Source organism: Pseudomonas sp. NPDC008258 (assembly GCF_042956345.1).
Classification (GTDB): Bacteria; Pseudomonadota; Gammaproteobacteria; order Pseudomonadales; family Pseudomonadaceae; genus Aquipseudomonas.
Genome location: NZ_JBIBGE010000007.1, coordinates 170,614 through 212,458, shown reverse-complemented (window position 1 = coordinate 212,458; position 41,845 = coordinate 170,614). Strand labels below are relative to the sequence as shown.

Annotated in this window: 43 protein-coding genes and 1 pseudogene (1 of these 44 cut by a window edge); 13 read left to right on the top strand and 31 right to left on the bottom strand. The window is 57.6% G+C overall.

What is annotated here, in order from left to right:
• Nucleotides 1–206 precede the first annotated feature (206 nt).
• Nucleotides 207–1,160, bottom strand: a complete 954-nt coding sequence (locus tag ACFY9W_RS08265) for a LysR family transcriptional regulator (protein ID WP_391128238.1) — start codon at nt 1,158–1,160, stop codon at nt 207–209.
• Nucleotides 1,161–1,666: 506 nt separating this feature from the next.
• On the opposite strand from ACFY9W_RS08265, the gene ACFY9W_RS08260 reads away from it, so the two are divergent.
• The gene (locus tag ACFY9W_RS08260; RefSeq protein WP_391128235.1) at nt 1,667–2,560 is read left to right on the top strand and encodes a dihydrodipicolinate synthase family protein; all 894 of its coding nucleotides are present in this window, start codon (nt 1,667–1,669) and stop codon (nt 2,558–2,560) included.
• 19 nt (nt 2,561–2,579) lie between these two features.
• Here the strand turns inward: ACFY9W_RS08260 and ACFY9W_RS08255 are convergent, their stop codons facing one another.
• Nucleotides 2,580–3,557: a LysR substrate-binding domain-containing protein gene (locus tag ACFY9W_RS08255; protein ID WP_391128232.1), complete on the bottom strand. Its 978-nt coding sequence runs from the start codon at nt 3,555–3,557 to the stop codon at nt 2,580–2,582.
• Nucleotides 3,558–3,712: 155 nt separating this feature from the next.
• Between ACFY9W_RS08255 and ACFY9W_RS08250 the strand changes: the two genes are divergently transcribed.
• The 7 genes and pseudogenes from ACFY9W_RS08250 (at nt 3,713) to ACFY9W_RS08220 (ending at nt 11,930) form a co-directional block, all read left to right on the top strand.
• Nucleotides 3,713–5,023 (top strand): MFS transporter, encoded by a 1,311-nt coding sequence (locus tag ACFY9W_RS08250; RefSeq protein WP_391128229.1) that lies wholly within the window; start codon nt 3,713–3,715, stop codon nt 5,021–5,023.
• Nucleotides 5,023–5,781, top strand: a complete 759-nt coding sequence (locus ACFY9W_RS08245; RefSeq protein ID WP_391128226.1) for a class II aldolase/adducin family protein — start codon at nt 5,023–5,025, stop codon at nt 5,779–5,781. Before ACFY9W_RS08250 ends, ACFY9W_RS08245 begins: the two co-directional genes overlap by 1 nt.
• Nucleotide 5,782: 1 nt before the next feature.
• The gene (locus ACFY9W_RS08240) at nt 5,783–6,715 is read left to right on the top strand and encodes an NAD(P)-dependent oxidoreductase (protein WP_391128223.1); all 933 of its coding nucleotides are present in this window, start codon (nt 5,783–5,785) and stop codon (nt 6,713–6,715) included.
• A gap of 26 nt (nt 6,716–6,741) precedes the next feature.
• The gene (locus tag ACFY9W_RS08235; protein WP_391128220.1) at nt 6,742–7,758 is read left to right on the top strand and encodes a histone deacetylase family protein; all 1,017 of its coding nucleotides are present in this window, start codon (nt 6,742–6,744) and stop codon (nt 7,756–7,758) included.
• Nucleotides 7,759–7,971: 213 nt separating this feature from the next.
• Nucleotides 7,972–9,291, top strand: coding sequence for an OprD family outer membrane porin (locus ACFY9W_RS08230; RefSeq protein ID WP_391128262.1), 1,320 nt, complete (start codon nt 7,972–7,974; stop codon nt 9,289–9,291).
• A gap of 104 nt (nt 9,292–9,395) precedes the next feature.
• Nucleotides 9,396–9,680, top strand: a pseudogene (locus ACFY9W_RS08225) (hypothetical protein); the annotation flags it as partial.
• Between the two features lie 522 nt (nt 9,681–10,202).
• Complete coding sequence (locus tag ACFY9W_RS08220; protein ID WP_391128217.1) at nt 10,203–11,930, top strand: hypothetical protein; 1,728 nt, start codon at nt 10,203–10,205, stop codon at nt 11,928–11,930.
• 367 nt (nt 11,931–12,297) lie between these two features.
• Here the strand turns inward: ACFY9W_RS08220 and ACFY9W_RS08215 are convergent, their stop codons facing one another.
• The 29 genes from ACFY9W_RS08215 to ACFY9W_RS08075 form a co-directional block, all read right to left on the bottom strand.
• Nucleotides 12,298–13,491, bottom strand: a complete 1,194-nt coding sequence (locus ACFY9W_RS08215; protein ID WP_391128215.1) for a hypothetical protein — start codon at nt 13,489–13,491, stop codon at nt 12,298–12,300.
• 111 nt (nt 13,492–13,602) lie between these two features.
• Nucleotides 13,603–14,733 carry a hypothetical protein gene (locus tag ACFY9W_RS08210; protein ID WP_391128212.1) on the bottom strand — a complete coding sequence of 377 codons (1,131 nt, stop codon included), beginning with the start codon at nt 14,731–14,733 and terminating at the stop codon, nt 13,603–13,605.
• A 71-nt stretch (nt 14,734–14,804) separates the two neighbouring features.
• Nucleotides 14,805–15,629 (bottom strand): hypothetical protein, encoded by an 825-nt coding sequence (locus tag ACFY9W_RS08205; protein ID WP_391128209.1) that lies wholly within the window; start codon nt 15,627–15,629, stop codon nt 14,805–14,807.
• Between the two features lie 13 nt (nt 15,630–15,642).
• The gene (locus ACFY9W_RS08200) at nt 15,643–16,014 is read right to left on the bottom strand and encodes a hypothetical protein (RefSeq protein ID WP_391128206.1); all 372 of its coding nucleotides are present in this window, start codon (nt 16,012–16,014) and stop codon (nt 15,643–15,645) included.
• Between the two features lie 755 nt (nt 16,015–16,769).
• Nucleotides 16,770–17,216, bottom strand: coding sequence for a hypothetical protein (locus ACFY9W_RS08195; protein WP_391128203.1), 447 nt, complete (start codon nt 17,214–17,216; stop codon nt 16,770–16,772).
• The gene (locus ACFY9W_RS08190) at nt 17,206–17,874 is read right to left on the bottom strand and encodes an oxygen-regulated invasion protein OrgB (RefSeq protein WP_391128200.1); all 669 of its coding nucleotides are present in this window, start codon (nt 17,872–17,874) and stop codon (nt 17,206–17,208) included. Before ACFY9W_RS08190 ends, ACFY9W_RS08195 begins: the two co-directional genes overlap by 11 nt.
• A 22-nt stretch (nt 17,875–17,896) precedes the next feature.
• A complete protein-coding gene (locus ACFY9W_RS08185; RefSeq protein ID WP_391128197.1) occupies nt 17,897–18,469 on the bottom strand; it encodes a hypothetical protein in 573 nt (190 codons plus the stop codon).
• On the bottom strand, nt 18,453–19,175 hold the full coding sequence (locus tag ACFY9W_RS08180) for an EscJ/YscJ/HrcJ family type III secretion inner membrane ring protein (protein ID WP_391128194.1): 723 nt from the start codon (nt 19,173–19,175) through the stop codon (nt 18,453–18,455). Before ACFY9W_RS08180 ends, ACFY9W_RS08185 begins: the two co-directional genes overlap by 17 nt.
• The gene (gene sctI / locus ACFY9W_RS08175) at nt 19,172–19,480 is read right to left on the bottom strand and encodes a type III secretion system inner rod subunit SctI (protein WP_391128191.1); all 309 of its coding nucleotides are present in this window, start codon (nt 19,478–19,480) and stop codon (nt 19,172–19,174) included. Before sctI ends, ACFY9W_RS08180 begins: the two co-directional genes overlap by 4 nt.
• A gap of 60 nt (nt 19,481–19,540) precedes the next feature.
• On the bottom strand, nt 19,541–19,801 hold the full coding sequence (locus ACFY9W_RS08170; protein WP_391128188.1) for an EscF/YscF/HrpA family type III secretion system needle major subunit: 261 nt from the start codon (nt 19,799–19,801) through the stop codon (nt 19,541–19,543).
• A gap of 16 nt (nt 19,802–19,817) precedes the next feature.
• Complete coding sequence (locus ACFY9W_RS08165) at nt 19,818–20,984, bottom strand: PrgH/EprH family type III secretion apparatus protein (protein WP_391128184.1); 1,167 nt, start codon at nt 20,982–20,984, stop codon at nt 19,818–19,820.
• A gap of 165 nt (nt 20,985–21,149) precedes the next feature.
• Nucleotides 21,150–21,923: a winged helix-turn-helix domain-containing protein gene (locus tag ACFY9W_RS08160; RefSeq protein WP_391128181.1), complete on the bottom strand. Its 774-nt coding sequence runs from the start codon at nt 21,921–21,923 to the stop codon at nt 21,150–21,152.
• Between the two features lie 265 nt (nt 21,924–22,188).
• On the bottom strand, nt 22,189–22,452 hold the full coding sequence (locus ACFY9W_RS08155) for a phosphopantetheine-binding protein (protein ID WP_391128178.1): 264 nt from the start codon (nt 22,450–22,452) through the stop codon (nt 22,189–22,191).
• Entirely contained in the window at nt 22,445–23,560 is a 1,116-nt protein-coding gene (locus ACFY9W_RS08150) for an IpaD/SipD/SspD family type III secretion system needle tip protein (protein WP_391128175.1), read from the bottom strand. The genes ACFY9W_RS08155 and ACFY9W_RS08150 overlap by 8 nt, the downstream gene beginning before the upstream one ends.
• A gap of 14 nt (nt 23,561–23,574) precedes the next feature.
• Entirely contained in the window at nt 23,575–24,708 is a 1,134-nt protein-coding gene (locus tag ACFY9W_RS08145) for an IpaC/SipC family type III secretion system effector (RefSeq protein WP_391128171.1), read from the bottom strand.
• 24 nt (nt 24,709–24,732) lie between these two features.
• Complete coding sequence (gene sctE, locus ACFY9W_RS08140) at nt 24,733–26,217, bottom strand: type III secretion system translocon subunit SctE (protein WP_391128259.1); 1,485 nt, start codon at nt 26,215–26,217, stop codon at nt 24,733–24,735.
• Between the two features lie 272 nt (nt 26,218–26,489).
• Nucleotides 26,490–26,987 carry a type III secretion system translocator chaperone SicA gene (sicA, locus tag ACFY9W_RS08135; protein ID WP_391128168.1) on the bottom strand — a complete coding sequence of 166 codons (498 nt, stop codon included), beginning with the start codon at nt 26,985–26,987 and terminating at the stop codon, nt 26,490–26,492.
• Nucleotides 26,988–27,123: 136 nt separating this feature from the next.
• Entirely contained in the window at nt 27,124–28,155 is a 1,032-nt protein-coding gene (locus ACFY9W_RS08130; RefSeq protein WP_391128165.1) for an EscU/YscU/HrcU family type III secretion system export apparatus switch protein, read from the bottom strand.
• A 1-nt stretch (nt 28,156) separates the two neighbouring features.
• Entirely contained in the window at nt 28,157–28,936 is a 780-nt protein-coding gene (gene sctT / locus ACFY9W_RS08125; protein ID WP_391128163.1) for a type III secretion system export apparatus subunit SctT, read from the bottom strand.
• A gap of 6 nt (nt 28,937–28,942) precedes the next feature.
• Nucleotides 28,943–29,197, bottom strand: a complete 255-nt coding sequence (locus ACFY9W_RS08120; protein ID WP_016711568.1) for an EscS/YscS/HrcS family type III secretion system export apparatus protein — start codon at nt 29,195–29,197, stop codon at nt 28,943–28,945.
• A gap of 9 nt (nt 29,198–29,206) precedes the next feature.
• Complete coding sequence (locus ACFY9W_RS08115) at nt 29,207–29,869, bottom strand: EscR/YscR/HrcR family type III secretion system export apparatus protein (RefSeq protein ID WP_391128160.1); 663 nt, start codon at nt 29,867–29,869, stop codon at nt 29,207–29,209.
• Nucleotides 29,862–30,770 (bottom strand): FliM/FliN family flagellar motor switch protein, encoded by a 909-nt coding sequence (locus tag ACFY9W_RS08110; RefSeq protein ID WP_391128157.1) that lies wholly within the window; start codon nt 30,768–30,770, stop codon nt 29,862–29,864. The genes ACFY9W_RS08115 and ACFY9W_RS08110 overlap by 8 nt, the downstream gene beginning before the upstream one ends.
• Nucleotides 30,767–31,705, bottom strand: a complete 939-nt coding sequence (locus tag ACFY9W_RS08105; protein WP_391128154.1) for a hypothetical protein — start codon at nt 31,703–31,705, stop codon at nt 30,767–30,769. Before ACFY9W_RS08105 ends, ACFY9W_RS08110 begins: the two co-directional genes overlap by 4 nt.
• On the bottom strand, nt 31,702–32,157 hold the full coding sequence (locus ACFY9W_RS08100) for a hypothetical protein (RefSeq protein ID WP_391128152.1): 456 nt from the start codon (nt 32,155–32,157) through the stop codon (nt 31,702–31,704). Before ACFY9W_RS08100 ends, ACFY9W_RS08105 begins: the two co-directional genes overlap by 4 nt.
• Nucleotides 32,141–33,430, bottom strand: coding sequence for a type III secretion system ATPase SctN (gene sctN / locus ACFY9W_RS08095; RefSeq protein ID WP_391128149.1), 1,290 nt, complete (start codon nt 33,428–33,430; stop codon nt 32,141–32,143). Before sctN ends, ACFY9W_RS08100 begins: the two co-directional genes overlap by 17 nt.
• Before the next feature lie 11 nt (nt 33,431–33,441).
• Nucleotides 33,442–35,493, bottom strand: coding sequence for an EscV/YscV/HrcV family type III secretion system export apparatus protein (locus ACFY9W_RS08090; protein ID WP_391128146.1), 2,052 nt, complete (start codon nt 35,491–35,493; stop codon nt 33,442–33,444).
• Nucleotides 35,494–35,514: 21 nt separating this feature from the next.
• On the bottom strand, nt 35,515–36,618 hold the full coding sequence (gene sctW / locus ACFY9W_RS08085) for a type III secretion system gatekeeper subunit SctW (RefSeq protein ID WP_391128143.1): 1,104 nt from the start codon (nt 36,616–36,618) through the stop codon (nt 35,515–35,517).
• Nucleotide 36,619: 1 nt separating this feature from the next.
• Nucleotides 36,620–38,179: a type III secretion system outer membrane ring subunit SctC gene (gene sctC, locus ACFY9W_RS08080; RefSeq protein WP_391128140.1), complete on the bottom strand. Its 1,560-nt coding sequence runs from the start codon at nt 38,177–38,179 to the stop codon at nt 36,620–36,622.
• Nucleotides 38,180–38,285: 106 nt separating this feature from the next.
• Complete coding sequence (locus ACFY9W_RS08075) at nt 38,286–38,795, bottom strand: helix-turn-helix domain-containing protein (RefSeq protein ID WP_391128137.1); 510 nt, start codon at nt 38,793–38,795, stop codon at nt 38,286–38,288.
• 126 nt (nt 38,796–38,921) lie between these two features.
• On the opposite strand from ACFY9W_RS08075, the gene ACFY9W_RS08070 reads away from it, so the two are divergent.
• The 5 genes from ACFY9W_RS08070 to tatC all read left to right on the top strand — a co-directional run.
• The gene (locus ACFY9W_RS08070) at nt 38,922–39,179 is read left to right on the top strand and encodes a hypothetical protein (RefSeq protein ID WP_391128134.1); all 258 of its coding nucleotides are present in this window, start codon (nt 38,922–38,924) and stop codon (nt 39,177–39,179) included.
• Nucleotides 39,180–39,476: 297 nt separating this feature from the next.
• On the top strand, nt 39,477–40,799 hold the full coding sequence (locus ACFY9W_RS08065; RefSeq protein ID WP_391128256.1) for an FAD-dependent oxidoreductase: 1,323 nt from the start codon (nt 39,477–39,479) through the stop codon (nt 40,797–40,799).
• A 62-nt stretch (nt 40,800–40,861) separates the two neighbouring features.
• A complete protein-coding gene (locus tag ACFY9W_RS08060; RefSeq protein WP_391128131.1) occupies nt 40,862–41,068 on the top strand; it encodes a twin-arginine translocase TatA/TatE family subunit in 207 nt (68 codons plus the stop codon).
• 3 nt (nt 41,069–41,071) lie between these two features.
• Nucleotides 41,072–41,326, top strand: a complete 255-nt coding sequence (gene tatB / locus ACFY9W_RS08055) for a Sec-independent protein translocase protein TatB (RefSeq protein ID WP_391128128.1) — start codon at nt 41,072–41,074, stop codon at nt 41,324–41,326.
• On the top strand, nt 41,323–41,845 hold the 5' portion of the coding sequence (tatC, locus tag ACFY9W_RS08050; protein WP_391128125.1) for a twin-arginine translocase subunit TatC. It continues 221 nt past the right edge of the window; only the first 523 of its 744 coding nucleotides appear in the window; it begins with the start codon at nt 41,323–41,325; its stop codon lies off the right edge, out of view. Before tatB ends, tatC begins: the two co-directional genes overlap by 4 nt.

The window sequence follows — 41,845 nt, the reverse complement described above, 5'->3', positions numbered from 1 at the left end:
TCAAGGTGATCAAGCGGATGGCTTACGGCTACCGGGACAGCGAGTTCTTTTTCATGAAGATCAAGAATGACTTTCCCGGCAATCCGTGAAGAACCAAATTTTGGGCGGCGTACCGATGAGGTTTTCTCATGGATACGTTACTTGCCCCGTCACTCAATATGATCAAGCCCTGCACAGAGGGCTTGTTTCATGTCGGAACTAACCTTTCATTCGAAGTTCTCGAGTATCCAGTCACGTAATCTACAGCAGGCGCTGTCATCAACCTTTTCGTTACTGAACGAAAGGAAATGCTGGCTCTCTTTATGCTCAAGCTGTGCATCAACGGGCCTCACCAATAGCCCTTGTTGCACCAGAGGGTCGACCAGATAGTGCCAACCCAATGCAACGCCCTGATGCGCCAACGTCAACATGATCATCGCATTGTAGTCGTTCACGTTGAGGAACTGGGCTGAACTAGCCAGGCGCGCTTCAAGGTTCAACCCATGTGCTTCAAACCAGATAAACCAGTCGACATGCTCTGCCACTTGCGCACGCCCATAAGGGCTCAAGTTCAATAAGGGCCCACTTTTTATGCCCTCCAGCGATTGCGCCTCCGGGTGCTGTTTCAAGTACTGCGGCGTGCAAACCGGGTAAATGATGTCGTGCACCAATCTGTGGCTGTGATAACCATCGCGGATCGTGGAAACCTTGCTTACAACGATATCCGGGCGAACCCCAGGTTCCATGTGGAAGAAATTCTGAGTGGTGACCAGATTGAGGTCGATGTCAGGGTTTTGCGCCAGAAACCGAGGCAGCCGGTGCACCAGCCAAAGCGCCGAAAATGCGGGGCTGCAGCATAATGTGACCACTCGCTTCCCATAGCTCTGGCGCCGGATGCGAGCCGACGCCTGCGAGATGTTGGACAGCGACAACTGCACGGCATCGAAAAACAAAGCCCCCGCCTCCGTCAACTCCACTGCCCGCCCTGCCCTGACAAACAGATCGGTGCCCAGGAACGCTTCCAGGTCTTTAATCTGCCGACTCACGGCTGCTTGCGTGACACATAGCGATTCGGCTGCACGGGTAAAGTTCTGATGCTTCGCCGCCGCAACAAAAGCCTTGACCGCCCGAAGCGAGGGAATTTGAATCAGTGACTGATCGGGCTCAGTGTGCTTGACCATCGGTATACTTCCTGCCTCTGACTGAATTTACTCATTTTGGCTTACACGCCGCCGCTTCATCTTTCAATGCCCACAACCTATCGAACGTAACTCAGTCTGTCTTGGCGGTACTACACCGTCAAAATACCCATCCGTCTTACGGTTGCACTTAAACTCTAACCACTCTCGAGAAGCAACTACCTGAGCTTTCACACGCTGCGGATTGCTCGACTATTGCCTGTGCCTTGAAACTCCAGGCGCTCACGCCATCTCACTCACGTCAGCCCGTCTATGAACAGGTAACTTTCCACCCTGTTGCATTCTAACAAGTTCCTGAACAAGCCCGAGTTAAACGCATGGCTTCGAGGCGGCGCGCCCCCGTAGACAGCCTACCGGAGAATGCGCATAGTGGTTACACAGCTTGTAGACGCCCCCGTGCCCCCTGTGCCGGTACTGAAGAACATTTCAGTTTCGCGGGCTCGTTCGGCCGTGATTTTTCCCTGTACAACATCACGAGGTTCCTGAGTATGTCCCACTTTGCGTTCCCTGGCGTCAACCTGGCAATCACCACGCCCTTTGATGCCCAAGGCCATATTGACTATGCGCGTTTCGAACAATTGATCGAAGGCTACATCGCCGCGGGCGTGCATGGCTTCGTCCTGAGTTCGGGTACCGGTATGCACGTCTATCTGTCCAAGGATGAGTCCAAGGAACTGGTCGCCTTCGGTGCGAAAGTGATCGCCGGCCGCGCAACAGTCATTGCCCAGACCTCCGCCCTGCTGGTTGAGGAAGTGGTCGAGCGTACCGTTCACGCAAAGCACTGTGGCGCCGACGGCGTGATGGTGCTGCCACCGTTCTTCGAAGGCCCGACCGATGACCAAGGCATCATCGACTTCTACAGCAGCGTCAGCGAAGCCGGCCTGCCGATCATTGGTTACAACGTCCCCCAAGCCGTTGGTATTGAAGTCACTCCAGCGCTGCTCCAGGAACTGAGCAAAATCCCCAACTTCGTCTCCGTCAAAGACAGCAGCGGCGACCTGGCCGCCCAGGCTTCGCTGGCACGCACTGGCGTGCCAACCATGAACGGTGCCGACCCGCTGGTCCCTTATGCCTTGTTCGCCGGTGCTGCAGGCCTGATCTGGGGAGGTGCCAACATGGCACCGAAAACCTGTGTGGCGCTGGCCAATGCTGCCCAGGCACAGCGGTGGGACGAAGTCCGCGAAATATGGAAGGCATTGGCACCGGTCATGTCGCTGATCTGGCAAGGTGATTACGTTCAGTCGGTATACGCCGGCGCAGACATGATGGGCTATGGCGCTGGCAACCCACGTCGTCCGCTGGCACGTCTTGCAGCCGACAAGCACCAGGCCCTGCGTGATGCACTCGCGCCCCTGCTTGAGCGCGAGGTTGCTACGGTGTAACCGGGGCAGTACCCATCAATCAAAACCGCTCGGCCGGGTCTGTGGTCATGAGCATCTGCTGGAACCGCTCCAGGAAGATAGACTCGGCCTGGGTCAACTTCTGTTCGCGGTTCCAGAGCAGGTATACGTTCACATCAATCACCCCGTCCCACGGCGGCAAGCGCCAAAGCTCATTGGCCTGCACATCTGCAGCGACGATGTGCTCCGGCAGGCAGCCAATGCCGTAGCCCGCCCCCACCAGCCGCAGGATTTCATCCAGGCTCGGCGATGACGCGACAATGCGCCCGGTAAAGCCCTGCTGATCGCGAAATACCGTGAGCGGCGACAGGTTGCCGCCCATCTGGTCACTGGTAAAACTCACGAAGTGCTCGCCCTGAAGGTCCGCCACGGTAAGGTTCTTGCGACCAAAAAAGCGGTGGCGCTTGCCGCAGAAAAACGCGTAGCGCTGTTCAAGCAGCACCCGTTGTTCCAGCCGGGGCTGGGGCGTGCGGCACAGGCTAAGGCCGAACGAGGCGGTCTTCTGCAACAGGCCACTGACCACATCCGAACTGCGCAGCACATCGATCTCCAGCTCCACCTGCGGGTAGTCACTGTGGAACTGCGCCAGGAAATCGTCGTAGGCACGGGACTGGATGCGGCTGATGCTGAGCAGGCGGATCTTGCCCGTTACCGTTTCGGCCGGGCTGTCCAGCGCAGGCCCCAGCCGCGAGACCGTGCCGTACAGTTCGGCGGCGATCTGCATCACTTCCTGCCCCGCTTGCGACAGGTTGATGCGCGGCCCGCGGCGCACCACCAGGGCACTGTCCAGTTGCTCCTCCAGGCGCCTGAGCGCCTGGCTGACGGCCGGCTGGCTGAGGTGCAGGCGTGCCGCGGCGCGGCTGATGCTGCCCTCCTGGCCGATTACCAGGAAGGTGCGCAGCAGGTTCCAGTCGAGGCGGTCGTTGAGAAAACGCTTGGCTTCGGGGTCCCTGGCCAGCGGCGGTGATGTCGGCGTCATTATTTGTTGGTCTTATACTTGAGTATTTAAATTAGAAGCTTTTCCTAGAATAGAACTTGGCTCACCATCAAGCAACGCACCGCCAGAGTGCCTTTGTCCTGCCCGTGCAGGGCTCTCCTTCTCCTGCCTATAACAATGACGCCCAGGAGCCTCAGATGACGAGCAATACCCCCACCCCGCGTCGTGCCGCGGCGGCTGCCTTCATTGGCACCACCATCGAATTCTACGACTTCTACATCTACGCCTTCGCCGCAGCGCTGGTGCTCGGGCAACTGTTTTTCCCCAGCGAAAACCCGATGCTCAGCACTATGGCAGCGTTCGGCAGCTTTGCCGTGGGCTTCATCGCCCGGCCGTTCGCCGGCATGGTGTTCGGCCACCTGGGCGACCGCCTGGGCCGCAAGAAAATGCTGCTGGTGACCATCGTGCTGATGGGCGTGGCCACCACCTGCATCGGCCTGCTGCCGACCTACGCCCAGGCCGGCATCTGGGCCCCTATTGGCCTGATCTTCCTGCGCCTGCTACAGGGCATTTCGGTCGGTGGCGAATGGGGTGGCGCGGTGCTGATGGCCAGCGAACACGCGCCCAAGGGGCGCAAGGTGTTCTTTGCCTCGTTCGCCCAATGGGGCAGCCCGGCGGGCCTGCTGCTGGCACTGATCGCGTTCCGCTTCATCACTGCCATGGAGCCGGAAGACCTGATGAGCTGGGGCTGGCGCATTCCGTTCCTGATGAGCGGGCTGCTGATGATCGTAGGCCTGCTGATCCGCTTTGGCGTGCCGGAGTCACCGGAGTTCGCCGAGGTCAAGAACAGCGACCAGACCAGCGACAACCCGGTGCGGGAAGTGCTGCGCAAGCACTGGCGCAACATCGTCTTCGCCGCCCTGGCCGTGACCATTGGTTCTGGCGGGTTCTTCTTCACCAACACGTTCATGATCACCTACGTCACCCAGTACCAGGGCATTGCCAAGACCACCATCCTTGATTGCCTGTTCGTGGTCACCATCCTGCAGTTTCTCTCGCAACCCTGTTCGGCCATGCTCGCCGAGCGCCTGGGTGAAGGGCGCTTCCTGAAGTGGGTCGCGACCCTGTGCATGGTGGTGCCCTACCCGATGTTCCTGTTGGTGCAGACCGGCAATGTGGTCTACATGACTGCGGGTATCGCCCTGGCCGTGGTCCTGCTGTCGGCGCTGTATGCCGTGATTGCCGGCTACATGGCCGAAGCCTTCCCGGCCCGCGTCCGTTACTCGGGTATTTCCATCGCCTACCAGTTGGGCAGCGGCCTGACCGGTGGCCTTACGCCAATGCTGGGTACCTTTGTTGCCGGCCAGTTCGCCGGGCAATGGGTACCGCTGGCACTGTTCTTCAGCGTGCTGGCCCTGATGTCGCTGGCCGGCGTGCTGGGGCTCTCGCACCTGCGCAGCGCCACTGCCAGGCCGGTCGCCCTCTCCCCTTCGCAAGGAATCGCCTGATGAGCAACAAGCCTCACGCCATGTCGGAAACCGAATGGCAAGCCCGCTGCGAGCTGGCTGCGCTGTATCGCCTGATCGCCTATTACCGCATGACCGACCTGATCGATACGCACATCACCCTGCGTGTACCCGGGCCTGACCGGCACTTTTTGATCAACCGCTATGGCGTGGCATTCGAGAAGATGCGCGCCAGCGACCTGGTGCTGATCGACCTGGACGGCAACGTGGTCGATAGCCATTTCAATGGTGGCAAGGTCAATGCGGCCGGCTTCGTCATCCACTCGGCCATTCACGATGCGCGCCCGGACCTGCACTGCATCATCCATACCCACACCGCGGCGGGCATGGCGGTGGCTGCACAACGTGACGGCCTGCTGCCGCTGACCCAGCACGCGCTGAAGTTCTACGGCAACCTGGCCTACCACACGTATGAAGGCATCGCGTTGTCGCTTGAAGAGCGCGAACGGCTGGTCGCCGACCTTGGCCCGCACAAGGCCATGATCCTGCGCAACCACGGGCTGCTGGCAGCCGGCAGCACCGTGGCGGCCGCGTTCCACGAGATCTATTTCCTGGAGCGCGCCTGCCAGGCACAAATCCAGGCGATGTCTGCCGGTGTGGCGTTGAACATTCCCAGTGAGGATGTGTGCCGGCACACCGCCGCACAGTTCGGGCGCGATGGCATCGACGGCATCATCGACATGGCCTGGCAGGCCGCGCTGAGCCTGATCGACGAGCAGCGCAGCGCGTGGTGCAGCTGACATGGCCAGCCTCGTAATGCTTTGCCAGAACCCTACGCTGACTGACTGGTTGGCCACGCTGTTCGCCGAACATGCCCCACAACTCGACGTACTGCGCCCAGGCGATGCGGGCGCCCGGCACGCCGAAGTGGCCGTGTGCTGGTTCCCGCCCGAAGGCAGCCTGGGCCGCTTGCCCAACCTGCGCCTGGTGCACTCGATCGGCTCGGGCGTCGACCACCTGGCCCAGGACAGTTCACGCGATGCGTCGCTGCCCGTGTGCCGGGTGGTCGACCCTGACCACACGCAGGGCATGAGCGAGTACGTGCACTGGGGCGTGCTGCACTTTCACCGGGGCTTCGATCAGGTGATTGCCGGTAACCCTGGCCAGCACTGGCAGCGCCCGGTGCAGCGCAAGGCCGGGGACGTGCGCGTCGGCGTGATGGGCCTGGGCGCTATCGGTGCACCAGTGGCGCAACGGCTGGCAGCGGCGGGTTATGACGTGCGCGGCTGGGCACGCACCCCGCGCCAGATTGACGGCGTAACGACCTTCGCCGGCGCAGGTTCACAGCAGGCCTTTCTCAACAAGCTGGATGTGCTGGTCAACCTGCTGCCGCTTACCGCCAGCACCCACGGCCTACTGAACCACGCGGTGTTCCGGCACATGGCAAAAGGCAGTGCCCTGATCAACTGTGGCCGTGGCCAGCACCTTGACCCGGATGACCTGCGCGAGGCGCTGGCCAGCGGGCAGTTGCGCGGCGCCCTGCTCGATGTGTTCGAGCAGGAACCCCTGCCAGCCGATTCACCGCTATGGCACACACCGGGTGTGTGGGTGACACCGCACATGGCGTCGGCCGCATCCGACCTGTGCATCGCCCGGCAAGTGGCCGACAACGTGTCGCGCCTGAGCGCCGGGCTGGAACTGAACAACCTGGTCGACCCCGAACTGGGCTATTGACCGCACGCGTTACCAAGAGGTGATCCATGAAAACGTTTTTCCATCCTGCCCAACGCCTGCACCACCCCCGCTCCTACCTGTCGCGGGGGCAGATGCGCCAGCCGCAGGAAATACCGGCACGCATCGACCCACTGCTGGCCGTGGTCGAAAAGCTCGGCTATCCGCTGTTCGAACCCGCCGACCACGGCATGGCGCCGCTGGCGGCGGTGCATGGCCAGGCGTACCTGGACTACCTGGGCAGCGCCTACCAGCAGTGGCATGAAGTGCCGGAAGACTGGGGCGATGAGGTGATGTCCAACATCTACATCCGTGAAGGCAACCCGCTGCGTGGCATCCTCGGCAAGACCGCCCGCTACCTGGCCGATGGCAGCTGCCCGATCGGCGAGCACACCTGGCAGGCTGCGTACTGGTCGGCGCAAAGCGCGGTGGCCGCAGCACATGCGCTGATCGAAGGCGACCAGGCCGCCTATGCCCTGTGCCGGCCACCAGGGCACCATGCCCGCGCCGAGGCAGCAGGTGGGTTCTGCTTCCTGAACAACGCCGCCATCGCCGCGCAGGTGTTGCGTGGCAAGTTCGCCAAGGTGGCGGTGCTCGACACCGACATGCACCATGGCCAGGGCATCCAGGAAATCTTCTACGACCGCGACGACGTGCTGTACGTGTCGATCCATGGCGACCCGACCAACTTCTACCCGGTGGTCGCAGGTTTCGATGATGAGACCGGGACGGGTGCCGGAGCAGGCTTTAACCTGAACCTGCCCATGGCCCACGGCGCCAGCGAAGCGGACTTCTTTGCCTGCATGGACCAGGCAGTAGCCGCACTGCGCGCCTTCGCCCCGGATGTGCTGGTGCTGTCGCTGGGCTTTGACATCTACGAAAACGACCCGCAGTCCAAGGTCTCCGTCAGCCACGAAGGGTTCCGCCTGCTGGGGCAGCGGATCAAGCAGCTGGGCCTGCCCTGCGTGGTGGTCCAGGAGGGTGGCTATGACATTGCGACCCTGGATGAAAACGCCTCGCGCTTCTTTGCCGGCATGACCGCCTGAGGCAAACCTGAAGTACTCCGGGTTGCCCTGGGCAACCCGGCTTATCGAGCAATACAACAATAAAGAACGCAACTTGCCTCGCCCGCATGTTAGCGCTCAGGCCCCCGGCTGCCCGTCGCAGACGCCGGGGCAATAACAATAAATCTTCACGCTGCCGTTCTTGAATCTGGCAATAAGGAAGTATCCATGTGGCTTAAAACGTTCACCTTGGGGATGGCCGGCGCTAGCGTCTGCCTGTACGGCTCGATCGCCTGCGCGGCCGAATCGGACAATGGCTTTATTGAAGACAGCACCACCACTGTCGGCTTGCGAAACTTCTACTGGAACGCCGACAACCGTAACGGCAGCTACCTCAACCCGGCCGGCGAGCGGCAAAGTTATCGCCAGGAATGGGCACAAGGCGTGCTGGCCAGGTTCAATTCCGGCTACACCCAGGGGTTTGTAGGGTTCGGCCTCGACCTGCATTACATGGGCGCGGTGAAGCTGGACGGTGGCAAGGGCCGGGTTGGCGACGGTATCGGCAATGGCGGCATCGTCTCGCGCGATAACCACGGTGACCCCAAGGCTGAATATTCCAAAGCCGGTGGCGCGGTAAAGATGCGTGTAGGCAGCACCGAACTTGCCTATGGCGACCTGTTCCCCGATTCACCGGTGCTCAAGTACGGCGATATCCGCCTGCTGCCGCAAACGCTCAGGGGCTGGAACGTCACCGACCACTCCTTTGCCGGGCTGGCCCTGAACGCAGGGCGCTTCACCTCCAGCAGTGACCGGGCAGAAACCAATCACGGCGGCAAGTTGGGTACCGCCTACGGTGGCCGCCAGGCTGACAGTGACTTTGTCAGTTACTACGGTGGCATTTACACCGGCCTTGAAAATGTGAAGATCAAGCTGTTCGGATCCGAGCTGGACAATATCTGGAACCAGCAGTTTGCCTCCATCGAGTACCGGGTACCTTTGAACGTGGGTGGTGTGATCAACACCGGTGCCAACTACTACCGCACCCGTGATACCGGCAGCGCTCTGCTAGGCGACATTCGCAACGATGCCTGGAGTGCCCGGGTGGGCTATGCACGGGGTGGTCACAAGTTCGAAGTGGCCTACACCCGCATCGATGGCGACCAGCCGTTCGACTATGTGTGGAACAGCTTCGACATCGAGCTGGATGCAGCGTCACAGGCCAGCGACTTCAATAGCCCCAATGAAAGGGCCTGGAGCGCACGTTACGACCTGGACGCGGCCATCTTTGGCGTGCCGGGGCTGACCTTCACGGCGCGCTACATACGTGGCACCGATATTGATGGCCGCGACGCTGCCGGTGGCTATTCGCGATTCCAGGCGGTGCGCGACGGGTCGCAATGGGAGCGGGACTTGTGGGTGAAGTACGTGGTTCAGTCTGGGCCTGCGAAGAACCTGTCGCTGCGGCTGCTGCATGCGTCAATGCGCACGGGTGGCGATTACGGGGCAATCGCCAATGACCTGGACCAGACACGGGTCATTCTGGACTACCCGCTGGACCTGAACTTTCTGAAATAGCCGGTGAAGCTGCGCGGGGCCTTGGCAGCAACTGTGCTGGTAGAACGCTGAAGGCCCGCGCCATCTGTGGGAACGGGCTCGCCCCGCGAAGCGCGCATCGCTGCTGCGATCAATGTCGAATGCAGCCCGTCATCTCGCTACCGTCACTGAAACACAAACCCAAGCCCGGCTTACCCAGGCTGTTCGAGCGGCCTGAATACCGACAGCGCATCATCATCGAGCGCATGTTTGGCTGCCTGAAAGGGAACCGCAGGATCGTGGTACGCTTCGACAAGCTCGCGAAAAGTTATGCCGCAATGGTCTCGCTGTTCTGTGTCGCGCAGTGTGCGCAACGGCTTTGTTTCAGACAGAGCCTCAAAAGCGAAATTATCAAGTTTTCGGCGGCTTGAGCGTTTTTTGAAAGATACGGCCAACGAAGAAAACTAGACTCGAAAATATCCACTAGCCATACTTTCCAATAGCTCTAGTAATACAAGACTACGCTAGTCCAGCATTTGATAAGTAACGCTCATATCTTTTACCTGACGCCTCGGCTGCACGGCCGAAGGTCGCCAAAATTCCGTGAGCCTTCCGAGGCCAGCGAAAAGATCGAGAACAACCAACGACCAAACGTCCTATGCGTGTCTGCACCACGCACTACTCATAAGTTAATCGATGACGCACCGTACCATGAGGTATGAGGTGGGACTGATGGAGAGTTTACGAAAGATCTCGACCACTTTTCTGCGGCTAATTATCGAGCACTAGCTATTCCCTAAGAGATTTGCAAGAAAATATCTCGATAAAATATTCTTGCATTCAACAGATGAACTGCGATGCTTACTCGAACTCATTCCCTACCGCACTTATACACCACTGATAATTTGCGCGACTTGTCAAGCAAAAACAATACTCTCGCAAGCAATCAAGACTTGTCCGACTTAGCCATCTTTGCCTATAACCCAACGACGGCGATGTTATCCAAGATTGAGAAGATCGCCAATGCATTGTTAAGCGAACCACCGCGCCCCCTGAATGGCAGCTCACTAGAGTTATTGAGCTTGGCACTTGTCAGAAGCAACGACTGGCCAACTGAAATTTCGCTAGTCTGGAAACATAGTGCTCACGCCAGACCCCATACTGCATTTACCCTTGGCAATGAAAAATGCTGGATAAATTATGAGAATCTATCCGAGGAGCAAAAAGAGAAAAGCATTGAAATACACCATGACGGCAAAGATAGTTACTTCGCAACAATGCAAGGTAAAGCATGGCAAGCGTCAGGCGAAGATGCTTTCTTAAAAACAATGCTGGCTATCAAAGCGGACGTTTCGACAGAAGCCATTGGCGACAGGCCTGCTGCAGACTTAAGAAGGGCTTTAGCTAAAAATATCTGCGAGCCGCACCATAGCTTGGTCAGCCTCTGGTGCCATGGACTACAGGATAACAGTTTGGGTGAAGTCGGCAATGTCGTTATTCCAGGAAGCATTGTAAGCAGTCCACCCATAAAGTTGGAAGCAAACCCTCAATGGATCGATCTTGCCACGAGACCGAATTGTAAGTATTCTCCGGTTATAGTCAGACGCACGACCGATAAACAAGATATCATTAGCATGCAGGCGGTGCGTCAAAATCGAATTGACACCTGCAGAGAACTGTCCCTGGATCGGGAGACCCCTGGCAACGGGAGTTGGTTTTCTTTTATCAGAAGCCCCCAGCTATACGAGCCACAACTGCACACAAGCACGATTCCTGCAATTGTCATAAGCGGGGGCAACGCCAGTAGACTCATTACGGATCTTGGCAAGGATTACAGCCTCGCGTGGCACCCAAAAAACATGATGAATGAGCCGGTATACTTACTTGTCCACAAACAGGATTATCAGACTTATAATACGACGATGAAAGAGGTGCTTGAACAAAATAGAAATTTGCATCTTATTGGTTGGGACGGTGGGAAATTGACTGGTTTTGGTGCTGCCCGGGCAGCGGCATTAGCCTTTGCTGACTCACTGCCGTACCGTCCTCGGCGAATAATGATGCTTGATCAGGATGTTGTTAAAACGGAGCATACCAGACACACCAATCCAAGGGTACGGCGTACTGTGGAGAGTTTGCACCAGACATCGAGCAAACCAATTGTTGGCTATGGTGTCGGTTACCCGACTCGACAGACAGTACCTGAGCCGTTCGCGAAGAGCGCCATGCCTGATGCAGCGGATTTCAACACTCCGGCACAGCAGTATGTTTCAGTTCAGGCTCCTTTCCGTAAACAGGGAAGTGATGGAATTTATCCTGCCTTCATGGTTGCAAGTGGCGAAGATATGCTGATGAGCCTTGACCTAAACTTGACCAACGAAAAACGAAATAGGGTTCTGCCAGACGCGAGAATTATCAAGAAGGAACTAAAAGGGCTGCCTGACACACCGAACATTTACTGGAACGAAGGACGGATTCAAACGCTAAAGTCTATTTTTGAAGCTGAGAAAAATACGTTGGTAGAATTCGAAGGTCAGAAAATGAGTCTGGATGACCTAATGGCAAATTATACAGAAAGAGGATGGATCACCTCACACCCAAGCGCTGAATCCCTCAACATTGCTGCTTGCGTAATAGAACGCATTATTTTGCGACTGCACGATGAGTTAGGGAGACCATGAAAATTTACACCACGCGTTTTTCCATAACTGCTTCCCGGGTGAAGTAGTTTGGTTGGCATGGGTCAATGCAGTGTCTGTTTTGGGGCATACCCTGCGCCATGGTGAAAGATGCTGATTGCATTTCTGCCGCTAACAACCCCTACACAACCTGACACCCACTCATCTCGAATTGATGATAATGCCCAACCCCTGATCGTCCTGCAGTCCCTCGACCTGAGGAAGAATTAGTTAACACAGGAAAGTCCAATTTTCGAGTAACTCCGGGCTTTTGGACATCAGGCAGCAAGGACATCACATGCCGATAGGAACTTCAGATCGCCCTTAACTACCTGGATCTCAGTAGGCATGAGAAGCTTCGAACTCAAGCTTACTTTATTGATACACCAGCGTCGATAGGAAGCCTAAGCTCGCTATAATCAGCGGGCGTTGGCACTCTACTTTCAGGCATACCCTTGATCTTATGTAACATATCTTTTGCTGGCAATATGAACCGCCCATCACTTCGGGAAAGTATCAACTCACTTATACTTTCACCGCGCCTTAAATGCTCAATAACCTCATCAATACCAAAAGCGCGCGACTCATTTAACGGGTGATCACCTTTGTTCACCCAAATATGCAAATGCAAGGTAGCGGTTGATGGCGCCACTGGAAAATGGAAAAATAAATTAACCTTATCGCTCTCAACAGACACCCCATATTTATCAACTAAATGCCGGAGGCTATCCCGCTTTAATTTTTCCAAAACCTCAACATAACTTGACTCCAAATCCAATATAGAAGTCAATGACTTTACACCCGTTTTCGACTCAGCACTATATTGATTCAATTCCTCACTCTGTTTGGTCGAAACCTCCCCTGATGAAGAATCACCCTGCATTTCCTGAATCAAATTATGTGGTACCGCAGGATGAACGGCCCAAGCCGTCAATTGGATGCCTTCTGGCCTAGTGGGCAAATCCGTGACCTGCCCAGCGGTGTAGATTTGCGACATGTAGGGAATATTCGGGTAAATTAGAAAGCCGTTTCCCGCCCCCAACGGGGCAGAGTAATGGAAGACATCGGGGTTTTTCTTGTAAACCTCGCTGTATACTTTATCACCTGGTTCCCGACTGTTACCGCGTAGCAATTCAACCAGAAACTGGGTGGCATTCTCACGCTTGTACGTTTCCTTAAGTTGTGACAGGTTTTTTGCTGTCAGCGTTACCTGAGCCAGATCGGTAGTTTGATATTTCTGTAAACCTTTTGCATTCAGCCATCTAAAACTCCCGTAGTCGTCCTCCGATTGTTTTGATATGTAGGCGCCATGGCTTAAATCGGCGAAGCCGGAGTTGTCTTTCTTGATCAACACATGATGGTTCTCCTCACTTAGCTGCCTCAGGACTTTCCGATTGTCATCAATACCATAAGCATCCAGTTTTCTGCGAATCACAGAGCTTTCGTGCTGATTCAGAGTGACTGAAGAGTTACGTACTGCCTGAACATCCAAGGATTGACCACATGAGTGGTTTGAGTGAGGGAGTAAATTTGCAGCAAAAACCTGAAGCGCCATTATACTCATTGGGTATCTCCTCTAGCTGTCATATCGCATACTTCAAGTGCATTGAGCGCACTGACCCATCAAGAGTTGCCCAGGCTCGCTACAACGCTAACAAGTTCGAATATGAAATGATCACAACGGTAGGTTTAGAAAATTTTTGCGCACACCTTTAAATGGTATACCGCGAATATCCTTAATTGAGTCCGAGGTCGGTAGAAAATAGGCTCCCTCGTTTCGATCAAGGACAAGATCGCTGATCTCTTTACCAGACTGTAAATGCGCGATAATCGTGTCGAGATCGAAAGACCTTGGCTCATTCAACGGGTGATCACCTTTGTTTACCCAGGTGTGCAAGTGGAGCGTGGCGGTCTTTTCTGCAACGGGAAAATGAAAAAACATTTTCACATTGTCGTGCTCATTTACACCATAGACATTCCGCAAATGTTCCTCTGTCTCATTTTTCAATTTTTGGAGCTGCGGAACATGCTCTTTCTTTAAACTTAGAATACTGGTCAAGGAATCTATCTTTGTTTCTCTATCAATATTACTTTGTGGCATCCCCTGACTTACTTTAAGCGCCTTGATGCCTGGCTGATGATCGCCCCCCAGAAACGAGGACTCTATGTGCGGATGAATCGCGTAGGTGCATAAGATGATGCCATGCTTACTATCTTTCAGTGTCTCAGGAGCATTGATATAGGTATCTAACACTTTTAAATCACAGTACGGCGTATTGGGTCCAATGAGATAGCCATGTTGGACACTGTCGATCGGTGAGACAAAGTGCGCCAAGCACGGACTCTGGCGATAAAGATCTGTATCCAGGCAGGCCTCTGCATTGAGTGTCTTGATGAGAAAGTCCGGCAAGGGAGTCTCCGAGTAGGTCTTACTGAGATGTGTCAACTGATCTTGATTCGTGAAGCTGATCACAGCGACCTCTGGGGTTTGATACTTCATCAACCCCTTTGGATTTAACCAGTTAAAGTTGCCGTAGCCATCCTCATCCCTTATAGATACATAGGCACCGGGGGTTAGATCCGGGCGAGCCAAATGATCTTTTTTAACCAAGACATCGTATTTTTCCTGCTTTAGTTGGCTCAATACTTTCCGATTATCGTCTATGCCATAGGCATCCAGCGTTCTGTGCAGCGGCATTTTTCCTGTATTGTGCACTGCCTGCACATACAGGCTCTGTTCGCGTCGATGACTGTGGTGAATCGGTAGAATACAGATAGACTGATGCAATGCATTGACTTGGGTCACTGGCTACATCCTTGATCATATAGAGTCATTCAGGTTTGTATAACTAGGCGTTTGCTTGACCGACAACAGCATCAGCCAGAATACTGCGTCACTAGCGCGCTGATATCAGCCTGCGGGATAGACTTGGCGTGGATAACAAGTTCGCCAATATTGACGCCTTCTTCAACCAATCGAGCAAAAAAATTTTCGAGTTGGGGCCGCTGGGGCATATAGTGACCGGAATCCAGATGAAATGATTTTGCTCTCCCCTGCTCAATGAATATCATGCCCGCCAATAGCACAGGCTTACCTCCTGTCGTCGAAGTGTGTTGCCACTTGCCTTTTTCATACAGATGTACAAAGATATTTCTGTCGCGATGGATCACAATCGCAGCGTATCCTTCCATCCCGGCCTTGCCCGGTAGGTGCGTAGTATCCAATAGTTTGCCGCCTGCTTTCCACTCACCTTTAGAAAGTTCCACCCGATAGTCAGCGACTTGATCTGCGGACAGATAATTTACATAACCGACATCCTGGGACAGAGGGTATGTAGGTTTGTTCTTAAGCGCATTGATTTCAACATTGGGATGTTGATCAATCCACTGAAACAGCCCAATCTTGCAGTTAGCGTCTTTCTGCCATGCACTTAACGCACCAGATTGTGCGTCAAGGCCGTTCAACGTAATTCTATCGCGATGCTTAGGATCTTTGATTTCCAGCCAATATTTTGGATGAACGCCTGCTTCCCCACGGTTTTTATTTGGCATTATTTCCAATATGAATTGTGCTGCCTCTTTGAAACGCATCATGTTTGGGACGTTTTTTATCGCTTTAACCGGCAGTGACGATAGCTCATACTGCTGTTCTGCTCTGCACCCACCGACCTGAGCAATGTACTTGATGTTAACGCCTAACATTCACCCTCCATCTTCATTGGCAGCCACATATAACTTCTAGTGCACCATGAAACCCTAAAATGACCTCACCTAACTTCTTTTCAACTAATGCACACGGATTCACCAACGCTTTTAATTCGTAGCCATCACTACACTTACCTAATGTTAAGTGCCCTGTCTCAAGGTATTCAATTAGCGTTGTGATGACGGGCATGATGCGCCTGGCATTGCCTATCAGCAACTCTTCACTTATCGGGATGAATGACCAAATAAATAGCCGGTCGTCGATCAACGAAACATTAATAGATAGCTCTTCAAGCATATCAATGGCGATGGTTGAATGAGAGTCAAAACCGTGCAGCAACTGGTCAGAAACTCCCAACTCGCTCAATGCATCACGAACCAACGAACTAAGTTCATGGTGAACATTTTGAGAGAACGACAATGGATCGCATATCATAAGTTAAGTTACCTAAAAAATTGGCTCGACGATAAATCCCCGCCCATGACCCCCCCCTAAAAAATCGACAATGAATTTAACTTGATAGAAATTAGGAAGGCTTTCAAAAAACGACCTTTCATTAAAAACGGTAAAAAATTGCTAACCTCCTAACTTTGACACACCTGCTTACGTTAGCGTAAATCTTCCAAAATACTGCAAAAAATCTAATCCAGAATCTGTAGAAACTTACTGTCCAGAGGCACCGAAATTGGTCAACCAACATCCGTCGTTACCCTTTTCGAAACTGAATAATCGCAACTGCTTCACCGCATCAAACTCCGCAGAGACGCGCGAGATGCTCGCTGGTGTGCGGAGATGATTCTCGCCTGTGCAGCAGGCCAATCAGGTAATGGCATTGCCCAGCGCTTGCCTACCAGTAGAAATGTAGTATCACGGCGGCATCAGCGCTTCTCTAGTGCTATGCTGCCACTTGCCCTATGGGTTTTTGTTGTCACCCCTCCTTGACTGCATCCAAATACGTAGTACGCCGATTCTTGCGCCGGAGGCTCGGGTTGCCTCACTGCCGTTTAAGTTGATACATCAAGTATCTAGACCAATCAGCTCCTTAACCTGTCATGCAACCGCTTGAACATCTTGTAGAATGTGCCTTCCTACTGAATCCAGACAGTTTCTCGCCCACTTAAAACACGAACATACAATTACCAACTGCCATTTTCACGACTGTCTTCATCCTCAGAGGGCTTGAACACCTCCTGCATGAAATCCTTGAAGAACATATTGGCCGATGCAACCGATACCAGCGCAGTTCTGACCGCCTTGTACGTCTCCCCTCCCTCCAAGCCCTGCTCTTTCATGCGCACCAACACCTGCGTCAACACACCCATTTGTTTCTGCGTCGTTTTATAGGGTAGCTCGCCACCGGCATTAGCGTATTGTTTCAAGTAACCCTGGATACCGCTCGGCGAGGGAGCCGTGGATTCTATCCACGTCATGAACGCGTCGTAGAACTCGGCAAAATCTGGGTCCGGATCACTAAGGTTTTCCGCACCCTGAAGTTCAATGCGCTGGTTCAGGGGCACAACCGTCTGGGTGCCTCCGGTCAAGGCCTGACCGGGACCCGCCAGCGAATAGCGGTCAATGTTCATCCCTGATATCCGATTCAAAAATAGGCTTTGGGCTTGCGCCCTCCTTGTTCAGGTCAGCGGCCCAACTGACCAAAATGTTCTTCGACGCTTCATCAAGCTGGCGCACGCTTTCCGGTAACTGCTTGAGTTGGCCGATCAGGCGCGGAGTCAGGCGCTCCTGGGTGGCGCCGATGTCCAGCTCCACCACCTGATCCGCCAGGCGAAACAGGTAGCGTTCCTGGTCATGGAAACGGATATCCACACGCTCGACACCCAAGCCCTGCAACTTGCTCTTCAGCGCCACCTGCTGGGCCTTGCACCGCAGCGGCAGGATAATCTGCAGCTGCTCCCGGCCCTGGCCTGCCCATTCATCCTGCCAACGCTGCAGCAGCGCATCGAGCAGTCGTTCATCCATCAGCACATCCCCCAGCAACGATCGGGCAGCCTGTACCAGTTCAGCCTGCAGTGCGCTCGCCATCAGCCGCGACCGCAGCAAAAGCCCGCTCAGGTCAGCAGCGGCTTGCAGCACCCCCTGGGAGTAACCGTCCTGAAAGGCGTTCGCCCGAACAATGTCAGCCTCTTGTTGCGCTTGCGCCACACACGACTTGGCCCGCTCGCGGGCTTGCTGCATCAACAACCGGCGATCACGCTCAGCTGCCCGCTCTTCATGCTTCAGCAAGAGGGCATCCGTGGCCGGAACATCAACAAGCGTTCTGATGGATTCGAGCATGTTGTACCGCCAGGGTAAAAAGTGATGGGTTCGGTGCCAGTCGCGGCAAGGTTTGCTGCAACTCGACCACGCGCGGCGAGAACTGCAAGAACAGACGCTGCATAAGCGCCTCCGGGATGTGTTGATGCCAGGCTGCCAAAGCAGCGAGCCCCACAGCGCCGAGCGATTGCTCAAGCCCATCTGATTCGCTGACCGCAACCGTCGGCCGAGTGCCCAGGTCGATACGGGCAAAAGCTCTTGCCGGCACATCGAGTTCACGCATACGCGCCCCGCGAGCCAACTGCGGCCACATCAGGTGCGCCCCCATGAGGCGGGCGACGGCGGGCAACTGCTGCCAATACGCGACCCAGCAATCGGTCCATGGATTGCGCTCGATCTGCTGCGGGTCTGGGCAACCGAGTGCCAACCCCCTTAGCAACGATTGGTTCAGCAGCGCCCGGGCCGCCGGCTCTTCTAACAGCGCTGGCACAACACCTCGGTGCGGGTGCAGATAGTCCAGCGGCTGATGCAGGATGGCGCGCAGCGCTTCAGTTGCGCGGGGCATGTTCGACCTCTTTCGGCTTACGGTAGAGCATGACCGCATACGCTACCGCAGCCAGAATGCCCAGGACGAAAATCCCATAGAGCCAGGTGAACTCGGAAGCGCGAGGTTGCACGTAAGGGGCAGCATGCTGAATGGAAGCCCGCTTGGACAAAACCACCGAGATATGGTCGTAGTCCACGGCCGAGAAACTGTTCTTGAGAAAACGCTTGATATCGTTGACCAGCAACTGTGGCTCGCTATCACGCTCATACACCGCCAACGCCGAGAGATGGATGGGCGCGGCCTTGCGACCGCTTTCTCCGGTTTCCAGGTCGTAACTCACATGCACCCGCGCCGAAACCACACCCTCCAGGGTGTTCAACGACTGCTCCAGGCGCTGCTCCAACGCACTGTACAGACGCGCCTTTTCGGCTCGCGGCGAAGCGACCAGGGAGTCGGCAGGAAACATCTGAGCAATTTCGACACGCGGCCTGGAGGGCAGTGAATACAAGGCCAACAGATCGACCGCCGCCGCGAAGTCCGCTGGTGCGATAAGCACCGAGTAGCCGGTCTTGCCTTTATCCACCTTGGTCGCAGTAATGTTGTTGCGCTGCAGCACCGAAATCACTTCATTGACCTGCTGCTGGTCAAGGCCCTCAAGCAAACTCGGCTGACGACAGCCGACCAGCAGCAGACAGAACAGCACAAGACAGCCATATAACTTCATGACGAACGTAACAAGGTTTCGGCCGTGGTCACCGTTTTACGGACCAGGACGTTGAGTAAGGAGACATCGATGTTGTACTGCGCCGTGAGCAACTGCAATTCGCTCAAAACTTCGGGGTTGGTGATATCCGGGCGCGTCAGCATGGCATTGATCCTTGCGTGATCACGCTCGGTATCCACAGCGGTGCTGGCGAAATGCTCGATCAAACGGCCCTCCAGGGAAACCACCGCGCCAGGCTCGGGGCGCGCCAATTCGGCCATGCGAAGCGAACTCAGGTTCACTGAAGCCAAAGAAGAAACAGACATGGGAACACTCGCAAAAAGTACCCGACGGGCTTACCTGCCCGCCGAGAAGGACCACGGGACTTAACGTGCGGCGGACACTATCGCCGTATCAATTTCCTTGAAGCCCTTGATCGTATTGGTCGCAACGTTACGGAAAACGTTGTACGAAGAGAACGCAGCCTGATAGGCCGCCAAAAGCGTGGGGTCGGAGGCATCTTCATGCAATGCGGCCAGTGCCTCATCGAGTTTGGTTTTGAGACCGGTGGCGCCGTCTTCGAAGCTCTGAGCCTGCCGGCCCAGGAAATCATCATGAAACTCAATGGGATTTGAAACTCCAATCATATAGCACCCGTCATTATCAAAGGGGTTTAGGAAAGTACCAGGATGACGGCGTCATCTTGATGTAGCCCTGAGGGCCGTACTGGAACGACTTACCCTTGCGCCAGTCATCCTTGAGCTCGATTGCGAAATGAACATATCGCTCACCCCACTGCCGACCGAATGCCGCAACAAAGTCACCCAGGGCTTGTAACTCAGCGTCCTCAAGCGTGCCTTCGACCGTAAAGGTCACGCCGTCAGCATGCTTGTGCCGAGTAAAGAGCAGTGCCAAGCGTTGCAAGCCTTGCTCGGCCAGATGCAACAGCTCGTTGTCGTCACTACGCACAATCTTTATTTCGCGAGCGTAGGGCGCGACTGCGCCCAGCGAGGCTTCGAGGCGGCGCTGCAACTCGGGCGTCAGCACGCTGCGTTGGCGACTGATCAACAATCGGGGGACAAGCGGATCGCTGAGATCCATACGGTGATAGGCAAGGTGCGGCGCCAGGCTCGATACCAGACTCTCCAGGCGCCGGCGCTCGTCGTATGTGGTCATCACCTGAGTCGCCGAGTACCCGTTACGCACCAATACCTGCCTCCCCCACCCGGCATCGCGCTCGGAGTCAGCGAAAACATAAATCGCACGGTCGCGGCCATGCACCACGACCATGCTGCTATTGCCCCCGGCGATCAGCGCCTCGACACTTGACACAGGCGTGGGTCGCGAGGCATACCAACCGAACATCGCCACACCAACCAGCATCGCAAACATGGCTCCGATAGCCACCCGCCGCGAGACGGTACTTGGCACCCGAGCCGGCTCAGACTCTGCAAGCACAGCCGGCCCCCGTACCAACAACTCGCTCTGCCACACCTCATCAAACGGGCGCACAGCGATTGACAACCCCGATATATTTTCCAGTGACTGGAATGGGAGGGGGCGCTCAACCGCACCTTCGTCCCCCAGGATACGCACCACACACCCCGAGCCGTCATCGTCGCCAAGCAGTACCTCAAAGTTGCCCCCACCGCACTCCAGCGGAATGTAGATCGCATCTTCCGGAACACTCAGCGGGTGCTCGATTGAGCAAAACGTTGCCTCGGAGCCCACGACGAAAAGAGTACGCTGCTGCGCCAGATCAAATTCGCAACCCTGTAGCGGACCACTGAACACCCTCAGGACATATTGCGTTGCAGGGGAGTCCTGCATGCTGCTCACCCCCGGTCTACCAATAGGAAAAGCGCCTAACGCTTCGACGTGCAATCAATGATAGGGAGTGACCGGCAATCAATCCTGATCAAACTATGAGGAAAAACCGGTACCAACGCTCAATGTCCGACCAGGAGCGCCCACAAACCAAGCTGGCTGCCGGTATTAACCAAACGGCAAACCCGGTGACCAGAGCCGTGATGAGTTACACCACTTCCTGGGACTCGATTGCAGACGCTGCGCCACCAGAGAAACCAGGCGCGGCAATGCTTGTTCCCATCCGCCGCATGCCACCAGCGTTTCACCATGCAGCAGCGCATGGTTGCGACCTCGAGCCAACTCGATCGACAACACTCCACAGCCTGCCCGGGAAATACAACGAATACAGAGATAAAAATCAGGCGACATTCGCTCAACTATCGACAGCCAGTCTTCAGAAGACTGGGCATTGGCTGTCAGCCCCGCTGGTATCACACACAGGCTTTCACCGAATGCGGCGGCCAGCCGGCGAACCACTTCACACTGGACTTCCAGGCCGCACGCCTGATCCTGCGCCCACAACGGCAAGACCAATAACGAGGGCACCGATGAGGGCGAGGATGGCGTAGCGACTCGCTCGACGACCCCACCTGCAAAACGATAGCCTTTGCCATAGACCGTCTTGATGTAGTCATTTTCACGCCCCAGCAATTTGCGCAACGCATAAATGCAGCGGGTAAGCGACTCCTCGGCCACATCGCAGTTGGGCCATACCTGATCGAGCAGCCAGCCCTTGGGAACCAGCGAACCCGCCGCCTCCAAGAGTAGCCGCAATACATGTAGCTCTTTGGGTGGAAGATGTAGTCCGTTACCGTCATGCAGAAGTAAGCCATCTCCCTGCAAAATCCATTGGTCGAAAACAAATGACCGGCTTGACGATTGATCAGTGCCCCATCCCATACCGCAATTTACCCCTCCTTTGTGCATTGGCCAGACCGTGGCATTGGCTAATGTGAACCCGCGCCTCGGCTGGAGTGATCAACTATAGGGAAACAGCTCTTTACGATATTTGGGATTTCGCCATAACAACTCAGAGATTAATCCACACCACCCAGGGTGAATATTTACCACTGAATAGCCGACGTAAGCCGCGCGGCGTATATCCTGGAAATTTCGCCGCGAAAGAACTACGCGCCCTGATGGGCGCGTAGTTTTCAGGGAGGGATCAGACCAATGCCTGAGCGATTGCCTGATGGACCAAGCGATGTAGATCGCCGACCATGCGTATACGTGCCAACCCCTCTGAAGGCAGTTCAATATCCAGGATTTGGTTGATATCCAGCGTGATATCCAGAAAATTCAACGAATCCGCACCGAGGTCCTCCACCAAGCGGGCATTTGGGGTAACGGCCTCGACGTCGACCACGAGTTTATCGGCAAGAATCGCGATGATGATGGCTTCTATTTCAAGCTTCATCTTGTCAGCCAATTCCGTTCGCTATGGCTTTGAGCAGCTCTGCATACTGGCTCAATTGCGCGGAGAGAATCTTGTTGAAATTTTCGTGGTACGAGTTGGCATTACCATACTTGGTAGTGAACAACTGCAACTGGTTTTTCAAATCACCTTCCAAGCTGTTGAATCCGGTTTGCCAGGCTTGAAACTTGGCGGTATCCCAGGTCACCGTACGGTCGGGCGTCGCTGCAATCATGGCGTCCAGCGGCGACAAGTCCATCATCACGCGATAGCCACCCTTGCCGTCAGGCTGTACACACGAAGCAGGCAACCCCATGGCCTTGGCCCACTTCTGTGCTTCTTCCTTTGTCGCAGTTCCCGTATCGGAAGCAGGATAGAGGACGCCATCCGGGGCTTTCCGATACTTGTCGCGCAATGCTTTTAAAGCCTCGGACAGTTCCGCGCTTATTTCGACCTCCTTGCCGTCCGATTTGCCTTTTATCCAGTCCCCCATCTTCGCCATGATGGTTTCATTGAACTCTTTGTAAAATTCCGAGTACTTGGTCAGCAGCGCCTCGTAGATCGCCAGGTATTCGCCCTTGATAAAACCGATCATCGCCAGCAGCTGTTCAAAAAAATCGGGGCTGCCACTGAGCGGGTTCAAGGCATTGCGAATACCTTCTGGCGCATGGGGTAAATCGCCTAGCTTTCTGAGCGTTTCATCATTCCACTGCGGGATGTTGGTGATAGCAGGCAGTGCAAGGCTTGCCAGCTTACAGACATCGATTTCCAGCAAATGCCACTGAACCTTACTGGCCTCCATTTTTTCGAGCACCTTTCGTAAGGATTGCTCCGTCCTGGCGCCCCCTGCAAGACGCTCTTTGAAGTACTCCCGCAAAACCTTCCCGTCGGCCGCGGGGTCTACGAGACCGGCAAAGGAGGGCAGAAATAACGCCTTCACTGCGGTACCTGTTTCGGCGAGGCGGGTATTGAGGGCGACTAACCGGGCCACCACCGACTGCGTCAGGCGTTCAGTTGTCGACGGGAGCGGACGATGTTCGACCTCATGGGTGCGAACTTCTTCATTCGCCAGCTGAGCAACAGGCCGCGAAATGGTGGGAGAGGAACTGATAACAATCGGCATGGCTCAACTCCTGATCAGGCGCGCGCAGAGGCGATGCTGTTGATGGTGGAACCGCGGCTGTCGACCAACTGCTGGATGGCATCGAGCATTTTGCCGACCAGCGCCGTATCTTCATTGACACTCTGGTTGGCAGCATCGCTGACCGCCTTGTTCAGGCTCTGCCCGGACTGGTGCAGCACCTCGCTCTGGCGCTGGGAATACTCTTGCAAACGCAGGATGGCGGACAACCCGGAGCTGGTCATCATCGCCATGGAACTGATGGCACCGCCCACAGTCAGGTTGCGCTCGTAGGTTTTCGCCTGCAGCGCGCTTTTCATGCGCGCATCCTTGGCCTGGGCAACCGCCTCACGGATGTTCGACTCAAGCGATGCCCGCTCGCTCGGGTCAAGCTTGCCGCTGCCGCCTTGCAGCTCCACCGTTGCGAGCTCGCCCTTGGCATTGATACCCTTCACCTGTTTTGGGCCCGACGCAGTCATGGCGGCCGGCCGGGTTTTCAAGTCAACGCGCATCTGCTGGGCTTGCGCATCAAACTTCGCCGCATCCATCTTGTTGGTCTTGATATCAGTGTGTTTCTGGCTCTGCCCACGCAAGGACAACGTGGCACCGGTAACGGACATGGTGGCGGCAACCACCGCACCACTGACCGCCGCCCACATCGCGGCCTGGCCACCCGCCATGATCGCAACGCCTTGCGCGACGGCGGCTTCATAGGCCATCTGGGTGAACTTGCCGCTCAGTTCAGCACTCGATTTGCGTGCAATGTTGACCGCGACGATTGCCGCCACCAACACACCAATGTGCTTTTCCCACGCGCCGGGGTCGAACGCCATCAGGTCCCGCACCGGGTCTTCTTCTGCGCCCTCGGGCCCTGCTTTCTCCTGCTGGACCACAGTGGCCAGAAACAACGCCATCATCGCCTGGCTTTCGCTCTCGCTGAACCCTGAGGTGTCCAGGTGACGGTTCAACTGCTGAGGCGTCATCGCTGCGACAACCTGCGTGTGCTGCGGCATCAACACCTGTGCATCGAGCCGCCCACTGATACCACTGACCGACATCGGTAGCTTGTGTTCGACGATGACCTTGCCTGCCACTTCTGCAACCTGACGGTTGATCCCCGAGGTGGCGCGGCTATTGATCGAAAAATCCATGAGTTCCAACCCTGTTGAATTGAACTAGATGTTGCGTGCCATGCTCAGGCTGCTGCTGTTGATACTGTCCTGGATGCTGAAGGCTTTCTTGATGGCGTCATCCTTGGCCTTCATGGACTGATCGAAGAGCTGGACCATATCGCTCAGATGGTTTTTCAGCTCTTCGGAAATAACCTTGGCGAACTCGAGATCGGCCAGGTGTTGCGCCGCGTTGCGCTGGTGAATGCCGGACTTGATTTCCATCGCGGACTGGGCAGCGACACCGCCCGCCTCCACGACCGCCACCGAAGCCGCCAGGCGTGATGCATACATACCCAGGGAGTTGGGATCCGACTTGAGACCGATGCTGGCACGGGCCTTGGTCATGACGCTGGAGAAACCATTGCTGACCGCCCGCGCGGCTTGCTTGAGCATTTGTGGCGCCATCTCGTTGGCCAATTTGCCGAACATATTGCCCATCGCACTGGCGACCCGCCCCGCAGCGGACTTGCCAACGACCGCGACAACCACCAGTACCGCGACCATGGCCACGGCGCCAACGATCGCGCCCATGATCATGCCGGCCATCTCGGCCGACGCCGCGTCAATGCCGGCCTTTTTCAGAAGGTCCGTAATCCCCTTACCGATGGCCTGAATCATCGGGCTGAGGAGGTTGTCCATCAGCGGCTTCATGGCCTGCTCCATGAACGACACCCCCGTCAACTGCTTGACCAGCATGTCTGCGGCCATCAAGCCCACACCGACAGCAGCCAGAGCCAGGCTGGCGCCACCCGTGAAGGCAGCCCCGACAACACTGACCACGGTCAGCACCGCGCCCAGAATCTTGCCGATACATCCCGCCGTCTTGCTGGCAGCTTCGGCTTTACGTACTTGCTCCAGGTACTCTTCGGACTTTTTCTCCATGTACTCCTGACGCGCCGCCTGCATGCTGCGGAACAGCTCCTGCTCCGCTTCAATCTTGGTTTCTGCGCTTTCGCCCATCAACGCTGCAAAACGTGCCATCAGCAGCACCATGGTCGCAGCCGCGTTCAGCTGATTCTTGATGCCATCGAGCACCGGCTTGTCGCCCAGCCCCGCGCTTTCCACCAACCTGGCCTGAGCCTCGGCCTTTTTGCCAGCCTCACCCGCCACCTTGACTGCGGCGTGATGCGCCAGACTGGCTTGGCTCAGTTGTGTTTGGGCGCCGGCCAAATTGCCTTGCGCCTGATCGCGGGCCGCCAGGGCTTTGGCATGTTCGGGAGTACCCGGTTTGGTTTTCCCCAGAGCCGCTTCAGCTTCGGCCAGCGCCCTTTGTGCGCTGTCGACGTTAGCCTTGGCCTTCGCGAGCTCCTCTTCGGAGCTGCTTGCAGCGGCGACAGCCGCTTCCAGCTCCGCCAGCGCACTCAGATAACTGTCTGACAACGCCTTGTTGCCATCAGCACTGGCTTTGGCTGCAGACTTGAGGATTTCCATACGCGACTTGAGCGTCTCCATGCTGACATCACCCAGCAAGTTGATGAGCGAGGCCATCAGCAAGGTAAACGCATCTGCAGAACCCTGTTTCGCACGCTCGGCACCTGGTGATGGCACCGCCAGAATCGGCCTGCCCAGGGCAGCAGCATTACCACCTTGCGACTGAGCGGCGTAGCTCACACCTTGCAGGTTTGCCAGTGCCGTATCGGCGGCGCGCTGATAGGCCTTGGTGTTGGCCGCTTTACCCGCAGCGTCCGCATAGTTTTCCTTGCCTGCCTGACGGGCCAGCGCTTCTGGGGATATGCGTGAGTACAAGGCCCTGATATCCATTACAACTGTTCCTCCGAATGGTCAGCGTCGACATTGTTCAACGCAGTCAGGTAAGCCTGGGCCTGCTCGCGCATTGCCGGCTCCTGAACGCGCTCGATGACATACTCAAAACACAGCTTGGCCTTGCCGGCTTTCCCCAGCGCAAGCTGGCATTGGCCGGTATAGAGCATCGGGCGGTAATCATGCTTGCCCTGGGCAAACGCCACGGCGTACAGATCAACCGCTTTCTGATAGTTCCGCTTGAGCTGATGCACCGCCGCCAAACCCATCCAGTACTGCGCGTTGTAGAAGTCGTAGATGCAGAGGAAATGGAAAAATTTTTCCGCATCGTCCAGGCGCCCCTGCTCATAGAACTCATAGGCAAAGGCGTAGAGGCTATCCATTTGCTCGGTACTCACGCCGCGCAGATCCTTGAGCGATGCTCCATCAAGGACGGCTTTCATCACCTGCTCGGCAATCCGGTCCTCTTCGTGCTCTGTGTGTTTACGACGACTCATGACTTGCTCCTGAATGTTTCTTCAGCGGTGCTGACCAGGCTATTGAGCCAGTTGAAGGCAAGGGGCGCCGTCACAAAACGCTCATCGTGGTGTGGGTGAGTCGCTCATACCTGCAAGCGGTTCCGCAGCGAGCCAGTCAGGCCTGCTCGACCTGCTCGAGCCAGACCAGCAGGCGCAGAACGCTTTCGATTTCCTGCATCTGGATGAAGGTGTAGCGCTGATGGGTCTTGAAAATGCGCCTGGCCAGGGCGATGTCACTGATCACCGGCACGCCTACTTCAGCCGCGTACTTGCGCACGGCCAGTGCCCGCTGGTTGGTTTCCATCAGTGAGATGAACGGCATCACCGTGACGTCCGGGCGGAAGTAGATCCCTACGGCGATGTGTGTGGGATTGGCGACAATCACTCGCGAACCACGAATGTCGGATTTGACCTGTTCGGATAACAGCTCCTGATGCAACTCGCGCCGCCGCCCCTTGATTTCCGGGTTGCCTTCCTGCTCTTTGTGCTCGCGCTTGACCGACTGCTTGTCCATCTTCAGGTCCTTGATGTACAGCCAGTACTCACACAACGCGTCGAGCATGACGACCAGCAATATGCAGCCCAGAAAAGCCAGCACCAGCACCAGCAGCAAATGAGCCCAGATGGGAAACAGGTCGACAGGTTGCGCATGGAGTTGTGCAAACAGTAAATGCCGCTGGGTCAGCCAGACCATCCAGAATGCGACCACGAAACTACCCAGATACAACAGGGCCTTGACGGTATCCTTCAGTGTTCTGAGGCTGAACAGCTTTTTGAACCCGTTAACCGGGTTCAGTGCGCCGAAGTTCAGCTTCAGCGCCTCGCTGGCGATGGCCAGGCCGGTCTGCAACAACGTGGGCAAGGCGCTGGCGAGAAAGCACACAACGATCAGCGGGGCCACGACCTTGAGCATCAGCACCCCGAGTTCGGCAGCATAACGCTGCTGATCGGCGGCGAAGCCTGAAGCGATGATGCGTCGATACACCTCCATCACCTCCAGCAGGCTGGCGTTGCTCGCCAGATAGATGATCGCGCAGAGCATCAGGCAGGAACTGGAGAGATCCTTGGCCTTGAAGGTCTGGCCCTTTTTCGCCGCGTCGCGACGCTTCTTGGCCGTGGGTTTTTCGGTTTTCGAGGCGCTGGACATCTCAGCGGGCCTCGGGCACGAAGACCCAGTCCACAAACTGACCCGGCTGGGTGGCCATGCGCAGGATTTCGTCCGGCAGGTGTGCACTGAAATACAGGATCAACACCAGTAACGCGATGGCGCCCTTGACAGTGAGCGACACCGAAAACGCGTTCATTTGCGGCGCAAAACGCGCCAGCAGGCCGAGCAGCGCCTCGGTCAGCAACAAGGTCGCCACCACCGGTGCGCTGATCATCAGTGTTTTGCTGATCAACGGATCGAGCAACCCGAGCAACGGCTGGATCGCCATTTCGCAGCCGAGTACCGGCGAGCAGAGTTGGTAGCTGCGGCTCAGGGTTTCCACCAGCAACTTCATGCCCCCGCCCTCCAGGTAGATCACCGCCGCGAACAGCTGGAGAAAATTGGCCAACTCCGAGGTGTCGTCGCCGTTGGCCGGGTCGACCGTGCTGCTGAGCATCGCGCCGCGCTGGTTATCGATCAGGTTGCCCATGGCGTGCAACACCCAGAACGGCCAGGACAACAGGCAACCGAGAATCACGCCCACACCGGCCTCTCGCATCAACAACCCGTAGAAGCCAAGCGAGTCCAGACGGGGTAACGTGCCAGCGGTATAAGGCCAGAGCGCCATGCCAACCAGCACGATCACGGCGTTTCGCGGTGCCCCGGTGAGCGCGCGACTGTTAAGAAACGGCAACATGAAAAACACCGGTGCCAGGCGAGCGAAGCAAATCACCGCACCGGCCAGCCAGCCATGCAGGTCGAAAAAAAGGCTTACATTCATCGCGATTCACTTCAGGGCCAGACGCATCACTTCCCGGCTGAAACCCAGCAACGTCTCGCCGTACCAGCCAGAAAGCAGGAACAGGCAGATGGACACCGCCAGCAGTTTGAAGCCGAAAGGCAAGGTTTGCTCCTGAAGCTGGGTCACGGTCTGAAACAGACCGATAAGCAACCCCACCAGCGTGGCGACGATGATCGGCCAGGCCACCAGGATCAGTATCAGGTACAAGGTTTTGTTGCCGGCAAACACCAGGTCATTCATCGCGGCGTCTCATTGAGCCAGGGAAAGGTATTGCCCAACCAGCCCGGTAGAAAGCAGGGACCAGCCATCCAGCGCAACGAACAGCACCAGCTTGATCGGTACGGAGATGATCACCGGGCTCATCATCATCATGCCCAGGGCAAGCAAGATACTGGAGACCACCAGATCGACGATGACGAAGGGCAGATACAGGTAGAAACCAATCTTGAAGGCGGCCTTGATTTCACTCAGTGCATAGGCTGGCAGCAACGCGAACAACGAGGGTTCCAGCGTCTCATCGGGCTCGACATCGGCGGCCCTGGGGTCTTCGCGTGCGATCTGTGCCCGCTCGAAGAACTGTGCCAGGTCCGGGTCGGTGTACCTGATCAGGTATTCGCGGTAGCTGCCCAGCCCGTTATCGAGGAAATCCACCACCGCATCGACGCTGGTGAACGCCACTCGGTTCTCCTTGTAGTAGTCATAGCCTTGATGCACCACGGGGCTCATGACGAACATCGCGAGTAACAGCGCAACGGCGTTGAGGGTCATGTTCGAGGGCACCTGCTGCAAGCCCAGGGCGTTACGCACGATGACGAACACGATCGAGAACTTGATGTAACAGGTGCCCGCGGCAATCAGGAATGGCAGCAACGAAGCCACTGCCAGCAGCCCGATCATTGAAATGTCATTCATGACCCAGGCCCCGACCAACCTCACGCAGTTCGACACCCAGGCGATCGCCAAGCTGGACCAGCTCCCCCAGGGCAATACACTTGCCACCGACACGCACTTCCACGTTACCTGCGGCAGTAGGCTCAAGGGGCAGCACCTGCCGCTCGATAATCTCGTTGAGCGCCGCCATGCTCAGGGTGAGTTCGCCCAGCACGAATTCAAGTTTGACCGGCAGCTCCGACAGTACGCAGGGAGCGCTCGGCGATAGGCTATCCGGGGGAGTGAGTTGCATGTGCAGACCTTCCTTGCCAAAGGTGAACTGGCCGACACACAGGTCGGCCATGAAGAGTTGTCGGGTTTGCGCGGCGATGACCAGCACATCGCCCCTCGCCAGTTGCCGGGATGGCAATCGGGCCAGCTCGCTGTTGCCGAGCACGACTCGCAGAACTTGCGGCACTGCCTGCAACCAGGCCTGTAATGGGCGCGGCGGCGCATTGCGTTGGCTCGGCCCTTCGATGACCCACAGGTCGCTCTGGGGGGTTGAAATGCAGGGCAGGCAAGCCCCTTGCAGGGCCGCCCCCTGAATGAGCCTGAAGTCAACCAGGCGCTGGTAGTCCAGCAGGTCGGGCGCGATTTCGACGGGCCGGCTCACCGCCGAGAACAGATCCAGAACCGCCTGGTCCGCGCCCTCCTGATGCAGCCATTGGAACCATTGCGGACCCACCGCTTGCAGCCACGCGTGGGCCCCGATCATGCCTTGCCAGATACCGTGGCAACCTTGTGCCCGGAAGGCGATGTAACGTGTCTGTGGCGACGGCTGGCTCAACCGCACCAGGTGCCCCTCACGCTGCCAGCGGGCCACCGCAAGGCGCCGCTCATGATCCAGGGGCACAACGCGTCGCAACAACAGAGTGGAGGTCACGTCTGCTGGCCTCCCCGCTTACCTCTGTCTCGAAACGCCTGACCGCTCTGCTCTTCGGCCTCCTCATCCGGACGCCCCTGCTCATGACCGTGACGGGTGTCATGCCCCTGCTGATCAGTCAAACGCCAGCGCGGGTCCGGCGCTTGCGCCAGGTTGTCGCTCAAATGACTGAAAACCAAGGCACTGCTTGGGTTGAGCAGTAACTGTTCGGGGCGCTCGGGCCCCGCCTTGCTGACCGTGATCAGGCCTACAGCATCACCTTTGCTGAACGGCACCTGAAGGTAGTTCCTGGCCTGGCTGGCCGTGCTGGCTTCAGGCACCGACTTCGCTTCAGGGGTCGGTTTGGCGGGCACCCGCAGTCGCGTTGCGTGGTTCAGGTGCAATGACTTTTCCGGCACAGGCAACGGTTGCGCGAGTAATGCTTGAGGGGCTTCCTGCTTGGCCAGCGTGTCGGCGACAGCTTGATCGGCGGCCCGATAGGCACTGACAGCAGCGGCCTGATCAGCCACTTGTGCCGGCATCGCGGCCGGTGATCGGGTGGACGACAAAGGCGCTTGCTGCCGGGGCGCCCCATCGACGACAGCCTGGCCGGGTGTGGCGACCGGAAAACGGGTAGCTGGCGGTAGCCGAGCGTCAACCTGTGCCGGCGATGACGGCCCGGGCGGCTGCTTGCTGGATGAATACATCATCTGATCCACAGGTACTTTGGCCAACCTGGACTCAGCCTCCGCGTGCAGCGCTGCCAGCGACAGCTTCAGCGGGGGCTCGCGCAGTGGCTGCAATTGCGTCAACAACACAAGCGCCCCCTGCGGCAACTCGTCCAGTGCATGACGGTCTTCGGTAACCTGCGTAAGGTCTTGGTCGCCGGGTTCATCGCTGAGTAAAAGATCTCTGTCCAGACGAACCGCCGCTGCAGGAGGTCTCACTGTGCTCATTTCCAATTCACCAATAGTTCTTCAATGTCATTTTCTTCCTGGCGCCACTGACGTGAACGGCGCTCGCCCAGCAAGCGTTGCTCCAGAGTCCGGTACTTCAAATGCTTGCGCTGCAAAGCCTTGCGGTGCCGTTGCAAACGCTCGACTCTTTTAGCCGCCTCCAGGTGCTGGTCCATCACGCGGGTGCGCTCCAACGCCAGGTTGCCGATCTGCCGCCGAATCACCGCCTGACGCCGCAACAGCGCCAGTAACTGCGCATGGCTCAATCGTTGATTCTCGGGACGCTGACTGATCAAAAGCTCATTGAGCCCATGAGCCTGCTGCTCTATCGCTTGCAGCTCCTGCTCAAGCGGAACCAATGCGCGCAAGGCCTTATCAAGCCCTCGCTGACACTCACGCTGGCGGTGATCGCTGAACGCCAGCAGGCGCCGGGCATCAGCCAAGCAGACCATGCAGGCTCTCAAGCGCGACCTGAGGTGCACAGCCCTCACTCAAGTCCTGGCAAAGCCACGCCATTAACGCTTCGCGACAGGCCATGGCCTGATCGTTAGCGGCATTTTCCCCTGCCCGGTATTCCCCCAGATCAATCAATACCTGAAGCTCTTCGATGCGGGCCAAGACCTTGCGGGCCCTGGCTGCCAGTTGCTGAACATCCTGCCCGGTGACCTGATGCGCCACCCGGCTGGCGCTGCGCAGCACATCGATTGCCGGGAAATGACCGCTGGCGGCCAACGTGCGGCTCAGGTAGACATGCCCGTCGAGGATGGAGCGAATTTCCTCGGCAATGGGGTCAGGTTCATCGTCGCTTTCCAGCAACACGGTGTAGAACGCGGTAATGCTCCCGTTGGCGGTCACGCCAGGGCGCTCCAGCAAACGCGGCAGGGAGTCGAATACCGAAGCGGGATAACCGCGCCGCGCCGGTGCTTCCCCCGCCGCCAGCGCAAGGTCGCGGCGGGCGCGGGCATAGCGGGTCATGGAGTCAAGCATCAGCACCACTTGCCGGCCTTGATCACGGAAATACTCAGCGATTGCCGTTGCCTGTAACGCTGCATTGCAGCGGTCGATCGAGGAGAAGTCCGACGTCGCGTACACCACCACGCACCGGGTGCATTTTTCCGAATGGCGCAACGTTTCGACAAACTCGGTAACCTCCCGCCCCCGCTCACCGATCAACCCGATCACGAACACATCCGCTTCGCTGTGGCCGATCAGCATGTTCATCAATGAAGTCTTGCCTGATCCCGCCGCCGCAAAAATGCCGATGCGCTGGCCTATGCCGCACGTGAGCAGGCCATCGATCGCCCTTACGCCGGTGGCCATCGGCTGGCTCACCGGACGACGCTGGTTGTAGGCGGGAGGCGCAGCATCCACCGGGCAGTCGCGACCTTCGAATGCATCGCCGGGCGCCAACCGTTCGACTATGCGCCCCTGTGGGTCGATCACGCTGCCGAGCATGGCAGCGCTGCAATGCAGGCTGAGCAAGGCACCGGTCGGCACGACCAGTGATTCACGGGACAACCCTCGCGCTTCACCCAGCAAGCTGAGCAATACCGCATCAGGGCTGAAGCCGATCACTTGTGCTCGAGCGCTCACTGCAGTGTCCCGCCAGTCGCCTCGCACCTCGCACACTTCGCCGATGACCACACCGTGCAGTGCCGCTTCAAGCAGTGGGCCATTCAACCGCAGCGGGTGGGCAGCACGGCGCTCCAACAATGCCCGGTTCATTGATCACCCTCCTAAAGAGTCTTGATCACACTCACTGAAATGGCGTCGGAAAGCTCGCCATACGAAACCACGTCCAGCTCCCGAAAACGCCCTTCAATCAGTTTCTTGATGTAGCGCCGCACATCCACCGAGGCCAGGATGACCATGTCTTTCTGAGGGATGTGCAGGCTGTCGAGCCCGACGGCCAGGCGGTCCATAAGCTCTTCGCAGGCCGATGGCTCCAGGTTGAGGAAACTACCGCCAGAGGTCTGACGTATGCCCTTGCGCACCACGTCCTCGAACTCCGGCGAGAGCAGCAACACGCGCAGATCGTTGCCGTTGGCGAATTTATTGCTGATGTAGCGCGCCAGGCCGCCGCGCACGTGCTCGACCAAGGCAATCACGTCTTTCTCGCGCATGGCCCAATGGGCAAACGTTTCAAGGATGAGTTTCATGTTGCGCACCGAAATGCGCTCGGCAACCAGGCGCTGCAACAGCTCAGAGACTTTCTGCACCGTGGCATGGCGATAGACTTCCTTGACCAGGTCCGGGTAGCGCGCTTCCATCTCGTCAAGCAGGGCCTTGGTCTCCTGCACCCCGAAAAACTCCGAAATGTTGCGCGCCAGCAGGGTCACCAGGCAGCGGTAGAATTCGTCAAACGCCGGGCGCAACTGATGCCCCAGCTGCTGCAGTTTTTCGCGCTCGGTGCTGCGCACCCATACGCTGGTTTGCTTGTTGCTATCGACACCGGTGGTCAGGTACAGACCAAGATGCTCAAGCTCCGGCTTGTAGTCGACAACACGTAGCAGATCGAAGTGAATATCGAACTGGTCGGCACGGACCTCGTTGATCAATACCGCGACTTGCCCCAATGGCAGTGCGTCTGCACCGCGCAATCGGGGTTCCGGGATCCGGATGCCGTAATCGATAAAGAACTGGCTACGAAAGCGCTCACATAATCTGGCCGCGCGCAGTTCTTCTACGCGCGTGGTTGGCACCAGCAGCATCAAGGCGACGGTTTCGGTGGCCATGTCGTCGACGTTCTCGATCAGGCCCAATTCGCTTTCGGTACTTCCCTCTTCACCCGCCACAGGCGCAACGGAGGCAGCACCCAAGGTTTTTTTCTCCAGCCGGTGGCGAAAGAACAGCAACCCCACCAGCGCACTGGCGATGATCAGAAACACCACAGCCGGGAACCCTGGGAGCGTCGCCACACCGATGGCCAGAAAGGCAGTAATACCCAGCACAAAAGGATGCCCCAGCAGTTGGGTCATCATGTTGCGCCCCAGGTTGGCCTCGTCTCCGTTGACACGGGTCACGATGAAGCCCGCACCGATGGCGATCAACAGCGCGGGAATCTGCGCTACCAGGCCGTCACCGATTGTCAGCAACGTGTAGGTCGACAGCGCCTCGGACATGTCCATTCCCAGTTGCCCGACACCGATTGCGATCCCCCCGAGGAAGTTGACGAAAATGATGATGATCCCGGCGATCGCATCGCCCTTGATGAACTTCATGGCGCCATCGAAGGATCCATACAACTGGCTTTCGCGCTCGAGCGTACTGCGCCGCTCTCGGGCCTCCTTGGCATCGATGACACCGGCCTTGAGATCGCCGTCGATACTCATCTGCTTGCCCGGCATGCCATCGAGGGAGAAGCGCGCAGCCACTTCCGCTACGCGCTCGGACCCCTTGGTTATGACGATGAACTGCACGATGGTGACGATCGCGAAGATCACGAAGCCCACCACCAGGCTGTCGCCAATCACAAACTCACCGAAAGACGCGATGATCTCACCGGCATCTGCCTGCACCAGGATAAGCCGACTGGTACTGATCGATAACGCCAGACGGAACAATGTGGTAATCAACAACAGCGCCGGAAAGGTGGAAAAACTCAGGATCCGTTCAATGTAGAACGAGCCCATGAAGACCAGGATCGCAATGACGATGTTCAGACCGATCAGAAAATCCACCAGCGGCGTCGGCAATGGAATGATCAGCATGGCGATGATCATCACCATCAGCGTCAGGATCAGCAGCTCCGGTCGAGAAATGACACTGCGCAAGAATTTGTCGAGCATGGTAAGTACAGGCCTTGAACACTAGGGGGTACAACGAGCCACCAACGCTGCATGCCGCCCAATGGTTTCATGGGCAAACACCAGGTCGGCCAGGTGCGTGAATTGCTCGGCGATCCGCTCCAATGCCGCGTCATCGCCAAACAGCTCCAGCGGCAATGCCAGGCAGAGCAGTCGCAATAATTGCAGCAGTTGGGCGCGCTCGTGGTGCGCAACCAGCAACAATCGCTCCCCCAACAGGCCTGACAGCAACTGGTCGAGCTCGTCGGGGAACTGCAACAGCCCCAGCAGGAACACCAACCAGTCCGGCTCGCTGGCGTTGTGCCGGCAAACCAGCTCGTCAGCGAGCAAGCCCCGAATGAACACCACATCGACCGAACGCAGGCGCTTGATATCACCCAGTTTTTTTAGCAACTGCCCAAACTCGTCGCGTGAACAACTGGGGTCTTGGGCATCGATGTCGGTCAGTAACGCAGCTTCGATGAACTCCAGGACCGAGCCACGGTGCTGATAGCCGTAAATGGCTACCCAGTCTTCGTAGGACTCGACCGCACCGCCTTCGGACTCCAGGAACGAGCGATAGGTGTCACGCAGCAAGGCCGCTCGCAACGCCAGCGCCTTGCCGAACATCTTGGCTTTGAGTGCCGAATTGATACCGGCCTTCAAACGCCTGGGTGGCGATTGAACGAGCACCTGTTGCAGTAGCGCCTCCAGACGCAGGCGGGTCGCCTCGGCCATTACCTTTTCGCGCAACAGTTCGCGCAGTACCAGCACCAGGTCGCTGTCGTCGGGGAACAGCGCCCGGGCCTGCGCCAGCAACCATTCGATGCTGCGCTCGGCAAGCCTGGCCAGCGCCTGGATTTGCCGGGCCTTGGGAATCACATCTTCATCCAGGACCCGCTCGAAGCTTTCTGCCAAGCCTTCGAACTTGCTGCCGAAGTCGCCTCTACGGCGAAACTGCGAACGCAGGGAAGCCGCCATCTCATCGCTGTTCTCGACGAATCGCTGGACGCTGGCTGCCGGAGTAGCGTCGTCCTCTGGCGCTTCAGCAACCTTTGCCTGGGGCTCGCTACCCTGATGCGGGCGCGCCATCTGCATGCGCGCCGGCACTTGGCCGATAACGGCCATGTCAGCGCTCCAGCGCGCGAAGCACCGCGCGGTCGGCCGGGTCACGGGCCACGTTGCCGATCACCTGCGCACCAATCTGCATGGCGCCTGGTTCAAGCGCGCTATCGAGCTCTTTAGGTTGAATCAGGAACACCCGGACGGTGTTGGAGGTACGAGTCTGTCGATAGCTGAACATCCTCCCCAGGTACGGAATATGCCCAAGCACCGGGACACGCTTGATCACCTCTCCACTCTCGTCACGGGTGAACCCACCTACCAGCAGGCTTTTACCCCGCGGCACCCGAGCAACAGTGCTGATACGCGTTCGGCCAACCGTCGGCAGCGTGTCGGGCCCTGGCGCCCCTTCCCTCGCCGACTCGACCACACTGCCGTCCTCGATATTGAGTGCCATCTCGACTTCTCCGGATGCTGAAATCCGCGGCAAGACACTGACCAAGGTGCCGTAAGTGACGTGCTCGAGCTCAACACTGCGTTCGCCTATCAGTCGCGCATAGAACGTACGGTTATTGTCGAAAATCGCCGGCACGTTTTCTTGAGTCAGGACCACCGGCCGCGAAACCACCCGTGCGCGGTTTTCGGTTTCCAGCGCTGAAATGGCAGCCATGAACGAATCGCTATCCAGCGTGCTCAGCGAGCCGCCATTGAGCGATGCCGCCACCTTCGAGCCGACCTTGAACGACCCCTTCCAGTCGACGCCCAACTCATTGAGATCATCTTTATGCAGATCGATGATCCACAGGGAGAGCTCGACATGGCGCTTTGGCTCATCGAGTGCAGCAACCAGGTTCTCGATAAAATGCACCTGCTCCGGAAGGCCCTTGACCAACAGGCTATTGGTATCGGGGTAGGCCACTACGCGGATATTGCCGGCAGCCAGATCGCGAGCCATGATGCGCGGCGCCGTAGTGTCGGCAAGTCCGGGTTGGGGGCTACCCAGCCCCTCCAATGGAAAGCCCGGCATGCCACCCGCAGGCCCTTCACCGTCCTTGTTGACCGCTGCGTCGACACCCCGGTTTTCACCCTTGAGCAGTGTCTCGATAGCCGTCGCAATGCCGGGTACCGTGATGCTTTGGTCGCGCAACTCGTACTTGCGATCTGTAACGAATGTGTTGCGCAAATTGATAACACCAATGCGCTGCTGCCCGAGTTGCAAGCCGGCACTTTGGTTGTCCATGAATTGCGCAGCCTGCGCCACCAGGTCGACATAGATCGGCGGGCCCGAAATGTAGAAGGTCCGCAAGCCATCATGGCGCAGAGGGTACCGGGCATCACGCAAACCTGAGCTACGCAGGAAGGCCTCCAGCTTCTGGACAGTGATGGTGTTCAGCGAGATGACGGCGCTCTTTGCCTCGGCCGCCTCATAGACATACAGCGTGTGACCGTCGCTGTACCAGATCAGCGCCATTTGCCGAACGATGCGCTCCAGCGTCTGCTGCGGTGCGGCCAGCGAGAATTCGCCACTGATGGTGCGGCGGGCAGCTGCCTTGCTCAGAATGACCGGCTTGTCCAAGGCTGCTGATAGTGCATCGAAGAACGTACGCAGGCCTTCCTGGCGAGCCACATAGCCCTCTCCAGCACGATCAGAGGCAACCGATGAAGCCATAGGCAACACGCAACAAAGCGCCAGCATGAGCGCTCGCGAACACATACTTTTAACCATCATGGGTTCATTCGCTCGAAAGGCGGGTTATATCAATCAAACTGCTCGGCGCAACGCCGACCAGCTCTCGAATCTCTTTGGAAAAATGCGAGGAGGAGGCATAGCCAAACTCCAGGGCAACGTCAGTCAGTGACGCAGTACCTTCAGCCATGCTCAGAAGCGCCTGGGCTGTACGCCACCCACGCAACTCGGACTTGGCTGCACCACCCAGCGCTTGACGGCAAAGCCTTCTGAAGTGCGACACAGATACGCCATAGCGTCCTGCAAGGTCCTGGAGCTTTTCACTGCCCGAGCCTTGCTCCAACAAAAAACCGAGCAGCTTGTAGCTCTCACTGTTGCGCAAATGACTGGCGAATGCTCGATAGGCCGCCTCACCTTGCAGCGCAAGGGTGAGATACCAAGGCTCCAGTCCCGCAGCCGCTCGCCCCTGACCAAGCCCTTCGCTCAGCACCGCCCAGGGTTCGCTTCGAGCAGGTTGCACCCCAGGCATGCCCCCCTGATCGATAAAGAACTGCAATTTGAAAAGACTCGTTTGCGACAAAGGGAGCACCCAGGCACTGCCACTGAGCACTCGCAACCCCGGGCGCAAAACCAGCAAGCCCTGCCAGCCAGGCGCCAGGGACAACAAGGCAGGATTCTCGCGATGCGCCAGACACAACATGTCACGGCCATTGCGAATACGAAGGACCTGCTCACCCGACTTCGCGAGGGCACACCAATGCCTCAAGGTTACAGCCGAGTCCGGTCTTGCGCCCGCGCCCACATCAGCTACCACCATCACAATCACAATCACCCGGAATACATTCCCGGCCACTATGAGCAAGACCCACCCGACAATCTTGATGAGAAACTGATGGCAACCGCCAATGCGGTGGGCAGCAGCCTGCCCGGTCGTGTGTGAGCGCGTGGCGGATTGACGCACTTCACACCCGCATTATACCATCTGTATACAGACTGTATTTAATGGCTGGGATGATGCTGTACGTTGATTTGCCTTAAGCGGTCCTGCCGGTTTTGCTGATCCTAGATGTACGTTTTCACGCTTGGCCGTTTCATCAACAACCCTCGAACGAGATGCTTTGAAATGGCAGTTTCACGAAGAAATGTCCTGATCGGCGCTGGCGTTGGCGCCGGTGTCATCGCCGCTGGTGGCTCGGCTTCCCTGCTGAGCGACGGCCTGCCGAAAGACCCGGATTCGCTGGTGCGCGTCGATGCGTTGCCACGTGACGATTCATCCCCAGGCTGGTTCCACACCAGCCGCGTGCGCCAGCCCAAAGCGCCACTGATCGGTGATGACCAGGCCCCATGGGTAGTGATCGGCGCCGGCTTCACCGGCCTGGCCGCAGCCCGCCAGCTGGCCCTGAACTTCCCGCAGGACCGGGTGATCCTGGTCGAAGCGCAGCAAGTCGGCTTCGGCACCTCTGGTCGCAACGCGGGCTTTCTGATCGACGTGCCCCACGACATCGGCGCGCCGGACTACATCGGCGACAAGACCATTGCCAAGAGCATCCTGCAGCTTAACCAGCGCGGCCAAGGCATCCTTCGCGACCTGGTGGCCGAGCACAACATCGTGGACGCTCACCTGCGCCACTCCGGCAAATACCAGGCCGCCATCGAGGACAAGGGCATTGCGGTGCTCAACGCCTACCGTGGTGGCCTCGAAGCCTTGGGCGAAAAGGTCGAGCTGATCGAAGGCAACGAGCTGAAGGACCACATCGGCACCTCGTACTACCGCAAGGCGCTGTTCACCCCGGGCACCATGCTGGTTCAGCCGTCGGCACTGGTGAAAGGCCTGGCCGACAGCCTGCCGGAAAACGTGGTGCTGTACGAAGACACGGTGATCACCGCAGTCGACTACGGCCAGAAGACCGTGTTGCATCACCCGACCGGTCGTATCACCGCCGACAAGCTGATCCTCGGCAACAACCACTTCGGGCAGCATTTCGGCTTCCTGGAAAACCGCATGCTGCCGATCTTCACCTACGGCAGCCTGACCCGCCCACTGACCCCGGCCGAACAGGCCAGCATCGGTGGCCATGAGTTCTGGGGCGTGATCCCGGCCGACCCGTTCGGCTCGACCCTGCGTCGCACCCACGACAACCGCATCCTGGTGCGCAACAGCTTCAGCTTCAACCCCGACGGGCGCAGCAAGGACGGTTACACCGACAAGGTCCGTGTCGCCCACCGCCAGTCGTTCGAACGCCGCTTCCCGACGCTCACCGACGTGCCGTTCGAGCACACCTGGGGCGGCGGCCTGGGCATGACCCGCAACGGCGCCGGCTTCTTCGGCGAGCTGCGCCCGAACGTGTACGGCGCACTGGCCTGCAACGGCCTGGGTACCGTGCGTGGCACCGCCACCGGCACCCTGCTGGCGAACCTGCTGGCGGGCAAGTCCGAGCCACTGACCGAGTTCCTGCTGGCGGCACCCAAGCCAAACTGGAACCCGCCACAGCCTGCCCTGTCGATCGGTGTCAACTTCACCCTGCGCACCGGCCAGGCCAAAGCCGGCCTCGAAGCCTGATGGCACCCGGGCTGGCGCCAGCGCGCCAGCCCGGGCCCTGCATTTCACCCAAGGAGCACACCATGGGCATTTTTGACTGGAAACACTGGATCGTCCTGCTGGCCGTCGTGGTCCTGGTCTTCGGCACCAAGAAGCTGAAGAACCTCGGCAGCGACCTGGGCGAATCGATCAAGGGCTTTCGCAAAGCCATGAACGACGAAGACAGCAAACCGCTGGATCAGGCCACGCCGCTGGCCCAACAGGCCAACGCTGCGCAGGGCAAAGACTGAACGATGTTCGGAATCAGCTTCAGTGAACTGTTACTGGTCGGCCTGATCGCCCTGCTGGTACTTGGCCCCGAGCGGCTGCCCGGTGCCGCGCGCACGGCGGGCCTGTGGGTCGGGCGGCTCAAGCGCAGCCTCAATAGCATCAAGCTGGAAGTGGAACGTGAAATCGACGCAGACCACATCCGCCGACCGCCTGCTGCCGCCACGCCGGCGCCGCCTCTCGAATCCTCCGAACCGCCCAAACCGCCGCGAGCCCCATGAGCGAATACCTGCAACACGACCAGCCGATGCCGCTGGTTTCGCACCTGACCGAGTTGCGCACCCGCCTGCTGCGCTGCGTTGCCGTCGTATTCCTGATCTTTGCCGGGTTGTTCTCCTTCGCCCAGCAGATCTACACCCTGGTCTCGGCGCCTCTGCGTGACCACTTGCCGGCCAACGCCACGATGATCGCCACCGACGTGGCCTCGCCGTTCCTCACGCCGTTCAAGCTGACCATGATCGTGTCGCTGTTCCTGGCGATCCCGTTCATCCTGCAACAGGTCTGGGGCTTTATCGCGCCCGGGCTGTACCGCCACGAAAAGCGCATTGCCCTGGCGCTGCTGGTATCGAGCATCTTCCTGTTCTATGCCGGCATGGCCTTTGCCTATTGCCTGGTGTTCCCGCTGATCTTCGGCTTCTTCGCCAGCGCAACTCCGGAAGGCGTGTCGATGATGACTGACATCGCCAGCTACCTCGATTTCGTGATGACGCTGTTCTTCGCCTTTGGCGTGGCCTTCGAAA

What these genes read in the sequence shown, in the direction of transcription:
- ACFY9W_RS08255 (WP_391128232.1), bottom strand. Translation starts at nt 3,557, where the DNA reads ATGACGCCGACATCACCGCCGCTGGCCAGGGACCCCGAAGCCAAGCGT.
- tatB (WP_391128128.1), top strand. Translation starts at nt 41,072, where the DNA reads ATGTTCGGAATCAGCTTCAGTGAACTGTTACTGGTCGGCCTGATCGCC.
- ACFY9W_RS08235 (WP_391128220.1), top strand. Translation starts at nt 6,742, where the DNA reads ATGAAAACGTTTTTCCATCCTGCCCAACGCCTGCACCACCCCCGCTCC.
- ACFY9W_RS08105 (WP_391128154.1), bottom strand. Translation starts at nt 31,705, where the DNA reads ATGAGCACAGTGAGACCTCCTGCAGCGGCGGTTCGTCTGGACAGAGAT.
- ACFY9W_RS08170 (WP_391128188.1), bottom strand. Translation starts at nt 19,801, where the DNA reads ATGATTGGAGTTTCAAATCCCATTGAGTTTCATGATGATTTCCTGGGC.
- ACFY9W_RS08265 (WP_391128238.1), bottom strand. Translation starts at nt 1,160, where the DNA reads ATGGTCAAGCACACTGAGCCCGATCAGTCACTGATTCAAATTCCCTCG.
- ACFY9W_RS08120 (WP_016711568.1), bottom strand. Translation starts at nt 29,197, where the DNA reads ATGAATGACCTGGTGTTTGCCGGCAACAAAACCTTGTACCTGATACTG.
- ACFY9W_RS08245 (WP_391128226.1), top strand. Translation starts at nt 5,023, where the DNA reads ATGAGCAACAAGCCTCACGCCATGTCGGAAACCGAATGGCAAGCCCGC.
- ACFY9W_RS08090 (WP_391128146.1), bottom strand. Translation starts at nt 35,493, where the DNA reads ATGCTCGACAAATTCTTGCGCAGTGTCATTTCTCGACCGGAGCTGCTG.
- sicA (WP_391128168.1), bottom strand. Translation starts at nt 26,987, where the DNA reads ATGAGTCGTCGTAAACACACAGAGCACGAAGAGGACCGGATTGCCGAG.
- ACFY9W_RS08070 (WP_391128134.1), top strand. Translation starts at nt 38,922, where the DNA reads ATGCGCCAGACACAACATGTCACGGCCATTGCGAATACGAAGGACCTG.
- sctT (WP_391128163.1), bottom strand. Translation starts at nt 28,936, where the DNA reads ATGAATGTAAGCCTTTTTTTCGACCTGCATGGCTGGCTGGCCGGTGCG.
- sctW (WP_391128143.1), bottom strand. Translation starts at nt 36,618, where the DNA reads ATGGCCGTTATCGGCCAAGTGCCGGCGCGCATGCAGATGGCGCGCCCG.
- ACFY9W_RS08230 (WP_391128262.1), top strand. Translation starts at nt 7,972, where the DNA reads ATGGCCGGCGCTAGCGTCTGCCTGTACGGCTCGATCGCCTGCGCGGCC.
- ACFY9W_RS08130 (WP_391128165.1), bottom strand. Translation starts at nt 28,155, where the DNA reads ATGTCCAGCGCCTCGAAAACCGAAAAACCCACGGCCAAGAAGCGTCGC.
- ACFY9W_RS08260 (WP_391128235.1), top strand. Translation starts at nt 1,667, where the DNA reads ATGTCCCACTTTGCGTTCCCTGGCGTCAACCTGGCAATCACCACGCCC.
- sctE (WP_391128259.1), bottom strand. Translation starts at nt 26,217, where the DNA reads ATGGCCTCGCTCATCAACTTGCTGGGTGATGTCAGCATGGAGACGCTC.
- ACFY9W_RS08100 (WP_391128152.1), bottom strand. Translation starts at nt 32,157, where the DNA reads ATGGTCTGCTTGGCTGATGCCCGGCGCCTGCTGGCGTTCAGCGATCAC.
- ACFY9W_RS08165 (WP_391128184.1), bottom strand. Translation starts at nt 20,984, where the DNA reads ATGCAGGACTCCCCTGCAACGCAATATGTCCTGAGGGTGTTCAGTGGT.
- ACFY9W_RS08185 (WP_391128197.1), bottom strand. Translation starts at nt 18,469, where the DNA reads ATGCCCCGCGCAACTGAAGCGCTGCGCGCCATCCTGCATCAGCCGCTG.
- ACFY9W_RS08250 (WP_391128229.1), top strand. Translation starts at nt 3,713, where the DNA reads ATGACGAGCAATACCCCCACCCCGCGTCGTGCCGCGGCGGCTGCCTTC.
- ACFY9W_RS08145 (WP_391128171.1), bottom strand. Translation starts at nt 24,708, where the DNA reads ATGGATTTTTCGATCAATAGCCGCGCCACCTCGGGGATCAACCGTCAG.
- ACFY9W_RS08180 (WP_391128194.1), bottom strand. Translation starts at nt 19,175, where the DNA reads ATGAAGTTATATGGCTGTCTTGTGCTGTTCTGTCTGCTGCTGGTCGGC.
- sctN (WP_391128149.1), bottom strand. Translation starts at nt 33,430, where the DNA reads ATGAACCGGGCATTGTTGGAGCGCCGTGCTGCCCACCCGCTGCGGTTG.
- ACFY9W_RS08115 (WP_391128160.1), bottom strand. Translation starts at nt 29,869, where the DNA reads ATGAATGACATTTCAATGATCGGGCTGCTGGCAGTGGCTTCGTTGCTG.
- ACFY9W_RS08150 (WP_391128175.1), bottom strand. Translation starts at nt 23,560, where the DNA reads ATGCCGATTGTTATCAGTTCCTCTCCCACCATTTCGCGGCCTGTTGCT.
- ACFY9W_RS08205 (WP_391128209.1), bottom strand. Translation starts at nt 15,629, where the DNA reads ATGTTAGGCGTTAACATCAAGTACATTGCTCAGGTCGGTGGGTGCAGA.
- ACFY9W_RS08215 (WP_391128215.1), bottom strand. Translation starts at nt 13,491, where the DNA reads ATGAGTATAATGGCGCTTCAGGTTTTTGCTGCAAATTTACTCCCTCAC.
- ACFY9W_RS08060 (WP_391128131.1), top strand. Translation starts at nt 40,862, where the DNA reads ATGGGCATTTTTGACTGGAAACACTGGATCGTCCTGCTGGCCGTCGTG.
- ACFY9W_RS08160 (WP_391128181.1), bottom strand. Translation starts at nt 21,923, where the DNA reads ATGGGATGGGGCACTGATCAATCGTCAAGCCGGTCATTTGTTTTCGAC.
- sctI (WP_391128191.1), bottom strand. Translation starts at nt 19,480, where the DNA reads ATGTCTGTTTCTTCTTTGGCTTCAGTGAACCTGAGTTCGCTTCGCATG.
- ACFY9W_RS08240 (WP_391128223.1), top strand. Translation starts at nt 5,783, where the DNA reads ATGGCCAGCCTCGTAATGCTTTGCCAGAACCCTACGCTGACTGACTGG.
- ACFY9W_RS08195 (WP_391128203.1), bottom strand. Translation starts at nt 17,216, where the DNA reads ATGAACATTGACCGCTATTCGCTGGCGGGTCCCGGTCAGGCCTTGACC.